The sequence below is a fragment of the Marinobacter sp. MBR-99 genome, from assembly GCF_040547575.1.
In the GTDB taxonomy this organism is placed as follows: Bacteria; Pseudomonadota; Gammaproteobacteria; order Pseudomonadales; family Oleiphilaceae; genus Marinobacter.
On sequence record NZ_JBEPPY010000023.1, the window covers coordinates 1 to 57493 of the forward strand.

The window sequence follows — 57493 nt, forward strand, 5'->3', positions numbered from 1 at the left end:
AGATGCTCGACGGTGCCGTGCTCGCGCTCACGGATGAGCGCCGCGCCGGTGAGGACGATGGAGAGCATGGTCACGTTATTGATGACCTGCATGATGGCGCCGAACCACGACTTGTTGAGCTGGGGATTGAAGCGCATCCGCAGCGCCAGATCGACCGGCAACTCCGGAACCTCGCGATAACGCTGCGCGAAGGCGCGCACCTCGTCGGTGACGATGGTCTGGATATAGCCGCTGCCGGTAAATGCCTGGCTCATGCGCGTGGCATCGACGTTGAGCTGGACCGTGGGCCGCTGCCCTGCCAGCAGGTCACGCTGGAAGTTGGGCGGGATGTCAAGAGCGAAGGTGTCGAGGCCGGCATCCATGCGGGCGTCCATCTCGGCCTGCTCGATCACCTCGGGGAGAACAAAGTACGGCGGGTAAAAGGCGCTGACGATGCGCCAGGACAGCGGCGAGCGATCCTCATTCACCACCGCGATCGGCGCCTTGTTGAGGGTCTCCGGCATGGCCGTGGCCGCCGTGTAGACGGAAACGGTGAAGGCGTAGACGATCAGCACCAGCATGATCGGGTCGCGGACAAGGCTGCGCAGCTCCTTGACACCGAGATGGCAAATATTGGCAAGGCGCATAGACTATCGCTCCTGCTTCTTGAGCAGCGCGGCGGACAGCCCGATCAGGACCGGCACGGCCAGCGCCAGTGGGAGAAAGGCGCCATGCAGGTCGGAGAAGTTGAGGGCCTTCGAGAAGGTGCCGCGCGCGATCGTCAGGAAATGCGTGGTCGGATAGACCTCGCCGATCAGCCGGCCCATCCCTTCCAGGGACGAGACCGGGTCGATCATGCCGGAGAAGTTCGCCGCCGGCAGGATGGTGAGCACTGCCGTGCCGAAGATCGCCGCGATCTGGCTGCGCATGAAGGTGGAGATCAGCAGCCCCACGGCCGTGGCGGCACCAATATAGAGCAGCGCACCCACCGCCAACGTCAGGAAGCTGCCCTTCAGCGGCACGCCGAAGACGGTCACCGCGAGCAGCGTGAGCAGCAGGAAGCTCAGGAAGGACAGGACCACGTAAGGGAACTGCTTGCCGAGCAGGAACTCGAGCCGCGTAGTGGGCGTGACGTAGAAGTTGGTGATCGAGCCGAGCTCCTTCTCGCGCACCACGCTGAGCGCCGCGAGCATGGCCGGGATCAGCATGAGCAGCAGCGGGATCACCGCCGGTACCATTGCCACCAGGCTCTTGACGTCCGGGTTATAGCGGAACCGGGTCTCGATATTGACGAGCCCCGCCAAAGCCTCGCCGTAGCCGGCCTCGCGCGCCTTGGTCGCCAGCCAGTGGGCATGAATCCCCTGCACATAGCCGCGGACGGTCTCGCCCCGTGTCGGCATGGCGCCGTCGATCCAGGCGCCGGTCTCGACCCGCCGGCCCCGGGCAATGTCGCGCGCGAAGCCCGGCGGGATCTCGATCGCCAGACTGATGTCGCCTTCGCGCATTCGCCGGTCAAGATCGGCATAATCGGTGATCGGCGGCCGCTCGACGAAGTACCGGGAGCCGCTGAGGTTGAGCGTATAGTCGCGGCTGACGGTGGTCTGGTCGCGATCCAGCACCGCAAAGGTGAGATCCTCAACATCGAGGCTGATCCCATAGCCCATCACGAACATGAGGATGACGCTGCCGAGCAGCGCCAGCGTCAGCCGGATGGGATCGCGGCGCAGCTCCAACCCTTCACGCCGGGCGTGGCTGATCATGCGCCGGGGATCGAACATGCGCCGCCAGCCCTGGGGTTCGCCATGGCCTGCCGACGCGTTAACCGTATCGAGCGACGCTGTTTGCTCCTCTCCGCCTTCGCCCTCCCCCGACGCCTCCTCCAGATGCGCGACGAATGCCTCTTCCAGGGTCTCTGCGCCCCGCTGCTGTACGATATTCGCCGGCGTGTCGGTGACCAGCACCCGGCCCGCATGCATCAGCGAGATGCGGTCGCAGCGCTCGGCCTCGTTCATGAAGTGGGTGGAGATGAAGATGGTCACGCCGTCGCGGCGCGACAGCTCGACCAGCTGGCGCCAGAAGGCGTCGCGCGCCACCGGGTCGACGCCCGAGGTGGGCTCGTCGAGGATCAGCATCTCGGGCTTGTGGATCATGGCGACCGCCAGGGACAGGCGTTGCCGGTGGCCGAGGGGCAGCTGGCCCGGCAGACTGTCCACCACGGCGGTCAAATCGAAGCGTTCAACCATTTCGTCCACCCGCCCTGAAATCTCGGCAGCGGGCACCTGGAACAGCCGGGCATGCAGCTCCAGGTTCTGCCGCACCGTCAGCTCGGTGTAGAGCGAGAAGAACTGCGACATGAAGCCGACTCGGCGGCGGGTCGCGAGGTCGTGCGGGTCCACCTCGTGTCCGAACAGCCAGGCCCGGCCTTCGCTCGGCGGAAGGAGGCCGGTCAGCATCTTCATGGTCGTGGTCTTGCCGCAGCCGTTGGAGCCGAGAAAACCGAAGATCTCACCCCGGGGGACACGCAGGTTCACATGATCGACCGCGATGAATTCGCCAAAGCGCATGGTCAGATCCCGGGCCTCGATCGCGGGGTCGCCATCGTCTGCCGACCGCGGCGGAATCTCGACCGGCCGATAATTGCGGCGTTTGTCTTCCGGCAGCAGCCGGATGAAGGCTGCCTCCAGCGAATCCGCCCCCGTGCTGGCGAGCAGGCCTTCAGGCGTGTCGCTGGCCAGCACCCGCCCATCGTCCATCGCCGCAAGCCAGTCGAACCGTGCCGCCTCCTCCATATAGGCGGTGGCCACCAGCACACTCATACCGGGCCGGGAACGACGAATGCCGGCGATCAACTCCCAGAACTGCCTGCGCGAGAGTGGATCGACGCCGGTGGTCGGCTCGTCGAGGATGAGCAGGTCCGGATCGTGGATCAGCGCGCAGCAGAGTCCGAGCTTCTGCTTCATCCCGCCGGATAACTTGCCCGCCGCCCGATCGAGAAACGGCCTGAGCCCTGTGGCCCTTGTCAGCGCATCAATGCGGCGCGCCCGTTCGCCGTGGTCATGCCCAAACAGGCGCCCGAAGAAATCGAGGTTCTCGGACACCGTGAGTGTCGGATAGAGGTTCCGCCCGAGGCCCTGCGGCATGTAGGCGATACGCGGCCCCACTCTGCGGCGATGGCGTGCGTCGGCCATATCGCCGCCGACCACCTCGACCCGCCCCGTCTGGACCGCACGGGCACCAGAGATCAGCGCCAACAGACTTGACTTGCCGACCCCGTCCGGACCGATCAGCCCGGCCATGCAGCCCGCCGGAATATCGATGGTGACCTTATCGAGCGCACGCACCTTGCCGTAGCGCAGGGACAGATCCCGCAGGCGGGCAACCGGCGCGGCAGCGCCCCCGTCATCCTCGACCTGTGCATGTGCCTCCCGGCTCATTGCGGCAGTCTCGTCCGCAGTTCAGGCGGCCAATCCACTTGCGGGTCGAGCCGTACATAGGCCATGCCCGGCAGGCCGGTCTTGACCTGGAGGAGATGCTCTCTGAGCAGATCCGGGGCGATCCGGGCCTTAATGCGGAACATCAGCTTCTGGCGCTCTTCTTGCGTCTCCACCGTCTTGGGTGTGAACTGCGCGACGTCCGCCACGAATGAGATTTCGGTCGGGATCACGTATTGCGGCGCGGCGTCGAGCACAAGCCGCGCCTCGGCCCCGAGTGCAATCCGCCCGGCCTGTTCTGTCGGCAGGAAGAAAGTCATATACACATCAGTGAGATCGACCATGTTCAGCACCACGCCGCCAGGAGAGAGAACCTCGCCAGGCTGAGCGACCCGGTATTGGACCCGCCCTTCTCGCGGCGATTTCAGCACGCTGTCGTCGATATCCGCCTGAATACGCTGGACAGTGGCCCGCGCCGCCTCCACCGAGGCCTCCGCAGCGATGACATCCGACCTGGCCCGCCCTATGGCGGCTTGCGCGGCCGCCGCCTGCGCCTCTGCGGCACCGACCGCAGCCTTCGCCGCCGCAGCCGCGGCGCGGTCGTCATCGAGCTGCGCCTCGGAGGCGGCATTTTTTGAGGCGAGCTCCCGGGTGCGGACAAGCCGTTTTTGCGCGGCGTCGAGCTCAGCCTTCCTCTGGGCTATAAACGCCTCGGCGGCCTGCCTCTCGGCCTCACGCTGGGTCACCAGGCTTTGCGCGGTCTCGATGCCGATAAGCGCCCGTTGCAACTGCGCCTCGGCCTCCCGGAGCTGAGCTTCCAGAACGGCCGTGTCCATTTTCGCCAGGATCTGGCCGGCGCGGACGAAGTCGCCCTCGTTGGCCAGGATCTCCCGGATCCGGCCAGCGGTCCTGGCGGCGATATCGATCTCGACCGCCTCGATCCGACCGTTTCCGGCGGCAAATCCGTCGGGCAAATCCTGCGGTTGAAAATACCACCAGGCCCAAACGCCCAGCCCAATGACAATCGCAGCGGTGACGCCTCGAATACTTGCTTTAATGAACTTTTTCACGTCCTGGATTGCTCCACGCCAGTTGGCTCACTCATTCTTGACCATTGTATTCAGGCTGAGCGGGATCTTTGTAGACCCACATCTGAAGCTGTAGCCTACGCACGAATCATAGCAATTAGGCTGACCCATATCATTTTGTCGACAAATAAATCTCCGGGCGAGATTCCCAGTTTCCCTATTATCCCAGTTTATAATCATGGGTAGTAACTACGCGGACTGGTCAGAGATAGAGTTTCTATCCATGGGTAGTAAAATGGGTAGTATTGAGTGGCGATGGCTGATAAAAATGCACCAAGTAACTGGTTATAAATGCTTTTTAATTTTTATTCGTCGAGCAGGTGCAAAACCTTGAATGATTGTCGCGGGCCGCAGTAGGTCGGCCCGTTTCTGCCTTATTCCTTCTCGGCCGGTTTAATGGCCACGAGATCGGTCCTCAGGTGAGTCAGCACTTTCTCAGCCGTATTGCCGATAACTTTGGCCGCCAGACCGGTTTTGCCGGTGGTGCCCATGACCACCATATCAGCCTTGATTTTGTTGGCGACACTCGGGATCACTTTTTGTGCCGGGCCAGCGACAATGTGAACCTGCTCCGGGTTCAGGTGCCAGGTGTTGCGCAGGTGTTCGATTCTGGGCTTCAGTTCTTCCTCGCGCTTGCGCGTATGGGCGGCGGTATCAATGATGTCCAGATCAGCCAGCACCACCGACGTGTGTAGCGCATGCACCAGGTGCAGTTCGGTATCCATGACCTTGGCCAGCTGCCAGGCATGATCAATAATCCGGTTGTTCAGGGCCCGTTTGACCGGCTTCTCCGAGCTCAGGTCAATGGCGGCCAGAATCGGGTGTGCTTTCTTCCATTTGTTGTCTGCCACCAGCATCACCGGCGCCGGGCATTCCCGAATCAGGTGCCAGTCGGTGGGTGTGTACAGGAACGTCTCGGATCGGTGCCCGGTTTTCAACACGGTGCTGATATTCTCGCGTTCGCAATGCTCGTTAATCCATTGGTGAATCTGCTTGGCCCAGACAGTGTGGGCGACCACGTTCAGGTCGTCGCAGTCTGCCAGTGCCAGCATTTTCTCCAGCCATTCCTGGCGTAACTCGATCAGTGCCGTCCGTGCATTGTTCTGAACCACCGGGTCGGAGGGTAGGGCGTCGAGATATTCATGCACGAAGGCCACAATCTCGAGGCTGGCACCGGTTGCCCGGGCCAGTTCAATACCCCGGCTCAGTGCGGTCTGGTGCTTGTGTTTCGGGTCCATGATGATCAGGAGTTTGTCCATTCCGGGCTTCCACTAATCGGCAGATTCAGGGTGAGGGGCTGATGGCCCCGGTGTACGGGTTTAACACGCTATATTATCAGTAGAACACGGCTCGGGATGCGCATATAAGTCAAACCCCGTATAATTCACCGCTTTCTCGCAGGCCCCCGGGGCTGCGCAAACTGTATTTGGAGTCAGTAAGCCATGAGCCAGGCCGGTGAGCAGGGTACCCTGTTTGTAATTTCCGCTCCCTCGGGCGCGGGCAAAACCAGCCTTGTCGCGGAAATGCTCCGTCAGGATTCGCAGCTGGGTGTGTCGGTGTCTCACACCACCCGGCCCATGCGCACCGGCGAGCAAGACGGCGTGAATTACCACTTCGTCAGCCGTGATGAGTTCGAGGCGATGATTGCCGAGGGCGATTTCCTGGAGCATGCCGATGTTTTCGGCAATTACTACGGCACCTCACATGCGTGGGTCCGCGAGACCCTGGCGACAGGTCGGGATGTCATCCTGGAAATTGACTGGCAGGGCGCCGAGCAAGTTCGCCGCCTGGTTCCCGAGTGCGTCGGTATCTTTATTGTGCCGCCCTCAGCGGAGGTGCTGCGTGAGCGCCTGATTGGCCGCGGCACCGATGCTCAGGAGGTGATCGAGCGCCGGTTGGCAGAGGCGGAAGAAGAGTGTCGGCACGCTGCCGAGTTTGACTACCTGGTGGTGAACGACGATTTCGGCGTGGCATTGGCCGACCTGCTGGCCATCACCCGCGCCCAGCGACTGAAAATGTCGGTGCAACAGTTGCGCCACGGCAAACTGCTGGCGGGCCTGGTCAGTCGGGATTGAATCTGGTTTTCCCTGTATACAAATTGAACCGGGGACAGTAAACTACGCGGTCTGCTAAATCAGTGATTCTTTTTTGTCGGGGAAGATAATGGCACGAGTTACCGTTGAAGATTGTCTGGAAAACGTTGATAACCGCTTCCAGTTGGTCATGCTGGCCACCAAGCGCGCCCGCCAGATTGCCACCAAAGGTTCAGAGCCTATGGTAGCTGAAGAGAATGACAAGCCGACGGTTATCGCCCTGCGTGAAATCGCCGAAGGTAAGGTTACTCGTGATCTGCTGACCGAAGACGACGACGAGTAAAATCGACGGCAGGAGTGCGTACATTTACCTGCCAGCGATTGAGACCCATTGAAATCTGTCACCGCAGTTTTATAGTGTAGCTATAGAAACCTGCTGGAAGGACAAGGAAAGGCCCGGATGCATGCATTCGGGCTTTTTTGTCCCTGGCGAACAGAGAACACTGGAGGCGCGGTGTCGGAAGAGGCAACGGTTGAAGAACTGGCCAAAGAGCTCAGTTCGTATCTGGATACCAGTCGCATCAATCAGGTGCGAAGGGCTTACTATTACGCGGAGCAGGCCCATGAAGGGCAGATGCGTAAAAGTGGCGACCGTTACATTACCCACCCTCTGGCCGTAGCCCATATCCTTGCCGAGCTGAGACTGGACCATCAAAGCCTGATGGCCGCCATGCTCCACGATGTTATTGAAGACACCGGAATTCCCAAAGACGCGCTGACAGAACAGTTCGGTGAAGACGTCGCTGAGCTGGTGGACGGTGTCTCAAAACTGACCCAGATTGAATTCCGCTCCCGAGCCGAAGCCCAGGCCGAGAATTTCCAGAAAATGACCCTGGCCATGGCCAAGGATATCCGGGTAATCCTGGTCAAACTGGCAGACCGCCTGCACAACATGCGCACGTTGGGGCCGATGCCCTATGAAAAGCGCCAGCGCATTGCCACCGAAACCCTGGATATCTATGCCCCGATTGCGAACCGGCTCGGGATGCATGCCATCTCCACAGAGCTGGAAGATCTTGGTTTCTCCTCGCTGTACCCAATGCGGTCCAAGTACATTTCCAAGGCGGTCGACAAGCTGCGGGGCAGCCACCGGGAGATCATTGATGAGATTCGGGGCAAGCTGCAGGAGAAACTGGAAGAACGTGGTTTGCCCGGGCGGATTCAGGGCCGGGAGAAACACCTGAACTCCATCTACAACAAGATGAAGTTCAAACAGAAATCCTTTCATGAAATCATGGATGTCTATGCGTTTCGGATCATCACAGACACGGAAGACGATTGTTACCGTATTCTGGGTGCCGTGCACAGCCTCTACAAACCGCTGCCGGGCCGCTTCAAAGACTATATTGCCATGCCCAAGGCCAACGGCTACCAGTCGTTGCATACAACCCTTTTCGGGATGCACGTCAACATCGAGATCCAGATCCGCACCGAGGAAATGGAGCATATCGCCAATAACGGGATTGCCGCGCACTGGATGTACAAAACCGACGATTCCGGAGTCACCAACATCAATCAGTCCAGGGTTGATCGATGGGTGAAAGGGTTGATGGAAATGCGCGAGCGGGCTGATGACTCTATCGAGTTTATCGAACACGTCAAGGTTGACCTGTTCCCTGACGAGATCTACGTGTTCACACCCAAAGGCCGCATCATGGAATTGCCCAGCGGCGCCACATCGGTCGACTTCGCTTACGCCATCCACACCGATATCGGTAACGCTGCCGTAGCCTGCCGCATCAACCGCAACCTCGCCTCCCTGAGCCAGCCGCTGCAAAGTGGTCAGACCGTCGAGATCATCACTGCGCCCGGCGCCAAGCCGAACCCCGCCTGGTTGAGCTTTGTGGTCACCGGTAAGGCCCGAAGCAGCATTCGACATGTGTTGAAAACCCGCAAGCGGGCAGAGTCCATCGAGCTGGGCAGAACCCTGCTGAAGAAGTCCCTGAAAGGATTCGGTGCAAAACTGGCGGACATTAGCGATGCCCAGAAACAGGCTGTGGTGAACCACAATCAAGTCAACAGTTTTGATGACCTGATCGGCGATATCGGGCTGGGCAATCGCATGGCTTACCTGGTGGCGCGGCAGCTGGTATCTGGCAACGAAGCGCTGGATGGTCCGGCTAATCTGGAGAATGTGGAGGTCGACAAACAGGGCGCGGTGACCATTCGCGGTACCGAAGGCATGCTGGTGCGCTTTGCCAACTGCTGCAAGCCGATTCCGGGCGACCCGGTGGTCGGCATGATGGATTCCGGCAACGGCATGGTCATTCATTCCGACACTTGCTCCCGTCTGCCGGAAGACGACGAAGGCCGTGCCCGACTGACCCACCTGAAATGGGCCAAAGACATCACCGATGAGTTCTCAGTGGAGCTGCGCGTAGAGCTGGAGCGTCAGCGCGGTGTGATTGCAGAAATGGCCAACGCCGTTGCCATGGCCGATGGCAACATCGAGCGGATTAACGTGGAAGAGCAGAATGCCAAGTTCGGTATTGTCAGCCTGGTGGTTCACGTGAATGGCCGTAAACACCTGGCACGGGTGATGCGCCGGGTGCGCAACATTCGGGCGGTGACCCACATCAGCCGGGTTCGCCACTGACCAGACCGAGGTATGGTTGACAGTGGCCACGGCGAAGGGTGACGATTGGCGTTTTGAACGAGAGGAAACTACAGGTCATGACCAACAAATCTGTCATCCAGACTGAAAACGCCCCTCAGGCGATTGGTACATATTCCCAGGCGGTGAAAGCCGGGGACACCGTGTATTTGTCTGGCCAGATTCCGCTGGACCCGGAAACCATGGAAGTGGTCGCAGGTGACTTCGCCGCCAAGACCCGCCAGGTGTTTGAAAACCTGAAGGCTGTGTGCGAGGCCGCAGGCGGTGAGCTGAAAGACATCGTCAAACTGAACATTTACATGACCGACCTGGCCAACTTTGCCACCGTGAATGAAATCATGGCGACCTATTTCCAGGAACCCTACCCGGCACGGGCTGCCGTGGGCGTGGCAGCGTTGCCGAAAGGTGTGCCTGTGGAAATGGAAGCCGTGATGGTGCTCAGCTAAGGCCTTCGATGAGTTCCCGGTATCCTGCCTTGTAATCGGGGTACCGGAACTCAAAGCCGGTGGCCAGCAGGCGCTGATTGCTGCATCGCTTGCTGCCAGCTCTGCCGCCCTTACGGGCACCCTCCACCGGATCTTTACACGGCACCTGCTGCCGAACCCACGCTACCACGTCATCCAGCCGCACCGGCTCGCAATCACTACCAATGTAGAGATCGTCCAGTGGTTCTCCCTTCATGGCATTTTCTGTCAGCCAGGCGACCGCCCGGGCCGCATCCTGCTCGTGAATCCGGTTGCTGAACGGGGCAGGGGGCTCTGGGTTCATTCGCCCTTCAAGAACCTCCTCCAGAAAGCGTTGCCGGCTGTGGCCGTAAATACCGCTGAACCGGACCACGGTGGCCGGGTGAATACTGTTCAGGGCGGTCTGTTCGCCTTCGAGAATGAGTTGCCCGGTGAAGCGGTCTGGCCTGGCCTCACTGTGTTCATCCACCCAGCTGTCGTCGTTCTGGGCGTACACGCTGGTGCTGCTGATGAACAGGAGTCGGGTCAATGGTCTTGGGCCCAGGGCATGGATCAGGTTTTCTAATCCATTGATGTAGGCATCCCGGTACCCCTGTTCGTCGTAGCTTGACGGTGTCAGGCAATAGATGACTACAGCAAGGTCTTCTGGCAACGCACCTGCCAGTGTGTCTGGCCGGGTCAGGTCGGCGCCAAGTCCCTTGATTCCGGGGGGTACCTTGTCCGGGTTCCGGCGCAAGCCATACACTACGGAATTCCTGGCCAGCAAGGTGGCAATGTCGCCCCCCAGCTTGCCACAGCCCGCCACCAGGACTCGTGCCAAATGTTTGCGATCCGTCATTGCCATAGACAATTTCAATCCTTATGCTTTCGCTGATAAAGTATGTGAAACTTCGACCTGCACCCTTCGACCGGAGCTCACCATGACACTCACCGAGTTACGATACGTCGTTACGCTTGCCCGGGAAAGGCATTTTGGCCGCGCGGCAGAGCGCTGTCACGTCAGCCAGCCTACTCTGAGTGTGGCGGTAAAAAAACTGGAAGATGAACTCGGTATTCCATTGTTTGAACGGAGCAAAAGCAGTATCCGTGTGACAGAAGTGGGGCAAAGGATTATCGAGCAGGCCCAGCGTGTTTTGGACCAGGTTGGTGTGATCAAGGACATGGCCCAGGATGGCAAGAATCAACTGAACTCACCGTTAAAGGTGGGTGCCATCTACACCATCGGCCCGTATCTGTTTCCGCATCTGTTGCCTGAGCTGCGGCGTGCGGCACCGGAAATGCCGCTCTACATCGAAGAGAACTACACCGCCAACCTGCGCCAGAAACTCCGGCATTCCGATCTGGATGCCATCATCATTGCCTTGCCCTTTGAAGAACCGGAAGTGGTCACCCTGCCACTGTACGATGAACCCTTTGTAGTATTGCTGCCGGCCGACCATCCGTTGACGGCGAAAGACCAGATTACTGCGGAAGAAATGTCCAAGGAGCAGCTTCTGTTGTTGGGGCCGGGCCACTGTTTCCGGGACCAGGTGCTGGAATCCTGCCCGCCGCTGGTCGATGCCATTACCAAGCGCAACGACAGCGACAAGCCGGAGCTAGTGACCGAAGGCAGTTCGCTGGAAACCATCCGGCACATGGTGGCTTCCGGATTAGGTATTACCGTGCTGCCTTTATCTGCGGCAACGGCCATCAAATACCAGGAGGATATCCTGGCGGTGCGCCCGTTTGCGCCGCCGGTACCCTTCCGAACGGTCGCCCTGGCCTGGCGCGTAACCTTCCCCCGCCCGAAAGCCATTGATGTGTTGTCACTGGCGGCCAGCCAGTGTCGCGTAATGGAAAAGGCGAAAACCGCAACGCCGGTGGTCGCTGAGCGCGCCTGAGGGCTGTTATGACGTCACTGGACGACATTTCCGTTACCCAGCTCAAGGGCGTAGGAAGCGCCCTGGCGGATAAACTCGCCAAACTGGGTATCCGTTCCATACAGGATCTCCTGTTTCACCTGCCTTACCGTTACGAGGACCGCACCCGCGTTATTCCCATGGGCAGTTTGCGCATTGGCGACATAGCCGTGGTGGAAGGCGAGGTTATGAAGGCCGACCTGATGATGGGCCGCCGCCGATCGCTTCAGGTGACCTTACGGGATGACAGTGGTTTTCTGGTTATTCGGTTCTTCCATTTTAACGCTGCCCAGAAAAACCAGCTGACTGAGGGTGCCCGGGTTCGTTGCTTTGGCGAGGTTCGTCCGGGCCGGGCCGGATATGAGTTCTATCACCCTGAGTATCAGGTTAACCCGCCGCCCATGCCGGCGGCCGGCGAGGCAACGCTCACCCCGGTTTATCCGCTGACCGAGGGTATTCAGCAGCCCCGGGTGCGCGGCTTGTGCCAGCAGGCGCTGGGTTATCTGGCCCGCTTCCCGATCAAGGACTGGTTGCCGCCATCGCTGTTATCAGACTATCAACTGCCGGGCATCAACGACGCGGTCAAACTGGTGCATTCTCCGCCTGCCGATGCGCCGGTGCACCTGCTGATGGAAGGCCGGCACCCGGCCCAGCAGCGACTGGTGATGGAGGAATTGCTGGCCCATCAACTCAGCCTGTTGCAGGTGCGAGAGCAGATTCAGGCCCAGGCGGCGTTACCCCTGCTGCCGGCCGGTGACTTGCCGGAGCAGTTCCTTGAACAACTCCCCTTCAGCTTGACTGGCGCCCAGAAACAGGTCATGAAGGAGATCCGGCAGGACCTCAGCCAGACTGTCCCAATGCTGCGTCTGGTTCAGGGGGATGTTGGTTCGGGTAAAACCGTGGTGGCGGCTCTGGCGGCGCTGCAAGCCATTGGCTCCGGTGCTCAGGTGGCATTGATGGCCCCCACAGAGATTCTGGCCGAACAGCATTTCCGTAACTTCCAGGGTTGGCTTGCCCCTTTGGGGATTGAACTCGCCTGGTTGTCTGGCAAGGTCAAGGGCAAGGCCCGCCAGGAGGCGCTGGCGGCAGTGGCCTCGGGTCAGGCGCAGGTGGCGATCGGAACCCATGCGCTGTTCCAGGACGAGGTCCGGTTCCATCGTCTGGCCCTGGTGATTGTTGATGAACAACACCGCTTTGGTGTGCACCAACGACTGGCGTTGCGTGAGAAGGGTGTGGGCGGCCAGTTGGCCCCCCATCAGTTGATCATGACGGCAACACCGATCCCTCGAACCCTGGCGATGAGTGCTTACGCAGACCTGGACACCTCGGTGATTGACGAGCTGCCGCCGGGCCGGAAGCCGATAGACACCATTGTGCTTCCGGATACCCGGCGTAATGATATTGTTGAACGGGTGCGCAGCGCCTGCCGCGAGGGCCGCCAGGCATATTGGGTCTGCACGCTGATTGAAGAATCCGAAGCGTTACAGTGTCAGGCGGCGGAGGTGACGGCGCAGGAGCTGGCGGAGCGACTACCGGATCTGAAAATAGGATTGGTCCATGGCCGGCTCAAAGCCGTAGATAAGGCCGGCGTAATGGAACGCTTCAAGAACGGCGAGCTGGACTTGTTGGTGGCCACTACCGTCATCGAGGTGGGGGTTGATGTGCCAAATGCTTCGTTGATCATTATAGAGAACCCGGAGCGCCTTGGGTTAGCGCAGTTGCATCAGTTGAGAGGGCGTGTGGGCCGGGGAGAGCAGGCCAGTTTCTGCGTACTGATGTATCACCCGCCATTGTCAAATAATGGTAAAGCCCGTTTGCAAGCACTCAGGGATAGCCAGGATGGTTTTTTCATTGCCGAGAAAGACCTTGAAATTCGTGGCCCGGGCGAAGTGTTGGGTACCCGTCAGACGGGCCTGATGCAGTTCCGGCTTGCGGACTTTGAACGCGACAAGGGCTGGATTGAACCCGTTAAAGAGATGGCGCCGGCGCTCATGCAGCAGCCAGCGGTGGTATCCGCTCTGATCAGACGATGGCTCGGAGAGAATATTCGGTATGGCGAGGTGTGAGGCCGAAACCATACTGTGTTGGTACATTGTGGTCTGGCCCACTTTCTTCTCATAGTTTGCTTGAATTTAGCTGCACAATGCAGCCAAATAGGTATGAAACCTTCTTTTGGAGATAGTTATGGAGCTCCCTGTTGCGGTTCAGCAAGCACTTGGCGACAGTGCCGCTGGGGTGTCGCTGAGGAATGCGGACCAGGTTCAGCCGCAGCACCTGCTGCGCATGGTGTTGCTGAACGACAGCGAAGGTAATCTGCAGGCCATTTGCCGGAGGGACGACCTGCTGGATCTGGAAGCGCTGAACAAACAGCTCGGCCGTGATCTCAGAATGATGCAGCGGCGCGAGCAGGTTCGGGTGCGCCAGCGCTCCGGACTGCAGGAGTTGCCCGCCTTGCCATCGTTGACCGGTTGGCCGACGGTGATCGACCAAAGGGTGTACGAGCTGGAATGCGTTGCCCTGGAATTGGCGGATCAGAAACTGGCGATCATGATGCCGGCGGAGGAATTTCACCAACTGACGGCCAAGGCCGAGCGCCATGACTTCGCAGTGGATACTGGCACCATCTGTGTGAATCTCGACAATCATGGTGCTGATCGGGACCAGCTGCATTCGGCGCTGAAGAAATTCACTGGTCTGCGTATCCAGCAACGGCTGGAGGATACCCTGGAATTGCCGCCACTGCCTGAAACCGCCCAGCGCATCATCCACCTTCGGGTAAACCCGAACGCCGTGATGGGTGATCTTGTGGATGTGGTGGAGAGCGATCCCAGCCTGGCGGCCCAGGTGGTGAGCTGGGCATCCTCTTCGTTTTATGCCGCCGCGGGGCAGGTACGCTCGGTTCACGACGCGGTGTCGCGGGTTCTGGGCTTTGACCTGGTGATGAACCTCGCCATGGGCCTGGCACTGGGTCGGGCACTCAAGCACCCCAAAGACCACCCGGATGGCTACGTGGACTACTGGCAGCAGGCCATCTGGCAGGCGCAATCGGCGGGTATCCTCGCCAGTATGATGCCCAGGGGCAGGCGCCCGATGTTTGGCCTGGCGTATCTGGCGGGCCTGCTGCACAACTTTGGCCACCTGGTGCTGGCGCAAGTGTTTCCGCCCCATTTCAAGCTGGTATGCCGCTCTCTGGAAGTCAATCCACACATCGATTCGAGTGTAATCGAGCACTACCTGTTGGGCATCACCCGTGAGCAAATCTCCGCCCAACTGATGGAAAACTGGGGCATGCCAGACGAAGTAACCCTGGCTATTCGTTATCAAAAGAATCCCACCTACGATGGCCCCCACAGCGATTACGCCCGATTGCTTTGGCTGGGGCGCCAGTTGCTGACAGAGCGAGGGGTGGCCCTGGGGGCGGGAAAACTGGCTGACGCTTCTGTCTACGAGGAGTTGGGCCTGGATCGGGAGGCTGTGGAGGAGCAGTTTGATGAACTGGTCAACAGCAAAGACAGCATCATGGCCATGGCCGGCATGATGGGCCAGGGCTCATAAAAAAGCCGGCCTTCAGTGGCCGGCAAATTCACCCGCTTTGCAGAGTCGTCCGAACTTATCAGGAGAAAACAACACAGGTTACTGCCCCGGATGCATGGGGGCAGTGCCCTTGTTTAAAGTTAGACAAGCTGCGGGAAAAGAAAAGCACGGAACGCTGCTTCCCAATCAATGAGCGCAACGTCAGGTTTTCACGCAAAGCAAAACTATTGATTTGCTTTGCTATATTTCTCTGGGCGCCCACCTTCCGGTTACAAAAAATTACAAAATAGCGACCGCTCAATCGAAACGATGGTGCCTTATGGCGGTTGCCGCCCGGCGTACCTCGTCTGAATGGGCCTGTTCGACGGCATGGCGTTCTTTATCCATCTTCTGTACAAAGCGGCTATCGGTGGCCTGCCGGGCCCGGTGAGTCGGCATGTGCTGAATCTTGTCGTGAACCTCCTGAAACACACGGAACGGTGATTTTTCCAGCAGGTCCGGGGCAACGTGGTCCAATAGGCCCTTGAGCCGCAGGCAAGCCTCTGAGTACTCCACCTGGTCTTCCTCCACCGCCATGGCAATAATGCGGATGCTTTCAATCATTTCGTCCCGGCGTTTGGCCTGGAACTCCTCTGATTTTTTCTGGCGCAACCGGTGTTCCGAGATCGCCCGGGCCTGGCGCCAGATGTAAAACAGAAGAATGCCTATGGCCACCAGGCCAATAACGATGATGACCAGCTGGAGCCCTCTGGGCATGATGTGTCTCCCTGTGGTGAATGTGTCAGGCCTGCTTGCGTTGCGCCTCAGTTTGCCAGACTTTGACACTCACTACCTGCCCATTCAACACGGAGGTGCCGGAAACCGGGTCCACATCGGCGTCGTTCAGCACGTCATTGATGCTGACGCCAGCATGGGCCGCTGCCGTGGACTGGCCGGTGCCCGGGCGATGATGACCCCAGCCATGGGGGATGGACACCACGCCGGGCATAATATCCTCGGTCACTTCCACCGGCAGGACCACTGATCGGCCACCGGAGCCGATTTCCGCCTGCTGGCCATCAGTCAGCCCACGGGTTTCGGCATCCACTGGGTGCATCATCAGTGTGCAACGGCTCTTGCCCTTAACCAGACGCTGGCTGTTGTGCATCCAGGAGTTATTGCTGCGCACATGGCGCCGGCCGATCAGCTGCAAGTCATTGGCTTTGCCGGGCTCCAGCAAGGCTTTCAGCCGTTCCACATCGGCAAGATATCGGCGTGGTGCCAGATTTATCTTGCCATCCCGGGTATACAGGCGCTCCGGCAGCGAAGGTTGCAGGGGGCCAAGATCAACGCCGCTGGGATAGTCTTTCAGCAAGGACAATGACAAACCTTTGGGTAACTCCTGCCAGCGCCGATTCAGGGGGCTGAGTTTGGCGAGGCCTTTCAGTGGGTGGCGCTTGGGCAAGCTGTCAATCGCCAGGTCCAGTGCCGGCTGAACCAGCTTGCCCGCCTTGCCCAGGTTGGCGCCGTAGGGGCCGGTGCGCAGCAGGGCGTTCAGAATCGGGTCTGGCCCCAGGGCTTTGAATGCCTTCCAGCCCAGCTCAGAGCGTAGCGGCAAGCGTCCGCCTTTGCGGGCTTTTTCCAGGCGGTGAGCCAGTTCCAGAAGAATCTGCCAGTCGTGGCGAGCGTCTGCTATAGGTTCAAACAGGGCTTCGCTGTATTTGGCCACGTTGCGAACCGCAAACATGCTGAAAATCAGATCGTAATGGCTGCGCTCAAGCGCGGCGGTGGGCGGCAGTATTATGTCGGCGTGCCGAGTGGTTTCGTTCAGGTAGTAGTCCACCGACACCATAAACTCGAGACCTTCGAGGGCCTCATCCAGTCGCTGGCCGTTAGGGTTCGACAGAACCGGGTTCCCGGCCACGGTTACGAATGCACGGATTTGCCCATCACCGGGAGTGAGCATTTCATCGGCCATGGTGCTGGCTGGGTACTCGCCGGCGAACTCCGGCAACCCTCGAACCCGGCTGTGTCGCTTGGCAAAGTGCCCATTCTGGCCAGACAGGGCACCCAGAGCCACCAGATCAACGGCGGGTTGGGTAAACAGAACGCCGCCGGGAATATCCAGTTTGCCGGTCAGGATGTTGAGGCAGTAGGCCAACCAGGTGGTGGTGGCACCGAACGCCTGGGTGCTGGTGCCCATTCGGGTATACAGCGCGGCCTTGCGGGTGTTCGCCAAATCCCGGGCCAGTTGGCGAATGTCGTCTGCAGCAATGCCGGTGGGTTCTGCGACCGATTCCGGGCTGAAGCCCAGGGCGGCCAAGCGCAGCAGGTCCATGTCTTTCACCAGCCGCTCAGCCGCGCCGGCGTTAACCAGGTTCTCCGCAAACAGGGTATGTACCATGGCCATCAGCAGCAGGGCATCGGTGCCGGGGCGAACAAAGTGAAACTGGTCCGCGAGTTTGGCGGTTTCCGTACGGCGGGGGTCGATCACAACCAGCTTGCCGCCACGCTGTTTCAGGGCTTTTATCCGCCCGCGTACGTCCGGCACCGTCATCAGGCTGCCATTGGAGGCCATCGGGTTGCCGCCAATGCAGATGAACAGGTCGGTGTTGTCGATGTCCGGAATTGGGAACAGGATCTGGTGCCCGAACATTTCCAGGCTGGCCAGCATATGCGGAAGCTGGTCGTTGGAGGTGGCAGAAAACCGGTTCTGCGTGCCAATGGCATGCAAGAACGGCATGGTGGTCATCAGGGTGCCGTGATTATGCACATTGGGGTTGCCCAGGTACACACCAACGCTGTTTTTGCCGTGCTGACGGCGAACCTGATGCAGGCGGCTGGCGACCAGGTCAAAAGCCTCATCCCAGGATATTTCTTGCCAACCGTCAGCGGTTTTGCGTACTGGCTTTCTGAGCCGCTCCGGGTCCTCGTGCAAATCCTGCAGCGCCACCGCTTTCGGGCAGATGTGGCCTTGGCTGAGCGGATCTTGCTCGTCGCCCTTGATGGAGGCAATCTTGCCCTCCTTCACCTCAATGGCGACGCCACACATGGCCTCACAAAGATGACAGGTACGGTAGTGTGTGCCGTTTTGCATGGAGCTCTCCCGGGTTTTTGTTTTAAGTTTCAAGTTGCAACCAGATTATCAGGAAATGGCGGCAGGGTGAAAGAATGGTTGGGCCTTGTGGTTTAATCTGGTCCATAAAAAAAGGCCAGTCCGGAGACTGGCCTTTGCCTGGGATTAATCAGTTTTGCGTAAAGGGTGACACATACCTGAGTTGAAGCTCCTCAGGTGCAATTTCAATCGTCAGTTCTGTGTTTACGTCAATCACCACGCTGACGATCGAATTCACAACAGTGCCTGCGATACTGCAGATGAGCCCGGAAAGAAATCCGGTTCCCAAATTGCACAGTGCTGATTCCTCCTCTAGAAAACTAACCGTAGCTTCACCCAAGAGCCTGGTTGGCAGCAAGATGGGTTCCACGTTTCGCTGTTCAATGACCAGTCGGCCATCGTCAAGAAACGTGATAGGGCCAGAAAGCTTGAGCCCATCGATCGGGAAACTCCGGAGGTTATCCTCGAGCCGCGTGTTCGCCAAACCGCTCAGCCTGACGTTCAGGTACGGTGCATCCAGATAGACATCAAGTTCTGTCTCGAAGGTCAGTTGACCATCTCTTTGAACGATACTGCCGTCAATCAGTTCGTCCCGGTTCTCACCCTGGTATCGCATACGCAAGGCGAGAGGGCCGGTGTCGAACCGTTGATCGGTCTGTATGTCGGTGGTTGCAAGTGCAGCCAGAATAATATTACTTAACTCGACCCATATATCCGCAGAGGTTGTGAGCAAGACAGATGGGTGTAGCTTTACCGGTACACTCATGGTGCCATCATCGGTGTCTAGAGTAGGCTCACCCGCAACCTCGACGTCGAGATTGGCCGTCAGGAAAATAAATTCCTTAAATTCCTCACAAGTCTCTGCATCCAGTCGACAACCGATTTTGCCCTCATTCTCGAGAACGCCACTATCGATGTTGGTAATGGCAAGTTTCATGGAGTTTTCGGGGATTCCATCAATGACTTTGTCTTCCTGGTCATCCAGGGCGAGGTTGGCATTGACGTCTCTGCTCGGCAGGTTTTTCAGGGGCAGAAACACGGACTGCCTGACAATATCCTTTGCAGTGAATCGATTCTCAAGAGAGTGACCACCGGATGCAAGATCAACAAGGCTTCGACCCGGATCTGCGTATTGGCTCAGAAGTTTGGTATACAGTTTTGCACCGGCCTTGTTTGTAATGCCGTCTGTCAGTTCGTAACGGTAGGTTCCGGTACCGTCTGTACTCCACTTTTCAAGGGGGACGGCATGCAATTCGCGGCCGTTGTTAATAACAAGGCTATAATCGGTAACCTCCTCCCACTGGCCATCTTCCTGCAGTTTCTGAACGATAAAGGTTTCACCAGCCGTGACAGTGTCAGGGTCTATATCCTGTGAGAAACGGACAATGATGGGCTCGTTGGCCGGATGCTCTGGGATGGGGAGCAAATCATCCAGTGGGCGTGTGCCAAAATTCGCAGACGGTTGTGTTTCACTGGTGATACCACCAAGGCACCGGCCTTGTTTTCCGGCTTCTTCATCCAGGTCTGTTTTTGCGCAGGGATAACCCGGAGAAGTCGTCAGTGCGATAGGGCCAACGGTTGTTGGTGCTGAATCACCCGTCGCCTCAAGCCGGAACGGAAGGGTCGTAGATGCTAACAGGTTACCCGAAAGATCAGTAAGACCGTTCATTGAAAGCGTGTAATCAATACCCTGCTCCAATGGATCTGCTGGCTTGACAATCAGAGTAGACCCATCAAGTCGCAGGGATGCGGAAACGCTGCTGGAGGTGCTTTCGTTATAGAGCCTGATGCTGTCAGCGCTGATTGAAGAAGGCAGCAGGGGTTTCGAGAAGTAAACGACAACCGGATCTGAAGGGCGCTGCAAGCGGTCGTTCTCTCCGGGCACCCAGCTTTTTATGAACGGTGATTCAACATCGATGAATTCACCGGCTGCCGGTGCATCATCCGGGTTTCTGTAGCCTTCAAGCCGGAACGAAATCAGACCGGAGGCAACGTCCACGCCTAAAACGTCTGGTTCTATAACGCCTACGGCATCAATGGTAAGGGCGCCTTCCTCTACGATTGCAGTGCCAATCAGGTGCACATGCAGTAACCCCTGTGCCAGTGCACCATTGGCGATGACATTCTCGGTGTTGAGCCCTAGGTCGAGAAAGAGCTCAAGGATGCGAGGTGCGTTCTCGTCGCTGGTGTATGGGTTGGGCAACAGGAAACCTTCCGCATCGGACAGAAAGCGGACTGCAATCTCGTCGGAGGAAAAGCCGGCCGGCACTGCACCGGCAACCTTGACTTCAACGCTTGAGCCGGTCAGCAAAGTGCCACGGTCAATGCGTAACGGGATGCTTTGGTTGTTTGCTTCAAATTGCGGGATGTAGCCTAACTCCGCGAAGACGGTCCCTCCCACGGTGGTCGTAGTGTCCTGCCCCAGTAGAAGGGATCTCAGACCCACGGTGTTGAAGCTCTCACCGGAAAGTGAAAGCTCTCCCAGGCTGGTCGTTGCCGTTTGCGGGAGCCGCTCACGCTTACCCAGGGGCGAGCGCGAATCAAGAGGCTGGAAGGACAGGCTAAAGTCATCCGACAAATTCAGCGGCGCATCCGCCAACGTGCTGCGGATTTCCTCACTCAGGTAAAGGGAGTAAGTCTGAGCTGGGTCCAGATCTGACTCAGGATCAATCGTCACCCTGTGGCCGCTGACGTACAGTTGCGCGTCAACGGGCTCATCCTGGCTGTCCAGTAAGGCAATGGTGTCGCCATACCGTAGACTCTGCTCGTCTACCGGCTCGGTAAACTGGATCCTCAGCGAGGACATGTCTGTTACAGGATATTTGCTGTCGCCCGCTGGAATGACGCGAGCCACATCAAAGCTGGTGGCTTCTGTACGACTAAGTAACGAACCGGTGGTGGCAGGCGCGGTGGTAAACTTGATGCCGCCCCCGGGAAGCGTCACCAAACCACCAGCAGAACCTGCCTTGAGGTCAGTATTGGTTAGGGTGTAACGGGTGCCAGGCAAGAGTGCCTGAGCTGGCTGAATTGCAATACCCCGATTTTCTGCCGTCATTGTGGCGTCGGTGAGTGCCACGATATCGCCATGCTCGCTTTTAAGCTGAAGGCTGGACGCAAGCTCTTCTTCAGGCGTTGTAATCCCCTGAGTAAAGCGCAAAAAGATCGGGGTGCTGGTGGCAACAGCGGCTTGCCCCGCCATGGGGTAACTGAAAGACAGGTCGGCTGCCGAAACTTCTGAGCGGTTTATCGTTTGCTTGTCATCGCCGCAGCCTGCAATAACAGTTGTGGCTAAGGCCAGAGCCAGGATTGATCGTTTCATACGGCACCTCATCAGAACTTGAAGGTCACAGAGCCGGCGACAACGTGTACGTCGCCATCGGTTTCGACGGTTTCATCGGCGGTTTGGCTACCGAATGGCGTTACCTGGAAGTCCCGTTTCTGCAGTTGCTGGTACTGATAGCCAAGGTCAAACCGGATGGGGTAGGCAAGCAAACGTGTGCGTTCATATTCAGCGCTTACACCAAGGCCGATCACGATCTTGTCGTTGTCGAAATAGTTAATCTCAGGATTCTGGGTCGTTTTGAGCGGTGATTCTTCGTAAGCAATGCCGGCGGTGATGGCAAATGTGTTTGTCAGCTGGTACTCGCCGCCAAGTCTTGGCACAACAATGTCGTCGAACCCGATTCTCAAACCGTTACCTACACCGCTTTGGTTCCTGATGGTGTCGTTGGCAAAGACGTCTTCAAGTTCAGACCACTTCTGATGTTCTATGCTGCCCCCAACGCGCCAACCGTCGCCCCTGTAGTGTAGCCCCAGAGCGAAAATCTCCGGCTGGAATGAATCGATGGTTGTGATTGCCAGTGGTAATCCGGGTTCCGGTATAACCTGAGGGACCACCACATTGGCATCGATCGTGGTTTTGGAATTGGAGCTGGCCCGGTAGGCTATCGCGGTCTCAAAGCCGCTGATAAAGCACTCCTTGTCCGGGCAGAATGTCTCTCCAAGATCGGCATTGATACTGGCAATGCCCTTGATGGATGGCTTGGCGTTGGCACTGAATCTCTCCTGGCTGGTGTCGCCGGCCAGAGTGGAGCGAGTGTCAAGACTTGTCTCCGCCTGCAGGGTGATGCGCGCCGCCACGCCCACATCAATGCCTCGCCAGAGCTTGGTTGCACCACCGATGTTCAGGAATAGGGGTTCCCGGCCGTATTGCAGGAACTGGCCGTCTTCCGAAGTTTCGGATTCAAAGCTCAATAGTTCTTTGCCATATTTTTCAACGCCAGCGACAAACCCAAGGTAGAGAGGGTATCCGGAACGGGTCAGCGAGCCCAGGTTGGTTTTCATGCCAATCAAAACATGCTGGCTTGGCGAGTCTGACACAACATCGCCACTCCGGTTGGGCCCACTGGCTCGCAATTCCTGCTCAGCATGTAGCAAACCGACGGTCAGCTCGCCTCGGGGGTCTTTAGCTAAATAAGCCGGGTTGTAGTAGGTGGCGGAGACTTGAGTATTGAACATAGACAACGCCTGAGCAGAGGCCACGTCGCTCGGCATTACACCATAGCTGGTGCCGAGGTTTCCCATACTGGCAAAAACGGGCATTGACAGGGTAAGGCTGATCGCCGAAATAGAAGTACAGAGAACTTTCTTGCCTGGAAAGTGAAAGTCGTGCATTTGAACACTCCGTTATTATCGTCTTTTGTTGGTTGCCGGACCTGTGTCCGGTTTATTTTTGTAACGATACGTTAATGCTTTTTCGGGGTGAGGGGCTTGGCTTTGAAGACAAATATCATGTGCTAATGGGCCAACAATGTTTTAACCCTGCGAAACAAATAATAGTTTTTTGAAAGGATCGACAGGGCGAAACTCTACGTGCATTTAGTTTTGTGATGCTGTTCGCAGTTTTGCTTTGTTGGGTGAGCCAGTCAAGATGCGGGATGCAAAGTGTAAAAAAACGGGCGGTGCTGTCTCGCCGGGTGAGGAGTGTGATGTCACGCCCAAAAAACAAAACTCCCCAAAAAGGGGAGTTTTGTAGGGTAGCTAACTGACGTTATCAGTTAAGCATTGCGCTGCAGCTTCCGGCGAACTGTCAGCAGCCCCAGGATACCGAGACCAAGAAGACCCAGTGTGCCCGGCTCAGGTACTGTAACGGTGTTGCCGTTAAACTCGGTCAAGTGGCTGAGCTCAAGGTCTTCCAGTTTGTTGAAGCCGAAGTAGCTCAGCAGGTCGAACACGCCCCAATCCATGCTTTGCTCGTTTTTGAACAGAACGTGTTTCCGGGCGTCTTTCACCAGAAAGTAAGACGGCATAGTCATCAGCTGGAACGCAATGACGCCGGCATCTTCTTCCGTCACGATAAAGCTGGCAGGTTCGGTTTTACCAGCAAAGGTAAGCTGAGTGCCGACAATGCCTGATGCCCACTCAGTTTCTGACACTGCTCCTGAGTTAAGACCAATTGCTTCAGCGAGAAAGGTATCCTCACCACCCACGTCAATACCACCGGCGATGGTGTAGGCAAAGGCGCTGCCGCTGACACTGAAGGCCAGTAACGCACCGAATAACATAGTTTTGATTTTCATCATGACACACTCCTTGAGATCAACACCTGTCGGTGACCAACGGCACCCTGTATCGGTTTTGCCACTACTCGTTCCCTCAGGCTCTGTAGTGTCGAGTTTCCATACGGATGACAAAGTAGATAAAGCAAGCGGCGGGCCACAATTTCAGGCTATTGATCAGTATGAGATTTTCGTCTCGTTTAATATCGGAGTGTAAAGTTATCTGACATCGGGGATAAAAAGGTGATTAACTGAGCTGCCTGGGTTCCTCAAGGAGCCGGGTGCCGGAAGTGTCTGCCATGGCAGACAGGGTTTGGTACACCTGTGTGGTCCTGGACACCGCCAGGGTTAAGCCTTCTCCGTCAATCAGCTCGATAGGAAGGTCCGGGTTGATGTCGTGAAAAACCCTAAGGTGAGACACCGGGGTGCTGGCATTACTGCTGCCGTGAATCAGTTTCAGGGGCAGGTCGCAGGTTTGCAGCAGGTGGCTCCAATCCTGAATCATGATTCTCAGATCCTCCAGGTACCCGGCCCCGAGTTGATTCACATAGAAGCCATACGCTGCGATCACCCCCTGTTTAAGGGAACTTCGGCTGATGACATGCTCATCCGGCTCAACGCCTTCAAAAATCACTTTGGGCCACTGTTCCGGCCCGAGTTTTCTCATCCTTAGAATCAGCAGCCGAATCATCAGCCGTGCCAGCCACGGAGCGTGGCGGGCGGCCTGAATGAAGATGGCTTGATGAGCCGGCATGGCGTTGATCTGCTCCAGTTCCTTGAAGGGGGGAGCTGCGGATACGGAAACAATGCCATTGATCCGGACGTGCTCACATTTCGTCAGAGCCAGCGCGGGTATCAGAGCGACTTCGTGGCAGAGCACAGTCACCTGCGTGATCGATAACGATTCAAGCACCGCCAGGATATCGTGGCATTGGCTTTCCAGAGGGTCTTCGGATTTGTCTGACGGCTCTGTGCGGCCATAGCCGGCTCGCTCAACGGCAATCACATCCAGTCCATGCTCAACGGCCAGTCGCCGTTCCTCTGGAAAATCCCCGGCACCGAAAGAGGGGCCGTGCAGGAAAAGAACGGGGCGCCCGCTTGGCTTGCCAAATCGTCGCCAGCCGATCCGCCGTTGGTCTCGAGCTACCTCATGGATGCTCATGGGGTAGTCGTCGTAGTGAGCGGACAGCAGATCCCCCTTTGTCGTCGCGGTATGCATTGCGGTCGCCGCAGAGGCAGCCATGGTGGCCGCCTGCACCTGGCTTTTGGCGCCGAGTTTCTGCAACAGGCTCTTGATCTGTTGCCGCACGGTGGCCACGGAACTGCCTCGCTCCCTGGCGATCTCTTCTGACGAGCAGCCTCGGGACAGGAGCGCGAGAATATGGCGCTCACTAACAGATAGGCCGAAGACGTTCGCAAACGCCAGGTCGATGGATTCCGGCCAGTGTTGTTGCAAGGCATTCAGCACGAAGGTTTTCAGCTTCTGCTGGTACATACCCACGAGAATCAAAGGCAGGGCATGCTCATCGCTGTCTTTTCGATAGGCCTTAAGCAACGTGGGCCCTTGAACGGTGGCAAGGCGCTCCTTGAACTGATGGAACGCCTCCGGGCTGATACCAAGAGCGACCAGGCCATCACCGGATTGCATATCAAACAGCTGGGCCGCGCCCACGTTGAGCGCGACCACCTGGCCAGACTCATTGAGGGCCAGGGCGGGCGCTGTGTGGTCATGCCTCGCAGCGGGCAGGTGATTGCAGATTACGCAGAAATTTTCCGACACCGGGGTGGCAGCTACCACCACGCGGTGCTGACGCCCCCATGCCCGGATGAGTGAGTTTCGCCGGGCCGTTGAGCCGCTGGCGGCGGATCTTTCTGCTAAACCCACACTCAGGGTAGCGGATGTGCGCGCCGGTTCGCCCGATACCTGAACTTCAGGGCAAGCATGGATTCACAAGAACCGGTGCAGATGCCATGGCGCCTCTACCGTGTGGTTGCCCGCAAAGGGTTGTCGAACCAGAGGGAGCACTGAATGCCGTCCAGACCCGATTGGAACATGCAGCCGCCGGTTACTCGCTACCCTGGTGGCGCCGATACTACCCGCCAGCCGGGCTTCTGCGTGAATATCCGGCCACCTTCTAGGGAGGCTGAACCGCTGTCGCCGACCTTCGCTACCTTGCTTGAACGCGCATTTCCGGAACCGGCCTTTGGTAACTTACCGAAACCGCCGGCTCACCCGGTTGGCCCCGAGCCCTGGCTGGAATGGCTCGGGTATTGGTACCATCGGATGATTCGGTACGCCGGTTTGCCGGTATTCGAAATGCCCAAAGCACTGTCATCGCCGGATAAACCCCAGTATTACCGAATGTATTGCCCGGCCTACGAGGGTACCGAGAACGTCAGCTTGTCACTTTTGAAGTGGCTGTTGACGGTTTCAATGGCGCCGCAAACCGACATCCTTGTTCGTGAGGCAATGAACAGCCTTGAGGCACTGATGAAATCGCTGGCGGCCGGTGCTCCAACCTCCGCCAATACCCTGCGCTTCCTGTTCGCGGCGTTCGAGGCACGGCTGCCCGTCGTCAGCCTGGGCCACCACATGTTCCAGATCGGCATCGGGGCATCCGGCATTTGGCTGGACAGTTCGTTTACCTCTGGAACGTCGGTTATGTCGGCCAATCTGGTGCGGAATAAAGCGGCCACCAGCGACTTTCTGGCCAAAGCGGGTATTCCGGTTCCCCGGCAGGCACTGATCACGGAGGAGGCCCAGCTGAAGCCAGCTGCCGGGGCTCTGGGGTTTCCATTGGTGTGCAAGCCGGCGGATCTGGACGGTGGCCAGGGCGTTCATCTGCATTTGAAAGACCTGCCTTCGCTGGCGAAGGCTTTCCGGCAGTGCCGGGAGCTGAGCAAGCAGGTGCTGGTTCAGCCCCAGGTGCAGGGCCGGGATTACCGTTTAACGGTGCATGCGGGGGAGTGTGTCTGGGCGATCGAACGGGTTCCGGCTCGAGTGATTGGTAATGGCAAGGACACCGTGGCGGCCCTGATCGACCATGAAAACGCCCGGCCAGAGCGCTCAGGCACCGGTCACAGCCCGCTCAAACCACTGCCAGGTGTGGACTCCGCCAAAGACCTGTTGAAGGCTCAAAACCTTAAGCCCACCAGCGTGCCTGAAAAAGGGCAGATCGTTGTCCTGTCGCATTTACCGAATGTCGCTGCCGGTGGCCAGCCCGTACCCATATTCTCCGAAGTGCACCCGGACAATGCCGAGTTGGCCGCTACAGTGGCGCGCCTGTGCCGGCTGGACCTGGCTGGCATCGATCTGATTATGCCGGACATTCGTCGGCCCTGGCGTGATACCGGCGCCTGGGTGATCGAAGTGAACGCGCAGCCGGATATTGGCCAGACCACCGCTGCCCACCTGTACGGCGAATTGCTCGAAAGGATGCTGCCGGAAACGCCGGTTGAGATTCGCTACGTTGAGGGCCGGGAGAATGATGTCTGGGGCCCGGGGGACAGGGTGAGTTGTCAGGGGCGTTTGTGGAATGGACTAAGCTGGCAGCCATTGCCGGAGAAACAGGCAGAGCGGGTTGCCTGGGCACGGCAGTGCCTTTTGGATGACCAATGCCAGGGTATCTGGCTGGATAAAGAGAGTTGGACGTGGTTCAGGCAGGCCGCCACGGATCTTGCGATCCGGTGACGGCTTTAGAAAAGCTAATGTCAGACCGGGTTGAAGTACTCTGCGCCACCGAGACCGGGCAATGGAATAAACTTGGTTGGGCCATTATCGCCATCGCGACAGGCCGCATCGTGGCTGTTGGAGGATATGGCCGTCGCTGGGTCGCGGTCGGTTTGAGTATTGGTCTCATCCACATACACGCGAGTCGTTTCCTGCGAATTGCCGTCCAAAAGGAAACTGACGCCAGCTACCAGGGGTGCGCTGGGTGTAGAGGAATAGCCAATCGTGGCATTGGTTGGGCAATCCAGCCGCGATTGGTCTGATCTGCCTCGCAAGAAGCTCGCTTCGTCTCCAACAAACTCGAAGTCCGCAGTCATGAACTTATCATTGCCACCGTTCGACAGGGTTTCGATAAAGAGCGTTTCGGCATCCTCACCACTACCGAATACGATAGAGCTAGTTTCGGCATTTTCATCACCGCGGTAGGGTGATTCGACATACAACTTGTAGATATCATCTGGCGTGTTGTTGCCCAACTCAGTCGGGGCCACAAAAACAGACGCAAAGTTGTTGAACTTAACCTGCGATGCCGTGCCACCATTGGGTGTGGTGGTGATGCTCAGGTTCGGCGCATCAAAGGCGTACATGCCTTTGAAGTCGTTATCGGCTAAACGCTGTTTGAAAAATCGGCTTCGATTTGGATTGGCGTACTCAAAACTATTCAGGGCATTTTGCTGTGCTTGGGAAAACTCGCCAAAGACGTGAGTGTCGGTAAAACCAAACGCTAAATTGTAGTTTTTGTTGTTAAGGGTGATATCGACCGGCGTGCTTTCTTCACGACCGCCGTTGCCGAAACTGAAAAAGAAATTATCCATGATAATCTGGCTTCTGCCGTTGTCACCACTGCTTTCACCAACCCATTCTCTAATGAGGCTGACTTCACCATTAATCGTTGCGACGACGGTGCTTGAATCGGCCGGGTCGACGAGCTCACAATCATTGAACAGTAGAAGGGCACTTTCTCTGAAGAGTGCTGCGGTACTGGTGCTGTTCGGGTATGCCCCAAGTTCTGCTTCGTTATTCGCAACAGCTTTGAACGCCACGTAAAAGGAATTGTCGGGTATGTCCACGGCTGGGTTAGAGGGTGTTGCTACGTCGCCAAAGTTGCTCGCGCCACATCTAAAGTTGGTGAAGTCATCTTTATTTATCCAAAACGAAAGCCTTCCTGTACTCGACGTAGAGGTACCCTCAATGAACTGCTGGCGTAAGAGGTTATACAATTCGGCCGGGAACGCCTGCTCTGGCAGCCCTTTCATCTCATCCAGCGCCGCCGCCGGATCCTGGCTAAACGCAAACGCGGCCGGGAAAGTTGGCTCATCCGGCGTCGTATCCTCTTCCACCTGCTGATTTCCAGACGAGCTGGAACCACCACAACCCACCAGCGCCAGTGAGGTGGTTAAAACCGCTAAACCCAGGAGATTCTTCTTTGTATTCATGGTCGACATCCATTCTGATCACGGGATTAAGTACCCGAACAGAGTAGGAGAGCGACACAATCGGAGCATCTACCATCTGGTATAAAAGTTGAGTTCTTCAGGGAAAAAAGTTGTAAAAGTATGTAAAACGCGGAAGTTTGGCAGCCAAAGTGGGCGACGAACGTTAAGCGAATGGGGATCTGGTGTGAACTTGAGGGAGTGGTGGGCCCACCTTCCCCCGAAGTCGGGGTGTAACCATCTGATAATTATGCGAGTGGTTGTCTTTGGTGTTCGGAAATACCCCCATAAGTACCCCCAAAAAGAACCGGCTACCCCCGGCAGTCTCTGGAACTCATACGGGCAAAATCCAGCGCCGTACCCCCTTGAAAAAGTTTCCTTATTTCTCCCGCGTAAAAATGTGATTGAGGGCGCGGTGTCCGGGCCGTGGGTCTGTGGCGATTTTACCCGCCCCGGTGCCTGGCTTCAGAATATCCGTATCCGCAAGGGGATGCGGATTTTGCGGATTTGCGGAAAACTCCCGTGGGCCCAGTGTTTCTGGGGGGTCGCTGGCTTTGTCCGTTTGCGGATTTTTGCGGAGAGTTGCGGAAAAAATCCCAGGCCCGCAGTTGTCCGCAGTTTTCCGCAAACCTTCCGCAAGCTCTCCGGCCCGTGATTGTGGGCTTTCCGCAGTTTCCGCAGTTTCCGCAAGGGGTTGGCTTTCAGTTCAGTTAAAACCGCCAGCGGCGGTAATTCCCTCAGCCTGAGTAAAAGGTTTTACCCCAGTGGGGGAGAACTACGAAACTTTCGTCGTGGGTTTTACGGGCCCATCGTAAAAGGTAATGGTTCGCCACCTTCACCAGTTCACAAGGCAGGAAGGGCAAGGCGCTGCGGTCAGTGGTGGTGGTGCCATAGGGCCCCGAAAATTTGCCAAACTTTGCGCTTCTGCGCCCCCGTAGCGCTTGGAATCTCTCAGAAGCTTCACCGAGTTGCCGCGCCTAGCTCCTGCTCCATCTCCTGCCGCTCGTACCACTGCGCGTTTGCCTTGCAGCCGTTCAGCATGTGCGTGATCCGTTGAACGCTCACGCCCAGCACCCAGGCAATCCGGCGCTCTGACAATCCCTGCTGAATTAGAAACCGTGCCTTGGCTCTCTGTGCCAGGTGGGGGCGTTCAATTGAAGGCGGGTGTATCGTTTGGCTGCCATACACTGCAACCAATCTCAGGAGGTTTTCATAACCAATGTCTTGAGCGATCGGGTGCTGTTCGTCTGGGTTGTCGGGTATGTAAAGGGTTTGGCCTCCCCATATCTGGCAAATTTGAATCATTACTTCAACGCCCACTTCTTGCGCCATCTCTTCAATCAATGTCACCGGTCAGCCTCCTGTTCATTATTGCCTGAACTTTGCCAGGTCTGGTTATCGTGCCGCGGTGGGTGGTGGTTGTGAAGGGTAGAGGGGGAAGGTAGTCCGGCCCGTTGCCGTCCTTGGCTGTGGGCTGGCAGGGTGCGGTTACTGTTTCGTGATCTTGTCTAGCAGTTGCTGTGCCTGTATGCGGTCGCTAGAACTGTCTGGTTTGATTGTTCTCTGTGTTATGCCGCTGATACCCTCGGGGATGATCTGAACCTGTGCCGAGGGTGAAAGGAACTCAAGGCCGTCACCACTGTTTAGTGAGAGCGCGTTACAGCTGGCCATCTTTCCCAGTGATTCCGCCAGCTGATCCACCAGCGAGTTCAAGCGTCCCAATTCGGCGTGGTACTCAGCCCGTGCGTAAAAGCTCAGTAGCAACTTATACCCTGCCGTGACAATGCTTAAATCAGTCTCCAGGGTGTCCAGGCGGCGTTGGTAGCCCCGCTGTTTGGCCTGGCCTATATCAGCGGCCTCCTGTACGTCCGCCAGTTCCTTACGCGCCTTTGTAAGTCTGCTGTTCAGTTTCTTCAGTTCTGATTCAGGCTTGATCCCAATATCAATATCAGCGGCCAACAAGTCGCGCTCCACCAACAGTGAATCAATCTCTGTGGCCATAGCATCAGTATCAGGCGCCGGGGCTTGGGTGGCTGCCTGCTCTGCCGATTGTTGCAGCTGTTCTATTTTCACGCTCACGGCCATAACTTCAGCGTGTGCCGCCTTCAGATCGGACAGGCTGGGTACTGGTGGGTTTCTTTCAAGATCGTTCTTTTCCGCTTCCAGCCTGGCCAGCTCGTCATGCATCGGCTCATAGGCATTCAGGGCGGCTCGCAATTCCTCCCGGGCCTGACTCAAATCTGTTTCATACTTTTCTTTTTGATCTTTGTCGGCGGCGCTCAGGGTTGCGCCCCTGGCTGCCTTGGTTGGCCGGTGGGTAATGTTTTCCAGCTGTCTCTGAACGGCGTCTACTTTCCATTGCCACCGGTCAGCCTCAGTCTTGAGGGCGTCCAGTTCTGGCCACTTGTTTTCAATGATCTCTTCTATTTCAGATATCCGGGCGCTGCGTGCGTTCACTGATTCGATTGTAACGGGTGCGGTCATTGTCTTATTCCTGTGTTTGGGTTGGTGTTACCTGAACCACGGCGCGGTGGTAGTTCAGATTGGTGGCGTACCTGTGGGCTCTTGCTTCCAATGTCTCTGCGTCATTTCCTTTCAGAGTGGCAATGGTGCGGCCCTTGTAAGTGATCGTTGCGCAATAGGTAGGCTTGTTACTCATTGGTCAATGCTCCGGCTGTGTGGTGCTGTTGAGGGCTTCAAGGTAAGCCCGGCGAAGTGTGGCCCCGGTGGGGCAGTATCGGGCGCGGGGTGCATAACAGTCAGGGCAGGGCTTCATAACGTGGTCAATAAGCCCATCATGTGCGGCCCGCCATGCCTGTTCATGCTCTATGCCTTGCCGCGCCTTCTGGCGGTTTCTGGTGGCGCTTTGGCGCTCCATCTGGTTCAGGTGGTGGTCTATGTCGTACAGGGGTTTTCCGTGGCTCTCCATTAGCCTGAAGTAGTCCGCCAGCCTGGCCCGCTCATAACCGGGGCAGTTCTCGGCTATGGCCTGCATATCGTCATCAGAAAGAAGGGCCCGCAACATATGGAAGTCAGCCTTCAGGGTGCGGGCAATCTCCAGCAGTACGGCGTCAGGGTTCTGCCTTTCCTTCCCCGCAAGGGGCTGCGGATTTTGCGGATTTGCGGAAAACTCCCGGCAGCCCTTTGTTTTCGGGGGTTCGCTGGTTTTTGGCGTTTGCGGATTTTTGCGGAGAGTTGCGGAAAAAATCCCGGGCCCGCAGTTATCCGCAGTTTTCCGCAAACCTTCCGCAAGCTCTCCGCCCCGTGGTTGTGGGCTTTCCGCAGTTTCCGCAGAATCCGCAAGGGGTGGCGTTTGCCCTTTCTGCCGTTGCCGTATCGCTCCCATCAGATCAAACATTGTTCTTGCCCTCCCTCAGCTTCCAGGCGCGGGGCTTGTTGTTGGGGCCAGTTACAGAAACGAAGGCGTGGCCATAGTCCACCAACAGGGCCAGCAGCTCCCGTGCTTTGGTGGCTTTTCGGTAGGCAGCCGGTAGTTTCTTGAAGCCATCGGCGCTCAGCTCTCCCCCGTTCTGCCTGATCCAGTCCGCCAGCTCTCGGGCTTCATGTTCGGTTGTGCTGTATGCCGCTTCCTGCGTTCGCTGGATCATGGTTAGCAGGTAGTACTGCATCAGCTCGGCAGCCCGGTTTATATGCTCCGGTGTTGGTGCTGATCGGGTTTCAACATAGGACAGAACGGCAGCGATCCGGGCGGCGTTATCGGCAGCTTTGGCGGCAAACTCCCTGATAATGGACAGCTCCCCATGGGGTGAGAGTTGCTCCTCTATCGCATCATGCACGGTTACCCAGGCATCAAAGGCGGCCCCGGTGATGGGTAAAGTTTCTGGCTCCAGCTCCCCGGCTTCATCGGTGGGTAAGGGCTGGCGGATAAGCTCCCCCAGGGCGTCCCAGAAACGGGTAATAGCAGGATCACTGGCGGCGCTTTCATCGTTGGCGCGTCCCGATAAGAAACGGCTTCCTACCAATGACAGGTCACTGCATACCAGGAAGCGGGCAAGAAAGCCTTGCCCCATCATTAGGCGGTCTGACAATACCTTGTCAGCGATAACCGGCTGAATCATCAGGTGGGCAGCCAGGCGGCGGCCTGCCAGTACGCCAGACTCCCCGGCCCCTGCTCTGGTTCGGGTGATGGGCTTCCCGTCCCATAGTTGGGAGAGCATGGTAATGATCCGGCCCTTTGCCTCGTCTGCCATGCCATGCCCGCTGAAGAATGCCCCGCCTTCATCCGAGAACAGGCCAGCCGTAGCCAGGGCATCAAGAAAGTGTTTGTAAATGCCCTCTGCCGTGGGTTCTTCCATCAGGATATGGGGGCGGGGCGGTGGTGTTGGTCTGATCTTTTCCAGCTCTGCCAAGTCTGCCGATAGGGACTGTTGCTCATCGTGGGTCAGTGGGCGGGGTTTCTTGCCGCTCCCCTTGTAGCTTCCCACAATGCTTTTGTAGCGCATTTCATGGGCTTCCAGATCGGCCCGGTACTCAGCCATCAGGGCGTCATACTCAGCCCGGCGCTCTGCCTGATATTCATAGATGGGCTTCATAGCCTGGCTATCGAGAGAACTTTTACGCTCCCCGCTGGCGGCTATGGTCAGGCAGTACAGGGTTGTGGGGCTGGTGCCTACGTTGCCCTTCTTCACGTTGGCGTGGCCCTGTACCGCCAGCGAAGTAACCGCCAGCACAGATTGCGCGGCCATCCCCAGCGGGGTTTGGACGTAATAGGCCAGGGCTTTTGCTGCGTTGCCCAGCAGCTCCCCCAGGGCGTCCACCGGGTAGGGTGGCGGCGGCGTTCTACCCGCCAGCGGTATAGGGGCTGTATCAATACCGGGGAGCGGTGCGCTTAGGTTGGTTCTGGGGTCTGTTGCAGTAATGGGCGGCTGTTTGGTCATTACCACCCCCCTTGCCAGTTGTGCAGGTCATTGAAGTCTGACAGGTGCAGTGGTGCGGCTGGCGGCCATTCCGGCAGGGCGAACCGTGCCCCGGCGGCCAGTGCGGCGGCCCTTGCGGCTGCGGCTCCCGGGTTGCCCGGTGTCTGCCGGTCATCATCCCCGCAAACAATCAGGTCAGCGTCAGGCCAGCGGTTACGGGCTCCGGTAGTAACGGCCTGAAGGTTGCCGCAATCCACAGCAGCCAGTACCAGGGCGGCGGGGTCTATCTCTGCCAGGGTGCAGCCGGTGGCCCAGCCTTCACAGATCAATACGCGGGCGGGGTAGTCGGGGCCATCCACGATAATGAAATTACCGGCCTTCTTGCCGCCAGCCATCAGCCGTTTACCACCGGCCTCGTCTATCGTTTGCAGGCTCCATGCTTTGCCGGTGAAGTCCGCCAGCAGTAACACAAGCTCACGGCCATACTGGCGGGCCCTGTGTGGCTGTATGCCTTTACGTTGCAAATAGGGGTGGTTCGGGTCGGCCTTTGTGCAGGAATGCCAACGGCGAACGGCTGCGGCGGCTCTGGCTTCCCATTGCCGGGCCTGTTCTTCCTCCCTGGCCTTGCGGGCTTCAGCCATCCGGCGTTTCAGCTCCTGCTGTTCGGCAAGGCTGAACTTGTTTGAAGTGCCCGACACCCAGGCAACCCATTTAGTTTCAGCTCCGGTGCTCCAGTCCCCAGCAAGAACAACAACGGGCAGGCCCCGGTCATGGTAGGCAATTAGCCAGCCGTTTTTGCTGCGGGGTTTGCTGGCGGTGCCAAACCGTACCGGCTTGCCTTCAGCATCGGCCAGTCGGGACAGCAGGGCGTCAGGGTTGGCCGGTTCTATGCCTGATTCCAGTAGGGCGGTTCGGATTGAATCCAGGCGCTCGGCATAGCCGCCAGCAGCGGAATTGCTATACTGGTTTCGGGTCTGGTGCCTTGCCCCTTCGGGGGCGGGTGCCGTTTTCATGCCTGGCCCCCTTCCATGCGTTCAGCGATCCAGTTACGAATTACCGATTCAGGCCAGGCCACGGCGCGGGCCCCGATTTTAACGGGCTTGGGGAATGTGCCAGCGGCCATGCCTTCATAGATTGCGCTGCGGCTGCGGCCTGTAATTTCTTCCACTTCCTTACGGCGCAACATGCGGTCAATGTGCTGGCGGGTGGTGGTTACGGTTTGCGGTTGTGCGGTCATTTCGGATTACCCCTTAGTTCCGGTTAGGTTCGGGGTAATCCTCTGATTGCTGGCATTGCTGAAACAGGTGAAAGGGGTAGAGGGGTTTTGCTTCAAGGTTGGCGGCAAGTCAGTGACACCAACGGGTTTAAGGGTGTATGGGTTTTACTTTCTTCCTCCTTTCCTGGCCCAGTCTGGGGTAATCATTGTGGCCCCTGCGTCTGCTAGTTTGCCGCTCATGCCTTGTCGTTCCAGCCACGCTACAACCTGGCCCCGGTCTGGTCTGGTGCTTCGATCCCTTGGGGTGGCGTTCGTCCAAAACAAACGCCAGGCGTCCAGCAACAAGCGTATATCCTCCGGGGTATTGTCAGGGAAGGCGGGCATGGGTTCGCCAGCTTGTTCAGCGGTGTTGCCGGGTAGCAGGGCCTCTAAATGCTCGGCAGTAATGCCTAACAGCGTGTCATCAGGCAGGGCGGCAAGCGGAAGCCGGATAAACCACATCGGTTCCTCTGTGGGTTCTGCGGCGTAAATCCAGCGGCTTAGCATTTGGGGTTCGTCTGCTTTTGCGGCGGCTATGAGTTGCGCGGGGGCGAAGTCGTCCCCCTTCAGCGATAACCGCCACCAAAACCGGAAGAGGGCGCGGTTTGTGACCATGTAAGGCAGTTTCAGTTGCCCGCTTTCGACTATTACGCGCTCTCCGGGTTGCCAGGTCAGGAAGGGCGGCCCGTTGTCGTTCAGGGGGCATACCCGCAATTTACAGCCCCGGTATTTTTCATCATCGTAAAATTCAACGCGGGCGCCAGCTGGTGCAAGCTCTGGGGCTGTGTTCGATAGGGTGTCGTTGAAGTGCACAACAAGCTCGCCAGTTTCGCCGGGGGTATTGGCAAACGCTTGAAGGGTGAGCGCAACGGCGCCCTCTTCCGCCATTTGTAGCAGGTTCGCAACGGATACCGGGCGGCGGCCCTTTGTGCCTTCGGTCAGATAGTCGGCGGCTTCTGGCAGGGTATACCAGGATTTCCGGATTAGCGGTTTCATTGCGCCCCCTTCAGCGCCCCTATTTGGGAAGGCCACGCCAGGCGGGTAGGGTGCCCGCTTTTCTCCTGGCCGGGATAGGCGCGGCCTTAACTGGTGATTACGCGGCGGCTGTAATGGCTGCGTAATGCTGGCGGATTGAAGCGGCGGCGGCTTCCGGGGTGCTGGCGATATGCTCCCCGGCTACCGGGAAAGCTCCGCCCCCATCGGTAACGGCTGCATACTGTCCGCCAGCCCGGCGAACCACGGTAAAGCATGGGCCCGGCTGATCCGCCAGCGCGGCCCAGGCATCAGGGGCGGTCACTGTCCGGCGCTCTCCGGTGGTGAAGCTTTCGACTGTGTAACGCTGCATTGTGGTCATTGCTGGCGGGCCTCTGTCAGTGCTTTCAGGGTGGCGGTGGTCTCTGTGATCCCGTCCTGAAGGTCTGCCATATTGATCTGGGCTTGCCAGACCAAGGCGGCGATCTTGTCGGCTGTTATGCCGTCTATGCCTTCATCGCGGGCGGTTTCCAGGTATAACGACAAGGCGCTAAGAATGGCGCTTGTTCGGGTGTGTGCGCTGTCAATCATGTCGATGCCGGTGGTGTCTAGCATGGCGGTTCTCCTATGCGTTGTTGTTGCTGGCGGCTTGGTGGATCGGTGTCACGTTGTTGTCTGGCTTCTTCAGGTTGTCCAGGTAATCGGCCCATTGCTGCATCATGGCCTGGCGTTCAGGCAACCAGGTTGTCCGGTTGTAGGCTCTGCCGTGTACGTCCCTTACCCGGTGGGCCATCTGCATTTCTATGATTTCCGTTCGGAAGCCCAGGCGCTCGGTTAGTACCGTTTTCGCCATGGCCCGGAAGCCGTGGGCAGACATGATGCCCTGAAGCTCCAGCCGGTTAAGGGCCCCTGTAATGGCGTTCTCACTCATGGGGCGGCCCTTGCCCGCTCCGCTCGGGAATACCCATTCACGCTTGCCGTTAAGCTCTTGCAGCTCCCTCAGCAGGGTGATTGCCTGGCGGGCCAGTGGAACAACCAAGGGCTCCCCGTTTTTCGTGGTGTCTGTTGTCCAGGTGGCGGCGTCCCAGTCGATTTCATCCCATCGCATCTGGCGAAGGTTGCCGGGCCTCAGAAACAGATAAGGCGATAACTTCAGGGCCAGGCATACCGTAGGGCTCCCCCAGTAGGTATCAATCTTTTTAAGCATGTCCGCGATTTCGTCAGGGGTGGTCACTGCGGCGTGGTGCTTTACGTTTGGCGCGGGAAGAATGCCCCGAAGGTCTGCGGTAACGTCTCGGGTTGCCCGGCCTGTACTCACGGCGTAACGGAATACTTGGCCTATCAGGGTTTTCAGCCGGTGGGCGTTGTCTACGTGGCCCTTGCCTTCAATATCCCGAAGTATCGCCAGAACGTCCGGCGGTTCAATCTCAGCCATGGGGCGGCGGCCTAGTTTGGGGTAGGCGTACATTTCAAGGCGGCGTTTGTTTTTGGGGTAGGTGGTGGCCCCTACGTTTTTCTTGTGTACGTGCTCCAGCCATTCCAGGGCAATGCCCTTGAAGGTGGTAACGGTTGCCTCTACCCGTTCGGTCTTCTCTCGCTGGCGGTGGGTAACTGGGTCTATGTTGTCCGCCAGTAGGCGCTTTGCCTCGTCTCGTTTGGCGCGGGCTTCCTTCAGGGAAACGTCAGGATATACCCCCAGGGCTAACAGCTTTTCTTTTCCGCCATAGCGGTACTTCAGCCGCCAGTATCGGCCCGCCTTCTGAATGTCCAGATACAGCCCGGCACCGTCCGCCAGCTTTGTGCGCTTGCCGTATTTGCTGAATGTGGCGTGCTTTACAGCCGTTTCCGTCAGCTTGTTGGCCGCTCTGGTCATGGGTTTGGCCTCCATATTGGGGGTATTTTTCGGGTAAAAATCCGGGGCCCGGCCCAGATACCCCCAACGATACCCCCACCTATCGGCGGTTTCTAGCGGTATTCCGTGGAACAATTCAGAACAAAGGGCGGGGCCTTGTGGCTGGTCTTTCAGGTTGAAAGCCAGTAACGGCGGGGCTTTGCGGGGTGTTTTGTGTTCCGGTGAAGTCCGGTAAAAGCGGGGTAAAGATTACAGAAATTTAAGAAATGGTGGGCCCACCTGGACTCGAACCAGGGACCAAAGGATTATGAGTCCTCTGCTCTAACCAACTGAGCTATAGGCCCTAAAGGGAAAGCGGGCGCCATTATACCCGCGAGGGGTGGCGCCCGCTACTGTCTTGCGGATTAACCGTTGCCCTGGTCGTCAATAAAGCCGCGCAGGTGATCGGAGCGGGAAGGGTGGCGCAGTTTGCGCAGGGCCTTGGCTTCGATCTGACGGATACGCTCCCGGGTTACGTCGAACTGTTTGCCGACTTCTTCCAGGGTGTGGTCGGTGTTCATTTCAATACCGAAACGCATGCGCAGTACTTTCGATTCGCGAGCGGTCAGCCCAGCCAACACGGAGCGGGTTGCCTCGCGCAGGCCTTCGGCAGTGGCGGAATCCACCGGCGACAGGGCCTGGATGTCCTCGATGAAATCGCCCAGATGGCTGTCTTCATCATCGCCGATCGGGGTTTCCATGGAGATCGGCTCTTTGGCGATCTTCAGTACCTTGCGGATCTTGTCTTCCGGCATGTCCATGCGCTCGCCCAGTTCTTCAGGTGTGGGCTCGCGGCCCATTTCCTGCAGCATCTGGCGGGAGATACGGTTGAGCTTGTTGATGGTCTCAATCATATGCACCGGAATCCGGATGGTGCGGGCCTGGTCCGCGATGGAGCGGGTGATGGCCTGACGGATCCACCAGGTGGCATAGGTTGAGAACTTGTAGCCACGACGGTATTCGAACTTGTCGACGGCTTTCATCAGGCCGATGTTGCCTTCCTGAATCAGGTCCAGGAACTGCAGGCCACGGTTGGTGTATTTCTTGGCGATGGAAATCACCAGTCGCAGGTTGGCCTCGACCATTTCTTTCTTGGCGCGGCGGGCCTTGGCTTCGCCGATGGACACCCGACGGTTGATTTCCTTGATGTCGACTACGTCCAGGTCCACTTCGGTCTGTACGTTCTGGATGCGCTTCTGCAGGCGCACGATCTCGTCGATGCGCTCACCAATGGCGGCGGCGTATGGCTTCTTGGTGGCCGCGATTTCTTTCGCCCATTCCAGGTCGGTCTCGTTGCCCGGGAACCATTTGATGAAATCTTTGCGGGGCATTTTGCAGTCGCGTACGCAGATCTGCATGATGGCCCGTTCGTTCTCCCGCACCAGATCGTTGGTGGAGCGAACCACGTTCACCAGCTCGTCGAACGCCTTGTTGCCCAGCTTGAACGGGGCAAATACCTGGCCCAATTCGTTCAGGGCTTCCTGGGTTTTCTTGTGGCTGCGGCCGTGCTTGGCCAGCGCCTTGTCGGCGGCATCCAGTTTTTCTTTCAGCAACTCAAAACGCAGGCGGGTTTCTTCCGGGTCCGGACCGTTATCGGTTTCTTCCTCGGTTGAAGTGTCGTCATCATCATCGCTGCTGTCGCTGTCGTCAGCAGAGGTGTCTTCACTGGTGTCTTCGCCCATGAATGGTTCGGCGTCGTCCGGGTCCAGGAAGCCGGTAACGATGTCGCTGATGCGGCCTTCGTTCTCGATGATGCGTTCGTAAGCCTGAATCACGGTGCCGGCAGTGCCGGGGAAGTGGGCTACGGCGGCCATGACGTCGCGAATGCCTTCCTCAATGCGCTTGGCGATCACAATCTCGCCTTCACGGGTCAGCAGTTCAACGGTGCCCATTTCGCGCATGTACATGCGGACCGGGTCGGTGGTGCGGCCGGCATCGGTTTCCACGGCGGCGAGAGCGGCGGCGGCTTCAGCGGCGGCGGCTTCGTCGGCGGTGGAGTCGCCTTCGGTCATCAACAGGGTGTCGGCGTCGGGTGTTTCTTCACACACCTGGATACCCATGTCGTTGATCATCCGGATAATGTCTTCAACCTGATCCGGATCTGCGATATCTTCCGGTAGGTGGTCGTTTACCTCGGCGTAAGTCAGGTAACCTTGTTCCTTGCCTCGTGCGATGAGGTCTTTCAAACGTGATTTCTGCGAATTGCCTGACATAGACACCCTGTGAACTCGCTTTTAAAGAGGAAAAAAGTTAAACAGCCATTATAGCTGCCGCGTATCTGCTGCGCCACCGAATGGTTAAATGGTGATCAGTGGCGTCAGTTTCAAGTGGTCATGCCCCAGCAACGGGATTTAACGCAGGTTTCAATCTACGTTGCCCTTGCTGAGCGTTCTCAGCTCTTCCCGCTGTTCCGGGGTGAGCGTAGCCAGATTCCGGAGCAGGGTTGCCAGTCTTTGCTGGCGCGCGGCCTCTTCGTTCGGGCTCAGCAGTTCTCTGGCGGCTGCCAGTATGCTTTCCCGGGCCGGTATATGCTCCAGTCCATCAAACAGGTTGTAGAACCTGTCTCTGGCCTGTTTGTCCGTTGCCAGCCCCGCAACCAGTGCCTTGCGGGTGCTGATGTCCTGTTCCATCAGCCAGCGGGCGAACCGCCCGGCCTGTTCCAGTTGGCGGTTGCTGTCAGCTAGTGCTTTGACTTCCGCCGCCATTTCCGGTGCTTCCAGTAGTGCCAGGCAAAGCGTGCTGTCTTTGCTCAGCTTCACATCTATGCGTTCTTCTGTCGGCCGGCTCTGCCGCTCGCCGCGCCATCCGCGGGCTCTGAAATCATTGCCTTTAGGCCGCTCCTGCCAAGGCTTCCGGCCGCCACACAGGCGCATCATTTCGTGCCACATGGCGTCCCGCAATGTGCTGCGGGGCATCTTGTTCAGAAGCGGTTCTGCCCGGGCTCTCAGTTCGCCCCGGTGTTCCGGCAGCTCCAGGTTCAAACCTTCGCTCTGTCGGTCGAACAGGTAACGCGACAGGGGCGTTGCCGCCTCAATCCGCTTTCTGAAGGCGTCTGAGCCTTCCTTCCGGATCAGCGTGTCCGGGTCTTCACCCTGTGGCAGCATCAGAAACTGCAGATGCAGGCCGTCGGCCATCAGTTCCAGGGCGTTCTCCATGGCGCGGTCTGCAGCACGGAAACCGGCCTGATCGCCATCAAAGCAGAACACAATATGCCGGACTTGCCTTAGCAGGGCGGTCAGGCTGTCCTGGTTGGTTGCGGTGCCCAGTGTTGCAACCGCATCGTGTATGCCGTGCTGGGCCAGGGCAATCACGTCCATGTAGCCTTCAACCACCAGCAGTTTATCGAGCTGGCGGATGGCTTGCCGGGCCTCATAAAGGCCGTAGATCTCCCGGCTTTTGTGAAATACATCCGACTCCGGGGAGTTGATGTATTTGGCCTTGTCGTCTCCGAGGGTGCGGCCGCCAAAAGCCACCGTTTTGCCCCGGGTGTTCCGGATCGGGAACATGACCCGATTGCGGAACAGATCCCATGGCCGGCCGTATTTGTCTGAAACCGTTTTTGTTTCCAGTAGCGGCTCTTTCAGATCTTTCGGCGCGGCGTCATAGAGGGCCGTTCCGGTGCCGGGCGCAAAGCCGATCTGGTACTGCTCGATGATGGCGTCGTCCAGGCCGCGCTGTTTCAGGTAATCCCGCGCGTAGGCGCCTTGCTGGCTGCCCAGAGCCGAGTGGTAGAAACGGCTGGCGAAATCCAGGGCGTCGGTCAGGGTTCTGGCCTGTTGCATTTCCTGGCGCGCAGCTCGGTCATAAGGCACTTCCAGCCCGGCCCGTTTCGCCAGGTCCTCTACGGCTTCGGTAAAGCCCAGGCCGTCGAATTCGCGGATGAAGCTGATGGCATCGCCATGAGCACCGCATCCGAAGCAGTGGTAAAAGCCTTTGTCTGGACGAACGTTAAACGACGGTGTTTTTTCGTCGTGAAACGGACAACAGGCCTTGTAGTTGGCGCCAGCCTTTTTGAGGGTGATGCGGCTACCGATCAGCTCTGCCAGATCAATCCGATCAAGCAGGTCTTCAACAAATCGTTGAGGGATCAGTCCGCTCATGGTGGCTCCACTTCAGTCGGGGTGCCTGATACAAACCGGTATTCACCATAGCCAAAAATGCCGCCGAAGCCAGGCCTCGGCGGCATTTTCAGTTTGCCGGAGAAGGCGAAACGCCGTTCCGGCAATCAGTCTTGCTGTCGATGCGCGCTGAACTCAGTACAGACGCTCGAACTTACGCTGCTCACGCTGAAGCTTCTTGAGATGACGCTTAACGGCGGCAGCTGCTTTACGCTTACGAACAGCGGTCGGCTTCTCGTAGTGCTCACGACGACGTACTTCAGACAGTACACCGGCCTTCTCGCAGGAACGCTTGAAGCGACGCAGTGCTACATCAAACGGCTCATTCTCTTTCACTTTAACAGCTGGCATTCGAAAATCACCTACCTGATAGATTCGGTTTCAATTGGTTCCGCCGGCCTTGGCCACGCGGGCTCGATACCTGGTCAGATTGGCTAAAACTCGACCAGTGCATAATTTAGGGCGGCAATGATAGCGGTTGGATATGTTCAGGTCAATGACTGTTCAATGAAACTGCCGGAGCCTTTCGGGTTTCTGCTAAAATGCCGCCAGTTCCACATTCCCATTTCGGACGCGGCCCAGACTATGCTGATTCTTGGTATTGAAACCTCCTGTGACGAAACCGGCGTTGCCCTGTATGACACCGAGCAGGGCTTGCTGGCCCACGCGCTGTTCAGCCAGATTGCCATGCATGCGGATTATGGCGGGGTGGTGCCTGAGCTGGCGTCCCGTGACCATGTTCGCAAACTGTTGCCGCTGTGTGACCAGGTATTGGCCAAGGCCGGCAGGGATCGTAACGATCTTGAGGGGATAGCCTATACCGCCGGCCCCGGGCTGGTCGGGGCGCTGATGGTGGGTGGTTCCGTGGCCCATGCCCTGGGTTTCGCGCTGGGCATTCCGGTACTGGGTGTTCACCACATGGAAGGGCATTTGCTGGCGCCCATGCTGGAAGACAACCCGCCAGCGTTTCCTTTTGTTGCTCTGCTGGTGTCCGGTGGCCACACCCAATTGGTCCGGGTGGATGGTATCGGACAGTACCAGATGCTGGGAGAGTCGGTGGATGATGCTGCCGGCGAAGCCTTTGATAAAACCGCCAAGATGCTCGGGTTGGATTACCCCGGAGGTCCCCGGGTGGCAGCGCTGGCGGAAAAGGGCCGGGAGGGCATTTACCGTTTTCCCCGGCCTATGACGGATCGTCCCGGGTTGGATTTCAGCTTCAGTGGGCTGAAAACGTTTACCCTGAACACGGTGAACGATGCGAAAGATAACGATGCCTTCGATGAGCAGGTAAAAGCAGACATCGCCCTGGCGTTTGAGGCAGCCGTGGTGGATACCCTGACCATCAAGTGCCGGAGGGCGCTGGAGCAAACCGGTTGCAAACGCCTGGTTATTGCCGGTGGAGTAAGCGCCAACAAGCGATTGCGGGCAGGGCTGGAAAAGATGACCGGAAAACTCAATGGTTCGGTGTTTTACGCCCGCCCGGAGTTCTGTACTGACAACGGCGCGATGATTGCGTATGCCGGTGCCCAGCGCCTCAAGTCGGGTCAGAGGGACGGTGAGCGCATTGTTTCTGTGCCGCGCTGGCCGATGAATACTTTGCCGCCCGTCAATGAGCCGCGGGCGAATGGTTTGGTGGATTAGCGGGGCGCGATACTAGAGCCCGGTTTCCCGGCCCTGGGCGAGGCGGATCAGGTTGTTGCGGTGGCGCACAACAATCAGCAGGGTTAGCAGCCCGAACAGTGGCAGGGTTTGCGGCTCAATCAGCGCGCTGATAACCGGGCCACTGGTAACCGCCACCAGGGAGGCCAGCGCGGAAATGCGCCAGCGCCACATAATGAGCAGCCAAAGCAGCGCCATAATCCCGGTGGTCATTGGGGCCAGTGCCAATCCGGCCCCGAGAGCCGTAGCCACACCTTTGCCGCCTTTAAAGCGGTAGAACAGGGGGATCATATGGCCGGTGACGGCGCACAACGCCACCATGGCCTGAACCAGAATCGACATACCTGCAACGTGCGATAGCCATACCGGCAGCCAGCCTTTGAAGGCATCCAGCACCAGTGTGACCACGGCCGGTTGCCAGCCACCGGCCCGGTATACGTTGGTGGCGCCGGGATTGCCGGAGCCCAGAGCCCTGGGGTCAGGAAGGCGCCAGAGCCTGCAAACCGGAATGGCAAACAGCACGGAGCCGGCCAGGTAGGCGCTGAAGCAGAGCACAACAATGAGAAGCGGGTTACTGGTCAGGTTCATGGCCATATCACGGGCGCACAGACGGCGCCGGGTGTTCTGTGAGAAAATGCCCGCCCTGTAATTCGGCACACAGGCAAACTCCCACACTATCGTTTGCCTGAACATTATTCAATCAGCCTTGAGTGGAACACCCTGGGAGTCCGGTTTGGCAGACGTTTTGGTAGACACAGTGCTCATTGAGGGCCTGGCAGTGGACACCGTGATCGGCGTTTACGATTGGGAGAGGGAAATCACCCAGCGGATACTGGTGGATCTGGAAATGGCTTGGGACAACCGTGTGCCTGGGGCCAGCGACAATGTCGCCGATGCACTGGATTACGCGGCCGTGAGTGAGCGGGTGAGTGAGTGCCTGCAAACCCTGAAACCCCAGCTACTGGAACGGGCAGCGGAGGAAGTTGCTGCACTGTTGCAGTCGGAATTTGGTGTGCGCTGGTTACGGCTGACCCTGAACAAACCCGGGGCCGTACCCGCAGCGCGTTCCGTGGGCGTCCGGATTGAGCGGGGAGTACGGGCATGAGCCGTGTTTACATCAGCATTGGTACAAACATTGAGCGGTATCGCCATGTGACGGCGGCGCTGGATGCGCTGGCCGGATGGTTTGGTGAATTGACCATCTCGCCGGTTTACGAGAGCGAATCCGTGGGTTTCGAAGGTTCCGACTTTCTGAATCTGGTGGTGGGCATTGACACGGGGCTTTCGGTCGGTGAGCTGTCTCGCCGGTTCAAGCAACTGGAGGCCGACAACGGCCGAACCCGGTCTGCGCCCAAATTCAGCCCCCGAACCCTGGATCTGGACATACTGACCTATGATGATTCAGTAGGGATGGTCGACGGTGTCGAGCTGCCGCGGGCGGAGATCCTCAAGAACGCTTTCGTATTGCGGCCGCTGGCAGACATCGCCGGGGCGGAGCAGCATCCCGTCTCCCGGAAATCGTACTTGCAGCTCTGGCAGGACTATCAGCGCGACCAGAAGCTCTGGCCGGTCGACTTCAGCTGGCAGGGCCGCCAGATTTCAACTGCGGTTGATTGACCGGAATAACCGGATCATCTGGTCTGTGGCACTGTCGCCGGCAGTGCCTTCAGGTTCCTCGCCGAGCAGCCGTGGCAGTATCTGGTTACCGATCTGCTTGCCCAGTTCTACGCCCCACTGATCGAAGCAATCCACATCCCAGATTACACTCTGCACAAAGGTTCTGTGTTCATACAGCGCGATCAGTGCCCCGAGGGTTTCCGGGGTGATCTTATCCATTGTCAGAATGTTGCTGGGCTTGTTGCCCGGTATTTCCTTGTGGGGTGCCAATGCCGCTGCGGCGTCTTGGTTCGCGCCTGCCTCTAACAGTTCCTGCTCCGCTTCGGTCCGGGTTTTCCCGGCCATCATCGCGCTGGCCTGGCTCAGGCAGTTGGCAAACAGAGTGGCGTGGTGATGTTCCACCGGATTGTGGGACTGCAGGGGAATGATGAAGTCGACGGGTATCAGCCGGGTGCCCTGATGAATGAGCTGGTGGTAGGCATGCTGGCCGTTGGCGCCGACGCCGCCCCAGAGCACCGGGCCGGTCTGGTAGTCCACGGCGCCGCCATTGTGGGTTACCCGCTTGCCGTTACTTTCCATATCCAGCTGTTGCAAGTGCTCCGGCAGATGTTTGAGGTATTCGTCATACGGTAGAACGGCGTGGCTCTGTGCATCCCAGAAATTATTGTACCAGATGCTCAGCATGGCCATGATCACTGGCAGATTGCTGGCCGCTGGCTGTTCACGGAAGTGACAGTCCATCGCGTGAGCGCCCTCAAGCAGTGCCCGGAAATGCTCCATGCCGATGGTCAGGGCAATGGGCAGGCCAATAGCCGACCAGAGTGAGTAGCGGCCACCCACCCAGTCCCACATCGGGAAGATATTGTCGCGGTTGATGCCAAAACGGATGGCTTCGTCCACGTTGGCGGTGACCGCCAGGAAATGCCGGGCAACCGCTGGCTCGCTGCCGCTCTTGTCAAGAAACCACTGGCGGGCCAGCAAGCTGTTATCCAGAGTTTCCTGGGTGCGGAACGACTTCGACTGCACCAGAAACAGGGTGGTTTCCGGGTTCAGTGAGTTCAGGGTTTCGGCAATGTCGGTGCCGTCAATATTGGCGACAAAGTGGCAGTGCAGTTGGCCATGCCAGAAGGGCTTCAGGGCTTCCACCACCAGTTTGGGGCCAAGGAACGAGCCGCCGATGCCGATGCTTACCACGTCGGTAAAGGGCTTGTCGGTGTAGCCGGTGTGCTGGCCCCCGGTGATGGCGGACACTAGCTCCGCCATTCGGTCCAGTGTCGTGTGCACTTCCGGAATAATGTTCTTGCCGTGCACCCGGACGTCCTGGTCGCGGGGTTGACGCAGTGCCGTGTGCAGGGCGGGGCGGTTTTCCGTTCGATTGACGATGCCGCCCTCAAACAGCGCCTTCCGTTGGGGCTCCAGACCACAGGCCAGGGCCAGGTCCATCAGCGCGGTGAGGGTGGCGTCGGTAAGCCGGTTGCGGGAGAAGTCCAGCGTCAGCCCGGCACCGCTCACCAGGTACCGCTGGGCTCGTTGCGGATCGTCCCTGAACAGGTCTCGCATCGGCGTTCCGGCCAGATGATCCTTGAGCTGGCCCAGAACCTGCCATTCCGGGCGATGAGTCAGTGGTACCGGTTTGTCGGGCATCAGAGGGTCCTTTCTGTTCGCCGCCGGACAGTCTCCAGGCGGTAGTGCCGTTGTTATCGGGTGACGCAAAGGTTGTCGATCAGCCTTGTAGTCCCTAAAAACGCAGCGACCAGGAGCGTAAGGTCCCGGTCTGCTTCGGTGGCCGGTTTCAGTGTCTGGCTATTTACAATATTAAAATAGTCCGGGCGCAGCCCGGCTCTGGCCAGCGTGTCATTGGCTTCCCGTGCCAGTTGGTCAAAATCCGAGCGGCCCTGGGCCAATTGCGCAGCCACGCTGGTCAACGTCTTGTAAACCACGGGCGCAATGGCTCTTTCCTCTTCGGTGAGATAGCCGTTGCGGGAGCTTTTCGCCAGCCCGTCCTCTTCACGAACGGTGGGGGCTCCAATAATTTCAACCGGAATCATCAGGTCCCTGGTCAGTTTACGGATGACCGCCAATTGCTGGAAATCTTTCTCTCCAAACACCGCTATATCGGGTTGAACCATGTTGAACAGCATGGTGACGACGGTTGCCACACCTTCAAAGTGCCCTGGCCGGCTGGCGCCGCAATGTCCCTCACTGACTTCTGGCACAACCACCTTGGTTTGCCGGGCCAGGCCCTCGGGGTAAATCTCGTCCGCAGAGGGAGCAAACACCAGAGTGTTGCCAGCGGCAGCCAGCTTGTCCTGGTCGTCAGCGAGTGTGCGGGGATAAGAGTCCAGATCTTCGTTGGCACCGAACTGCATCGGATTGACGAAAATACTGGTGACAACGATATCTGCTGCCTCTGCCGCCTTTCGTACCAGAGACACGTGGCCCTCATGAAGGTTGCCCATGGTGGGCACCAGGCCAATGGTTTTGCCCTGCTGCCGGTAGCCGCGCAGTATGGTTCGGAGTTCTTTCAGTGAATGTACGGTTCTCATGCCTTGAAAGTATGCTCCTCGGCCGGGAATGAACGCGCCTTTACGGCCTGGGCGTAGGCAGCGATGGCCTCCGGTATTGAGTTGGCTTCCGCCAGGAAGTTTTTCACGAAGCGGGGTTTGCGGCCGGTGGTGATGCCCAGCATGTCATGCAGCACCAGTACCTGGCCATCTGTGTCTGCGCCTGCGCCAATGCCGATCACCGGGGCCCGGACGGCCTGAGTGATGCGGGCTGCCAGGGGGGCGGGAACGCACTCCAGAAGGATAATATCGGCGCCAGCGGCTTCCAGTTCGCAGGCATGCTCGATCATCGCCTCGGCCGCCTTCTCGTCACGCCCCTGCACCTTGTAGCCGCCAAACTTGTTAACAAACTGTGGTGTCAGCCCCAGGTGGGCGCACACTGGTACGCCGCGCTCGCTCAGGGCTTCGATGGTGTCTTTCATCCAGTCCGTGCCCTCAAGCTTGACCATGTGGGCGCCGGCGCGCATCAGTTCTGCGGCGTTGTCCAACGCGTCGGTGACGGTGCCATAAGACATGAACGGCATGTCGGCCATGATCAGTGAGCCCTGATTGCCTTTGGCAACGCAGCCGGTGTGGTAGACCATCTGTTCCATCGTGACTGGCAGGGTGCTGTCGTGCCCCTGGAGAACCATGCCCAATGAATCACCAATCAGGATAACGTCAACACCGGCCTCGCTGACCACATGCGCGAAGGTGGCATCGTAGGAAGTCAGGGCAGAGAAGGCTTCGCCCTTTTGCTTGTATTCCCGCAGGGTATTGATGGTAACTGCCATAAGATCCTTGCCTTTTGGGTGGATGGGCCGGTTTCGGCTCGGGGTCGTCCGAGCTCAGAGCGATAGATTAATGCCGGGGTATATCTGACACAAGAGTAGCATGGGAGTCTGGCCTGGGGTCAGTGACTTGAGGCTCTGGGGGGCAAAAGCCGGAGCTGGTTGTTCGGGCATTGCCGCCTCAGTGAGTCGAGGCGCCGGCCATCGGGCAGCGCCAGCTCGGGATTGAGGTCGAGCAGGGGCTGCAGTACGAAGTCCCGGTTGGCCAGCTCGGCATGGGGCACGGTCAGGCGCTTATCGTGAATAATGTCGTTGCCATATAGCAGTAGGTCAAGGTCCAGGGTGCGAGGGCCCCAGTGACGTAGCCGCTCCCGGCCGTGAGCCTGCTCTATGGCTTGCAGATGATCAAGTAGCTGGTGCGGAGACAGGTCTGTGGCCAGTTGCACGGCACCATTGACAAAATCTGGCTGATCCTGGGGCCCAACCGGACTGCTTGCGTAGAACGGAGACTGTGCCTGCAGGGTGGTGCCGGGAAGGCTGGCGAGCTCGGCAACCGCCCGCGCTAGCTGGGCGGTTGGATCTTCCAGATTGCTGCCCAGCCCAACATAGGCCAGTACCGTCATGCTTGCGGCGGCCTTTTGACTGGGCTGCGCTTGCGGCGCCGTTTGCGCGGGGCACTGGCGGAACCCAGTTCCGACAGCATTTTTTCCTGCCCGCGTTCGTCCAGTCGCTGGAACTCGGTCCACCAGTCGCCCAGTCCAGGTTCGATCTCGCCGGCGGATTCGCGCACCAACAGGAAGTCGTAGGCCGCCCGGAAGCGCGGATGGGTCAGTGTACCAAAGGCCCGCTTGCCCTGGCGCCGGGGCAGGCGGATCTGCATTTCCCAGATCTCTTTCATCGGGCCGGAGAAACGTTTCGGAATGGCTGTGGCCTGGACCTGCCGGCCAATGACTTTGCCGATGGCGCCATGAAGGGCGGGCTGCACCGGGTCGCCATTATCCTGCCGGCGCCGCCATTCCACTTGCAAAGCCGGCCAGAGCATGGCGGCAAACAGGAAGTAAGGGGTAACGGATTTGCCCTGAGCAATCCTGGCGTCGGTATTGCGCAGTGCCTGGCGAATGAGTTCGTCAGATTCCCCAGCCTCAATGGCCTTGGCGGTCTCCGGGAACAAGGGCGCCAGCAGGTTGTACTCGCTCAGCAAGTCATAGGTGGCTTCACCATGGCCGGCAGAGAACAGCTTGAGCACTTCATCAAACAACCGGGCCGACGGGATGTGCGTCAGCAGCGGAGCCAGTTCCCGGATGGGTGCTTCGGTTTCCGGTTCAATCTCGAAACCCAGCTTGGCGGCAAAGCGAATGGCGCGAAGCATGCGCACCGGGTCTTCCCGGTAGCGGGTTTCCGGGTCACCGATCAGGCGGATCTGACGATGCTTCAGATCTTCAACGCCGTTGGCGTAGTCAATAATGGTGAAGTTACGGATGCAGTAGTAAAGCGCGTTGATAGTGAAGTCGCGGCGCAGGGCGTCTTCTTCCTGATTGCCATAAACATTGTCCCGCAACAGCAGGCCATGCTCACTGGTTCTGTGCTCATCGGCTGCCGGCTCTTCTTCGGTATCCCGTGCGTTGCCCCTGAAGGTGGTGACCTCGATGATCTCCCGGCCGAATACTACATGCACAATCCGGAAACGGCGTCCGATCAGCCGGGAGTTCCGGAACAGGTCATGAACTTCCTCGGGAGTCGCATCGGTGGCAATGTCGAAATCCTTGGGCTGCCCGCCCAGGAGGATGTCGCGAACGCCGCCGCCTACCAGGTAAGCCTCATAGCCTGCCTTGTTCAAGCGGTGCAGGACTTTCCGTGCGGGCTCGCTGATCATGGAGCGGGACACAGTGTGCTGATCCCGCGGGATCTCCTGCCGCTGGTAGCGTCGAACTTTCTTTTTCCCGTTACCGGGAATGAAGGAGCGTAGTTTTTCTGCAAATCGATTAGGCATGAAATTCCGTAATTGCTATGCGCAAAGACGGGGATTTTAACGGTTTGCGCAGGAATTGCACACGTTTAGGCGGAATCGGGAACAAGAAAGGCAATTTTTGTTCAGAACTTGGACTGGTCAGGGTTGTTCAGCAGGCCAGATAATCAAAAGGCGGATTCGTTTTCACGAACCCGCCCTGAAAGCGTTGACGATCTGCATTGTTTTTGTTGTTGCCGGGATTCTTTTTGATTTTTCTACCCCACCGTGTGTCCCAACCATAAGGACATCAAGTAATGCAAACGGAAAGCTTTGAATACACAGAGCGGTCAGGAGCAAGATGCGGGTTAGGGTGGTAGGTGCAGTGCCGCTTCAGGAGCGATTCTTCTCTACATCTACAACTCGCACATGCCTGGGGACCACTAAAAAGCAAAGTACCCAAAACACTCAGTTCGCTTGCGTCCTGTTTTTGTTTTTGTTGATGGACGCTCGTGCAGCTTTTTGTTCTTGTTTTGGCGCTGCGGTGTCACTCTTGTTTTTGTTGTTGTGCGCTAATAAGAGTGCGAAGGCTGTGCCAGTTTTTGAAAGTCTTTAATTAACAGTGGGTTATCTTTTGGCAAGAAATAAGTGTTACCCCGTATACGTCTAAAGTGTTACCTGTCTCACGTTACTTTGGTGGGAAGTGTTACCGTGGGGAACGCGGGGTAACAAATGACTCCGGGTTCATTTCTTTACTCAGGAGCTCTTCTTGCGGGGGATGCCCAAGCGCTGGCGACGCTCCCATAGAGATTTCCGGCTGATGCCCAGTTTCTGGGCCAGTTCGGTTTCGCTCATCCGGTCCTGGTTCTCCAGCACAAAATGCTGAAAGTAGTCTTCAAGCGACAGGTCGTTGGCGGAGTCCGGCTCGCGGGTGCGGGTCTGCTCGTTGTTGCCTTCTACCAGGGTTTCCGGAATGTACTCGTCACTGCCCTCGTTATCGAGGTCCAGCACTGTGGGCGTGATGATGTCGCCATCGGTGAGAATAGAGGCCCGTTCAATGGCATTTTCCAGTTCACGCACGTTACCTGGCCAGCGGCACCGCTCCAGCGCCTGCATGGCCTCAGGGCTGAGGCTGAGCTCTGGTCGCCCGAGCTTCTCCGACTGCCGCTTAAGGAACCGGCGGGCCAGCCCGAGAATGTCTGATCGGCGCTCCCGCAAAGGCGGAATGCGGATTTGCATCACGTTAAGCCGATAATACAGGTCTTCCCGGAATTCTCCGGTGCGCGTCATAGCCTTCAGGTTACGGTGGGTGGCTGCAATCATGCGCACATCCACTTTCCGGCTCTGGGTGGAGCCGACCTTGCGGATCTCGCTTTCCTGCAGCACGCGCAGCAGTCGGGCCTGGGCTTCGGCCGGCAGTTCGCCGATTTCATCAAGGAACAGGCTGCCGCCATCGGCGGCTTCAATCAGGCCGGTGCGGGCGGAAACAGCACCGGTAAACGCACCTTTTTCATGGCCGAACAGCTCCGATTCAATCAGGCTTTCGGGAATGGCCGCGCAGTTTACTGAAATCAGCGGTTTGGTGGCCCTCGGGCTGAGCAGGTGCAGGGCTCTGGCTGCCAGTTCCTTGCCGGTACCGGATTCACCCTGTATTAACACCGTGGTCTCGGTTGGAGCCACCTTGCGAATCAGCGTGAACACTTTCTGCATAGGTTCACACTGGCCATACATGATGGCTGCCGGGTCGGATTCGGTGGCCTGGTCCTGCCCGGTGCTTTCGCCCCGGGCCGGCTCATCAGGCTGCACACTCTGGCGGGCCAGGATGTTCTCTACGGCTGCGAGCATTTCATCGTGATCAAAGGGCTTGGCGATGTAGTCCACGGCGCCGAGTTTCATGGAGTCCACGGCTGAGCGCAGGCTGGCATAGCTGGTCATGATCAGCACCGGGGTATTGGGCGCCCGGTTGATCATCTCGGTACCCGCCGCGCCGGGCAGGCGCAGATCGGTGATGATCAGGTCAAAGCCGTCTGGTTCCAGATTATCTGCTTCCTCAACGGAGACGGCATCCGCCACTTCGTAACCGGCGTGCTGCAGAAGCTTGCGGACCGCAGAGCGGATGATGTCTTCATCTTCAACTATCAGAATACGGGGCATATCGCGTTCACGACCTTTCGTTCGGGGTGCTGTTGCCGGTATCGGAGTCTGGCTCGTAGGCGGGCAGGCGTAACCTTACACAGGTCCCCCGCTGGCGCTCGGTATCTGCCGGGCTTTCCACCTGCACGTTGCCATAGTGTTCTTCAACAATGCTGTACACCAGCGAAAGCCCAAGGCCCGTGCCTTTGTTGGGCGCCTTGGTGGTGTAAAACGGCTCAAAAATATGGTCCAGCTGGTCCGCGGGAATGCCGGTGCCTTCGTCAATCACTTCGATGATAGCGGAGTAGCCATCGCCCTTTCCACTGACCCGGATGGTGCCGCCGTCTGGCGAGGCGTCCCGGGCATTGGCCAGCAGGTTGACGAAGACCTGCACCAGGCGTTGCTCATCGCCCAGTATCTGGAGGTTTGCCGGGCACTCGTTCAGGTACTGAATGCCCATGCCCTTGTCACTGAGCGACAACAGGTTGATGGACTCTTCCACGCAGCGGTGGATGCTGACCGGTTCGTAACGGTTGGCATGAGCGTGGTTGCCGGTTCTGGCAAAGTTCATCAGTGACTGCAGAATGGCGGAGATGCGCCGGGTTTGCTGCTGTATCTGGTCGGCGGTTTCCAGGATGGAGGGGTCGTCGGTTTCCAGCTTCAGGTTCTGGGCCAGCGACGAAATGCCGGTGACCGGATTACCAATCTCGTGGGCAACGCCGGCCGCCAGACGGCCAACGGAGGCCAGGCGTTCGCTGTGCATCAACTCGTCTTCCAGCAGCCGGGTCTCTGTCTGGTCCTCTACCAGAATGATAGAGCCACCTTCCGGATGGTCTGGCCCGCTCAGGGCAGCCTTGTGCAGGTTCAGCCAGTGGGGTTTGCCGCGCAGATCCAGCCGGTGTTTGTAACGGTGCAGGTCGTCGCCCCGGTTGAAGTCGTCCAGCAGCGTATGCCAGTGCTCCGGCAGGGTCATGAGTTTGGCGCCGACTACTTCGTCGGCGGAAATGCCGGTGAGCGATTCAATAGCGTGGTTCCACATCAGGATTTCGCCATCCTCACCGACAGAACAGGCCGGTATCGGCAGGTTCTGAAGGGTCTGCCGGTAATGGCGCCGCAAGTTGTCCAGTTCACCCGCCAGGCCGGTAAGCTGGTTCTGATAGTCGCCCAGCGCCCGCTCCACATAACGGATGTCCTGGCCGGTGCCGCCGTGGGTCAGGGGTTTGAAGCCCAGGTGCCGTTTGACAATATCCCTGGCCACGGCGGGGCCCAGCAAGCCGGACAGGTTGATTTCAACCTGATCCCGCAGGCGCCTGAGCTGGTAAGGTCGAAACTCCACATTGGGCAGTTTCAGTTGGCCCAGGGCCCGTTCCACTTCCCGCCGGGCCACGATCTGTCCAAGTGGTTCGGTCAGATGTTGAATAAAGTCGTTGGATGATGTTGCCAGCAGTTCCCGACGTTGGGGGCGAGATAATGCACCCAGGGAGCAGGCCTGTGCGGCGCTGGTTTCTTCCGGAGACGCCGGGCTCAGGATGGAGACCAGTGCAAACACCGAGATGTTGGCCGTCAGGCTGATGAAGGTAAACAGGTGCCAGTTGTCATAACCAGGGGTGACCGGAAGATCCAGCCAGGACAGCAGGTCGGCGACGTAGGAGAATGGCAGCACCAGAGTGGTCATCCAGATCGCCAGACCGGTCAGCAGTCCGGCGATCAGGCCCCGGCGATTGCCTTCCGGCCAGTAAATGACGCCGAGGGCGCCGGGTAACAGCTGTAGCGTGCCGGATAGTGAGATCGCACCCAGGATGGACAGGTCGAGATTCTGGCCGATCGTTTCGTGGAACAGCAGTGCCAGAAACAGGATAACGGCGATCAGCAGGCGCTTTACCCACTGCAGCCACTGGTAGATGTCGCCCTGGTCTTTCGGGGTTTTCAGGGGCAGCACAACATGGTTCAGAACCATGCCCGACAGCGCCAGAGTGCTGACAATCATAAGGCCGCTGGCGGCAGAAAGTCCGGCAATGTACATCAACAGGGTGAGCGCCGGGCTTTCCAGAGCTTGCGCCACTCCAATGCTGAAAAAGGCCGGGGGTGCACCAACACCCAGGGCCTGGCCTGCCCAGACAATCAGGGGCACTGGCAAGCCAAGCAGCAGCAGATACAGGGGCAGCCCCCAACTGGCTTTCGCCAGAGCCCGGGGCGAGGGGTTTTCACTAAAGGTCATGTGGTACATGTGTGGCAGCACCAGCGCGGCGGCAAACGACATCAGCAGCAGGGCCCGCCAGCTGCCGTCATTGATCGCCATGGTCATGGTTGCCTCGGGGTGTGAAACCCGGGCCAACCATTCTTCAAGCCCGTCAGTGCCGCCGAACACACCGAATAACACCACACCACCCAGTACCAGCAGTGCAACCACCTTGACCAGAGAGTCAAAGGCGATGGCCAGCACCAGCCCTTGATGGTTGCCGGAGCTCTGATGCCTGCGAGCACCAAAGAGCATGGTGAACAGCACGACGATCAGGCTGAACATCACGCTGATGACTTTGGGCGAGGTGTCAGGCGCGAGCAGGGAGGCAGACACGGCAACGGCCTGAATCTGCATGCTGAGTAGCGAGAGAATGGCGGCGGCCGAGCAGAGTGTGACCAGAGTGCCGGCCCATTGGCTGCGATAACGATAGGCAAAGAGGTCAGCCAGGGAGGTCAGCTGATAAGCGCGGCCAATACGCAGGATCGGGTTCAGCAACACCGGGGCCAGCAGAAATGCCCCGGAAATACCCAGGTAGTAAGCCAGAAACCCGTAGCCGGATTCCGCAGCCATGCCGATGGCGCCGTAAACCGCCCAGATGCCGGCATAGACGCCAAGGCTCAGAGTGTAAACCAGCGGATGCCGGACCCATTGGCGCAGCAGGGTGCCCCGCTCGGTACTCCAGGCAATGCCGAACAGCAGAATCAGGTAAAGAAGACTGGCCAGTAACAGGCCGCTGGCGCTAAAACTCATTGGGGTCTCGTCGCCATTCGAGCCAGAATCCGATGGCAATCAGGCCGCCCCAGATCACATAGGGGCTGTACCAGGCGTTGTCGGGTGAAGTCCACCAGTCCAGGATGTTGGGAGAAAAAATATAAATGGCCAGTACCAGCAAAAAGACCAGGCGGTAGATATACATCGGCTCAGTGGTCCGGACGCAAGTGTGTGTCTGGGGTTATACCACGGGCCTGCCGTGATGTCAGGGGGATAGCGTGCCGGCGCCAGTTTTCCCGGCCCCAGGCGAGCACATCGTCCACCGTTGCGTGCAGAAGCGCAGGCGGCGGTTGTTGGCCAAGGGCTGCCAGTGCGTTGACCAGGTTGGTTGTCGGCTGTTGGTCATCCAGCGCGGGAGCGTGGGTCTGTTTGCTCAGCTTCTGGCCCTGATCGTTCACGATGACTGGTATATGCAGCCACTGTGGTGGCTGGGCGCCAAGAGCCCGGAAAATCTGTTGCTGCTGGGCGGTCATGTCCAGCAAGTCGGAACCCCGCACCACATGGCTGATGTGCTGGTCGATATCATCCACCACTACCGCCAGTTGGTAGGCATAGAAACCTTCCTTTCGCAGTAACACCGGGTCATCCAGCTCGGCGGCCACTTGCTGTTGCTGTTCTCCCAGCAGCAGATCCTGCCAGTGGCTGAGCTCGTCGGTCAGGGCAAATCGAATGGCGTAGGGGGTGTCTCCGGGCGCCGGCTGGCCATCGCGACAGTGATTTGGATGATAACCGCCGTGCCGTTGGAGTAGTTTGCGGGAGCACCGGCACCGATAGGCTTGATGCTGCGCCAGGAGCTTGCCAATGGCGGCCTGGTAGGCGTTGTGGCGCCGGGATTGAAATCGTACCGGTTCGTCGGGATTTAGTCCGTGACAGTCCAGGGAATGCAGGATCTGGCCGGTGGCCTCGCGGGGCTCCCGTAGCGGGTCCAGGTCTTCGATACGTACCAGCCAGTCGCCACCGGCGGCGCGGGCTTCCAGCCAACTGGCCAGGGCGGTTACAAGGGAGCCGAAATGCAGCGGTCCTGTCGGGGAAGGGGCAAAACGCCCCCGATACCGTGGTTGCTCCATAGAGACTCGTTAAGCCGGCTGCTCATGCGGCCGGCTACCGGTGGGGCTCAGATGCCAGTCTGGCGCTCGCGGATTTCCGCCAGTGTCTTGCAGTCGATGCACAACGTAGCTGTCGGGCGTGCTTCCAGACGTCGAATGCCGATTTCCACGCCGCACTGATCGCAGAAACCGTAGTCGTCTTTGTCGATGCGGTCGATGGTCTGGTCAATCTTTTTGATCAGCTTTCGCTCACGATCCCGGGTGCGCAGTTCCAGGCTGAATTCTTCTTCCTGGGTTGCGCGGTCACTGGGATCCGCGTAATTTGCGGCGTCTTCCTGCATGTGATGCATGGTGCGGTCCACTTCTTCCATCAACTCCTGTTTCCATTGCAGGAGCAGATTTTTGAAGTGCTGCAGCATGTCAGCACTCATGTAGTCTTCACCCTTTTTCATTTCATAAGGGGTGAAATTGGTAAAACGTTCGCGTGGTTGTTCTGCAGTGTTTGCCATTGAACCCGGCCTCTTGTTTGTACTACTACAAGAACGCTTTGCTTCCGCCGCGCCAGCACGGTCGCTGCGCGGTTTAACCCTGGATAAAAGCATTCGTCCTGAAACGGGAATTTGCGGAAAATAGCAGATTAGTCTCAGGGTGGCCAGCCTTGTGACAACGACTTTTTGCGGAGAGCACATGAAGTTTGCTGAACCTTTGGTGGAAGGG

General features: G+C 58.2%; 50 protein-coding genes and 1 tRNA gene (1 of these 51 cut by a window edge). 13 read left to right on the forward strand and 38 right to left on the reverse strand.

From position 1 onward, the window contains the following. From ABIE59_RS16945 to ABIE59_RS16960, 4 genes are all read right to left on the reverse strand, one after another. A partial coding sequence (locus ABIE59_RS16945) for an ABC transporter permease (protein WP_354448692.1) occupies positions 1-626 on the reverse strand: 626 nt, incomplete at its 3' end. A gap of 3 nt (positions 627-629) precedes the next feature. Further along, on the reverse strand, positions 630-3413 hold the full coding sequence (gene rbbA, locus ABIE59_RS16950) for a ribosome-associated ATPase/putative transporter RbbA (protein ID WP_354448694.1): 2784 nt from the start codon (positions 3411-3413) through the stop codon (positions 630-632). Next, on the reverse strand, positions 3410-4480 hold the full coding sequence (locus ABIE59_RS16955) for an HlyD family secretion protein (RefSeq protein ID WP_502915384.1): 1071 nt from the start codon (positions 4478-4480) through the stop codon (positions 3410-3412). The genes rbbA and ABIE59_RS16955 overlap by 4 nt, the downstream gene beginning before the upstream one ends. Before the next feature lie 392 nt (positions 4481-4872). Continuing rightward, positions 4873-5757 carry a universal stress protein gene (locus ABIE59_RS16960; protein ID WP_354448696.1) on the reverse strand — a complete coding sequence of 295 codons (885 nt, stop codon included), beginning with the start codon at positions 5755-5757 and terminating at the stop codon, positions 4873-4875. A gap of 183 nt (positions 5758-5940) precedes the next feature. On the opposite strand from ABIE59_RS16960, the gene gmk reads away from it, so the two are divergent. The 4 genes from gmk to ridA all read left to right on the forward strand — a co-directional run bounded on the left by gmk (position 5941) and on the right by ridA (position 9651). Continuing rightward, on the forward strand, positions 5941-6573 hold the full coding sequence (gmk, locus tag ABIE59_RS16965; protein ID WP_354448698.1) for a guanylate kinase: 633 nt from the start codon (positions 5941-5943) through the stop codon (positions 6571-6573). Positions 6574-6661: 88 nt separating this feature from the next. Then, positions 6662-6874, forward strand: coding sequence for a DNA-directed RNA polymerase subunit omega (gene rpoZ, locus ABIE59_RS16970; protein WP_058091993.1), 213 nt, complete (start codon positions 6662-6664; stop codon positions 6872-6874). A 171-nt stretch (positions 6875-7045) separates the two neighbouring features. Then, positions 7046-9187, forward strand: a complete 2142-nt coding sequence (locus ABIE59_RS16975) for a RelA/SpoT family protein (protein ID WP_354448701.1) — start codon at positions 7046-7048, stop codon at positions 9185-9187. Between the two features lie 77 nt (positions 9188-9264). Next, the gene (gene ridA, locus ABIE59_RS16980) at positions 9265-9651 is read left to right on the forward strand and encodes a deaminase RidA (protein ID WP_011784170.1); all 387 of its coding nucleotides are present in this window, start codon (positions 9265-9267) and stop codon (positions 9649-9651) included. Here ridA and ABIE59_RS16985 read toward each other — a convergent pair. Continuing rightward, positions 9644-10513 carry a sugar nucleotide-binding protein gene (locus ABIE59_RS16985; protein ID WP_354448704.1) on the reverse strand — a complete coding sequence of 290 codons (870 nt, stop codon included), beginning with the start codon at positions 10511-10513 and terminating at the stop codon, positions 9644-9646. The genes ridA and ABIE59_RS16985 overlap by 8 nt on opposite strands. A 76-nt stretch (positions 10514-10589) precedes the next feature. Here ABIE59_RS16985 and ABIE59_RS16990 point away from each other — a divergent pair, with 76 nt between their 5' ends. The 3 genes from ABIE59_RS16990 (at position 10590) to ABIE59_RS17000 (ending at position 15122) form a co-directional block, all read left to right on the forward strand. After that, a complete protein-coding gene (locus tag ABIE59_RS16990) occupies positions 10590-11549 on the forward strand; it encodes a hydrogen peroxide-inducible genes activator (protein WP_354448706.1) in 960 nt (319 codons plus the stop codon). Between the two features lie 8 nt (positions 11550-11557). Continuing rightward, the gene (gene recG, locus ABIE59_RS16995) at positions 11558-13633 is read left to right on the forward strand and encodes an ATP-dependent DNA helicase RecG (RefSeq protein ID WP_354448708.1); all 2076 of its coding nucleotides are present in this window, start codon (positions 11558-11560) and stop codon (positions 13631-13633) included. 118 nt (positions 13634-13751) lie between these two features. Then, positions 13752-15122 carry an HDOD domain-containing protein gene (locus ABIE59_RS17000; RefSeq protein ID WP_354448710.1) on the forward strand — a complete coding sequence of 457 codons (1371 nt, stop codon included), beginning with the start codon at positions 13752-13754 and terminating at the stop codon, positions 15120-15122. Positions 15123-15398: 276 nt separating this feature from the next. Here the strand turns inward: ABIE59_RS17000 and ABIE59_RS17005 are convergent, their stop codons facing one another. The 6 genes from ABIE59_RS17005 to ABIE59_RS17030 all read right to left on the reverse strand — a co-directional run bounded on the left by ABIE59_RS17005 (position 15399) and on the right by ABIE59_RS17030 (position 25401). Beyond that, the gene (locus ABIE59_RS17005) at positions 15399-15857 is read right to left on the reverse strand and encodes a DUF2489 domain-containing protein (RefSeq protein ID WP_354448712.1); all 459 of its coding nucleotides are present in this window, start codon (positions 15855-15857) and stop codon (positions 15399-15401) included. A gap of 25 nt (positions 15858-15882) precedes the next feature. Beyond that, entirely contained in the window at positions 15883-18177 is a 2295-nt protein-coding gene (locus ABIE59_RS17010) for a molybdopterin oxidoreductase family protein (protein WP_354448714.1), read from the reverse strand. 148 nt (positions 18178-18325) lie between these two features. Beyond that, positions 18326-21514: an Ig-like domain-containing domain gene (locus tag ABIE59_RS17015; protein ID WP_354448716.1), complete on the reverse strand. Its 3189-nt coding sequence runs from the start codon at positions 21512-21514 to the stop codon at positions 18326-18328. A gap of 11 nt (positions 21515-21525) precedes the next feature. Next, positions 21526-22869 carry an outer membrane protein transport protein gene (locus ABIE59_RS17020; protein WP_354448718.1) on the reverse strand — a complete coding sequence of 448 codons (1344 nt, stop codon included), beginning with the start codon at positions 22867-22869 and terminating at the stop codon, positions 21526-21528. Between the two features lie 383 nt (positions 22870-23252). Beyond that, positions 23253-23777, reverse strand: coding sequence for a PEP-CTERM sorting domain-containing protein (locus ABIE59_RS17025; protein WP_354448720.1), 525 nt, complete (start codon positions 23775-23777; stop codon positions 23253-23255). A 223-nt stretch (positions 23778-24000) separates the two neighbouring features. After that, entirely contained in the window at positions 24001-25401 is a 1401-nt protein-coding gene (locus tag ABIE59_RS17030) for a bifunctional helix-turn-helix transcriptional regulator/alpha/beta hydrolase (protein ID WP_354448721.1), read from the reverse strand. On the opposite strand from ABIE59_RS17030, the gene ABIE59_RS17035 reads away from it, so the two are divergent. Continuing rightward, entirely contained in the window at positions 25396-25587 is a 192-nt protein-coding gene (locus tag ABIE59_RS17035; protein ID WP_354448723.1) for a hypothetical protein, read from the forward strand. The two genes, ABIE59_RS17030 and ABIE59_RS17035, sit on opposite strands and share 6 nt — an antisense overlap. 195 nt (positions 25588-25782) lie before the next feature. Then, the gene (locus tag ABIE59_RS17040) at positions 25783-27444 is read left to right on the forward strand and encodes a hypothetical protein (RefSeq protein WP_354448725.1); all 1662 of its coding nucleotides are present in this window, start codon (positions 25783-25785) and stop codon (positions 27442-27444) included. A 20-nt stretch (positions 27445-27464) separates the two neighbouring features. Here ABIE59_RS17040 and ABIE59_RS17045 read toward each other — a convergent pair whose 3' ends face one another. The 16 genes from ABIE59_RS17045 to rpsU form a co-directional block, all read right to left on the reverse strand. After that, on the reverse strand, positions 27465-28919 hold the full coding sequence (locus ABIE59_RS17045; RefSeq protein WP_354448727.1) for a hypothetical protein: 1455 nt from the start codon (positions 28917-28919) through the stop codon (positions 27465-27467). A 957-nt stretch (positions 28920-29876) separates the two neighbouring features. After that, positions 29877-30266 carry a hypothetical protein gene (locus ABIE59_RS17050; RefSeq protein ID WP_354448729.1) on the reverse strand — a complete coding sequence of 130 codons (390 nt, stop codon included), beginning with the start codon at positions 30264-30266 and terminating at the stop codon, positions 29877-29879. Positions 30267-30404: 138 nt separating this feature from the next. After that, positions 30405-31400 carry a hypothetical protein gene (locus tag ABIE59_RS17055; RefSeq protein WP_354448731.1) on the reverse strand — a complete coding sequence of 332 codons (996 nt, stop codon included), beginning with the start codon at positions 31398-31400 and terminating at the stop codon, positions 30405-30407. Between the two features lie 4 nt (positions 31401-31404). Beyond that, positions 31405-31575 carry a hypothetical protein gene (locus ABIE59_RS17060; RefSeq protein WP_354448733.1) on the reverse strand — a complete coding sequence of 57 codons (171 nt, stop codon included), beginning with the start codon at positions 31573-31575 and terminating at the stop codon, positions 31405-31407. Positions 31576-31578: 3 nt separating this feature from the next. Continuing rightward, positions 31579-32274: a hypothetical protein gene (locus tag ABIE59_RS17065; protein WP_354448735.1), complete on the reverse strand. Its 696-nt coding sequence runs from the start codon at positions 32272-32274 to the stop codon at positions 31579-31581. After that, positions 32267-33814 (reverse strand): YfjI family protein, encoded by a 1548-nt coding sequence (locus tag ABIE59_RS17070; protein WP_354448737.1) that lies wholly within the window; start codon positions 33812-33814, stop codon positions 32267-32269. The genes ABIE59_RS17065 and ABIE59_RS17070 overlap by 8 nt, the downstream gene beginning before the upstream one ends. After that, a complete protein-coding gene (locus tag ABIE59_RS17075) occupies positions 33814-34806 on the reverse strand; it encodes a toprim domain-containing protein (RefSeq protein WP_354448739.1) in 993 nt (330 codons plus the stop codon). Before ABIE59_RS17075 ends, ABIE59_RS17070 begins: the two co-directional genes overlap by 1 nt. After that, a complete protein-coding gene (locus ABIE59_RS17080) occupies positions 34803-35030 on the reverse strand; it encodes a helix-turn-helix transcriptional regulator (protein WP_354448741.1) in 228 nt (75 codons plus the stop codon). Before ABIE59_RS17080 ends, ABIE59_RS17075 begins: the two co-directional genes overlap by 4 nt. Before the next feature lie 144 nt (positions 35031-35174). Then, positions 35175-36044, reverse strand: a complete 870-nt coding sequence (locus ABIE59_RS17085) for a hypothetical protein (protein ID WP_354448743.1) — start codon at positions 36042-36044, stop codon at positions 35175-35177. 97 nt (positions 36045-36141) lie between these two features. After that, positions 36142-36393, reverse strand: a complete 252-nt coding sequence (locus tag ABIE59_RS17090) for a hypothetical protein (protein ID WP_354448744.1) — start codon at positions 36391-36393, stop codon at positions 36142-36144. A 5-nt stretch (positions 36394-36398) separates the two neighbouring features. Beyond that, positions 36399-36635, reverse strand: coding sequence for a hypothetical protein (locus tag ABIE59_RS17095; RefSeq protein ID WP_354448746.1), 237 nt, complete (start codon positions 36633-36635; stop codon positions 36399-36401). A 10-nt stretch (positions 36636-36645) separates the two neighbouring features. Beyond that, a complete protein-coding gene (locus ABIE59_RS17100) occupies positions 36646-37893 on the reverse strand; it encodes a tyrosine-type recombinase/integrase (protein ID WP_354448748.1) in 1248 nt (415 codons plus the stop codon). A gap of 246 nt (positions 37894-38139) precedes the next feature. Beyond that, positions 38140-38216, reverse strand: a tRNA-Ile gene (locus ABIE59_RS17105). A gap of 60 nt (positions 38217-38276) precedes the next feature. Beyond that, a complete protein-coding gene (gene rpoD, locus ABIE59_RS17110; protein WP_354448750.1) occupies positions 38277-40124 on the reverse strand; it encodes an RNA polymerase sigma factor RpoD in 1848 nt (615 codons plus the stop codon). Positions 40125-40274: 150 nt separating this feature from the next. Further along, positions 40275-42011 (reverse strand): DNA primase, encoded by a 1737-nt coding sequence (dnaG, locus tag ABIE59_RS17115; protein ID WP_354448752.1) that lies wholly within the window; start codon positions 42009-42011, stop codon positions 40275-40277. A gap of 153 nt (positions 42012-42164) precedes the next feature. Further along, positions 42165-42380: a 30S ribosomal protein S21 gene (rpsU, locus tag ABIE59_RS17120; RefSeq protein ID WP_007153483.1), complete on the reverse strand. Its 216-nt coding sequence runs from the start codon at positions 42378-42380 to the stop codon at positions 42165-42167. 234 nt (positions 42381-42614) lie between these two features. Here rpsU and tsaD point away from each other — a divergent pair, with 234 nt between their 5' ends. Further along, complete coding sequence (tsaD, locus tag ABIE59_RS17125; protein ID WP_354448820.1) at positions 42615-43670, forward strand: tRNA (adenosine(37)-N6)-threonylcarbamoyltransferase complex transferase subunit TsaD; 1056 nt, start codon at positions 42615-42617, stop codon at positions 43668-43670. Positions 43671-43682: 12 nt separating this feature from the next. On the opposite strand, the gene plsY is transcribed toward tsaD, so the two are convergent. Then, entirely contained in the window at positions 43683-44276 is a 594-nt protein-coding gene (gene plsY, locus ABIE59_RS17130) for a glycerol-3-phosphate 1-O-acyltransferase PlsY (RefSeq protein ID WP_354448822.1), read from the reverse strand. Positions 44277-44433: 157 nt separating this feature from the next. On the opposite strand from plsY, the gene folB reads away from it, so the two are divergent. After that, a complete protein-coding gene (gene folB / locus ABIE59_RS17135) occupies positions 44434-44793 on the forward strand; it encodes a dihydroneopterin aldolase (protein ID WP_502915388.1) in 360 nt (119 codons plus the stop codon). Beyond that, a complete protein-coding gene (folK, locus tag ABIE59_RS17140; RefSeq protein WP_354448757.1) occupies positions 44790-45305 on the forward strand; it encodes a 2-amino-4-hydroxy-6-hydroxymethyldihydropteridine diphosphokinase in 516 nt (171 codons plus the stop codon). The genes folB and folK (ABIE59_RS17140) overlap by 4 nt, the downstream gene beginning before the upstream one ends. On the opposite strand, the gene pgi is transcribed toward folK (ABIE59_RS17140), so the two are convergent. The 10 genes from pgi to dksA all read right to left on the reverse strand — a co-directional run bounded on the left by pgi (position 45288) and on the right by dksA (position 57285). Next, the gene (gene pgi, locus ABIE59_RS17145; RefSeq protein WP_354448759.1) at positions 45288-46949 is read right to left on the reverse strand and encodes a glucose-6-phosphate isomerase; all 1662 of its coding nucleotides are present in this window, start codon (positions 46947-46949) and stop codon (positions 45288-45290) included. The genes folK (ABIE59_RS17140) and pgi overlap by 18 nt on opposite strands. Positions 46950-47002: 53 nt before the next feature. After that, the gene (gene panC / locus ABIE59_RS17150; protein WP_354448761.1) at positions 47003-47851 is read right to left on the reverse strand and encodes a pantoate--beta-alanine ligase; all 849 of its coding nucleotides are present in this window, start codon (positions 47849-47851) and stop codon (positions 47003-47005) included. Further along, positions 47848-48642, reverse strand: a complete 795-nt coding sequence (gene panB, locus ABIE59_RS17155; protein WP_354448763.1) for a 3-methyl-2-oxobutanoate hydroxymethyltransferase — start codon at positions 48640-48642, stop codon at positions 47848-47850. The genes panC and panB overlap by 4 nt, the downstream gene beginning before the upstream one ends. A gap of 119 nt (positions 48643-48761) precedes the next feature. Further along, a complete protein-coding gene (folK, locus tag ABIE59_RS17160) occupies positions 48762-49262 on the reverse strand; it encodes a 2-amino-4-hydroxy-6-hydroxymethyldihydropteridine diphosphokinase (protein WP_354448765.1) in 501 nt (166 codons plus the stop codon). Continuing rightward, positions 49259-50629, reverse strand: coding sequence for a polynucleotide adenylyltransferase PcnB (gene pcnB, locus ABIE59_RS17165; RefSeq protein ID WP_354448767.1), 1371 nt, complete (start codon positions 50627-50629; stop codon positions 49259-49261). The genes folK (ABIE59_RS17160) and pcnB overlap by 4 nt, the downstream gene beginning before the upstream one ends. 711 nt (positions 50630-51340) lie before the next feature. Then, the gene (locus tag ABIE59_RS17170) at positions 51341-52738 is read right to left on the reverse strand and encodes a sigma-54-dependent transcriptional regulator (RefSeq protein WP_354448769.1); all 1398 of its coding nucleotides are present in this window, start codon (positions 52736-52738) and stop codon (positions 51341-51343) included. Positions 52739-52745: 7 nt separating this feature from the next. Further along, positions 52746-55709: an ATP-binding protein gene (locus tag ABIE59_RS17175; protein WP_354448771.1), complete on the reverse strand. Its 2964-nt coding sequence runs from the start codon at positions 55707-55709 to the stop codon at positions 52746-52748. Beyond that, the gene (locus ABIE59_RS17180; protein ID WP_058090701.1) at positions 55699-55875 is read right to left on the reverse strand and encodes a hypothetical protein; all 177 of its coding nucleotides are present in this window, start codon (positions 55873-55875) and stop codon (positions 55699-55701) included. The genes ABIE59_RS17175 and ABIE59_RS17180 overlap by 11 nt, the downstream gene beginning before the upstream one ends. Positions 55876-55879: 4 nt before the next feature. Further along, a complete protein-coding gene (gene gluQRS, locus ABIE59_RS17185) occupies positions 55880-56797 on the reverse strand; it encodes a tRNA glutamyl-Q(34) synthetase GluQRS (protein WP_354448773.1) in 918 nt (305 codons plus the stop codon). A 47-nt stretch (positions 56798-56844) separates the two neighbouring features. Next, on the reverse strand, positions 56845-57285 hold the full coding sequence (gene dksA, locus ABIE59_RS17190; protein WP_058090703.1) for an RNA polymerase-binding protein DksA: 441 nt from the start codon (positions 57283-57285) through the stop codon (positions 56845-56847). Between the two features lie 178 nt (positions 57286-57463). Here dksA and sfsA point away from each other — a divergent pair, with 178 nt between their 5' ends. Then, positions 57464-57493, forward strand: the 5' portion of a protein-coding gene (sfsA, locus tag ABIE59_RS17195; protein ID WP_354448776.1) for a DNA/RNA nuclease SfsA. The gene runs 696 nt beyond the window's last position; 30 of the gene's 726 nt are visible here — the first part of the coding sequence; it begins with the start codon at positions 57464-57466; its stop codon lies beyond the right edge, outside the window.

What these genes read in the sequence shown, in the direction of transcription:
- folK (WP_354448765.1), bottom strand. Translation starts at nt 49,262, where the DNA reads ATGACGGTACTGGCCTATGTTGGGCTGGGCAGCAATCTGGAAGATCCA.
- recG (WP_354448708.1), top strand. Translation starts at nt 11,558, where the DNA reads ATGACGTCACTGGACGACATTTCCGTTACCCAGCTCAAGGGCGTAGGA.
- ABIE59_RS17085 (WP_354448743.1), bottom strand. Translation starts at nt 36,044, where the DNA reads ATGAAACCGCTAATCCGGAAATCCTGGTATACCCTGCCAGAAGCCGCC.
- ABIE59_RS17025 (WP_354448720.1), bottom strand. Translation starts at nt 23,777, where the DNA reads ATGATGAAAATCAAAACTATGTTATTCGGTGCGTTACTGGCCTTCAGT.
- pcnB (WP_354448767.1), bottom strand. Translation starts at nt 50,629, where the DNA reads ATGCCTAATCGATTTGCAGAAAAACTACGCTCCTTCATTCCCGGTAAC.
- ABIE59_RS17075 (WP_354448739.1), bottom strand. Translation starts at nt 34,806, where the DNA reads ATGAAAACGGCACCCGCCCCCGAAGGGGCAAGGCACCAGACCCGAAAC.
- panC (WP_354448761.1), bottom strand. Translation starts at nt 47,851, where the DNA reads ATGAGAACCGTACATTCACTGAAAGAACTCCGAACCATACTGCGCGGC.
- rpoD (WP_354448750.1), bottom strand. Translation starts at nt 40,124, where the DNA reads ATGTCAGGCAATTCGCAGAAATCACGTTTGAAAGACCTCATCGCACGA.
- tsaD (WP_354448820.1), top strand. Translation starts at nt 42,615, where the DNA reads ATGCTGATTCTTGGTATTGAAACCTCCTGTGACGAAACCGGCGTTGCC.
- ABIE59_RS17060 (WP_354448733.1), bottom strand. Translation starts at nt 31,575, where the DNA reads ATGAGTAACAAGCCTACCTATTGCGCAACGATCACTTACAAGGGCCGC.
- ABIE59_RS17000 (WP_354448710.1), top strand. Translation starts at nt 13,752, where the DNA reads ATGGAGCTCCCTGTTGCGGTTCAGCAAGCACTTGGCGACAGTGCCGCT.
- ABIE59_RS17045 (WP_354448727.1), bottom strand. Translation starts at nt 28,919, where the DNA reads ATGAATACAAAGAAGAATCTCCTGGGTTTAGCGGTTTTAACCACCTCA.
- rbbA (WP_354448694.1), bottom strand. Translation starts at nt 3,413, where the DNA reads ATGAGCCGGGAGGCACATGCACAGGTCGAGGATGACGGGGGCGCTGCC.
- ABIE59_RS17020 (WP_354448718.1), bottom strand. Translation starts at nt 22,869, where the DNA reads ATGCACGACTTTCACTTTCCAGGCAAGAAAGTTCTCTGTACTTCTATT.
- ABIE59_RS17005 (WP_354448712.1), bottom strand. Translation starts at nt 15,857, where the DNA reads ATGCCCAGAGGGCTCCAGCTGGTCATCATCGTTATTGGCCTGGTGGCC.
- gluQRS (WP_354448773.1), bottom strand. Translation starts at nt 56,797, where the DNA reads ATGGAGCAACCACGGTATCGGGGGCGTTTTGCCCCTTCCCCGACAGGA.
- ABIE59_RS17080 (WP_354448741.1), bottom strand. Translation starts at nt 35,030, where the DNA reads ATGACCGCACAACCGCAAACCGTAACCACCACCCGCCAGCACATTGAC.
- plsY (WP_354448822.1), bottom strand. Translation starts at nt 44,276, where the DNA reads ATGAACCTGACCAGTAACCCGCTTCTCATTGTTGTGCTCTGCTTCAGC.
- ABIE59_RS17180 (WP_058090701.1), bottom strand. Translation starts at nt 55,875, where the DNA reads ATGTATATCTACCGCCTGGTCTTTTTGCTGGTACTGGCCATTTATATT.
- ABIE59_RS17015 (WP_354448716.1), bottom strand. Translation starts at nt 21,514, where the DNA reads ATGAAACGATCAATCCTGGCTCTGGCCTTAGCCACAACTGTTATTGCA.
- ABIE59_RS16960 (WP_354448696.1), bottom strand. Translation starts at nt 5,757, where the DNA reads ATGGACAAACTCCTGATCATCATGGACCCGAAACACAAGCACCAGACC.
- panB (WP_354448763.1), bottom strand. Translation starts at nt 48,642, where the DNA reads ATGGCAGTTACCATCAATACCCTGCGGGAATACAAGCAAAAGGGCGAA.
- dksA (WP_058090703.1), bottom strand. Translation starts at nt 57,285, where the DNA reads ATGGCAAACACTGCAGAACAACCACGCGAACGTTTTACCAATTTCACC.
- ridA (WP_011784170.1), top strand. Translation starts at nt 9,265, where the DNA reads ATGACCAACAAATCTGTCATCCAGACTGAAAACGCCCCTCAGGCGATT.
- pgi (WP_354448759.1), bottom strand. Translation starts at nt 46,949, where the DNA reads ATGCCCGACAAACCGGTACCACTGACTCATCGCCCGGAATGGCAGGTT.
- ABIE59_RS17030 (WP_354448721.1), bottom strand. Translation starts at nt 25,401, where the DNA reads ATGCAATCCGGTGATGGCCTGGTCGCTCTTGGTATCAGCCCGGAGGCG.
- ABIE59_RS17055 (WP_354448731.1), bottom strand. Translation starts at nt 31,400, where the DNA reads ATGACCGCACCCGTTACAATCGAATCAGTGAACGCACGCAGCGCCCGG.
- ABIE59_RS17095 (WP_354448746.1), bottom strand. Translation starts at nt 36,635, where the DNA reads ATGCTAGACACCACCGGCATCGACATGATTGACAGCGCACACACCCGA.
- ABIE59_RS17070 (WP_354448737.1), bottom strand. Translation starts at nt 33,814, where the DNA reads ATGACCAAACAGCCGCCCATTACTGCAACAGACCCCAGAACCAACCTA.
- ABIE59_RS17170 (WP_354448769.1), bottom strand. Translation starts at nt 52,738, where the DNA reads ATGCCCCGTATTCTGATAGTTGAAGATGAAGACATCATCCGCTCTGCG.
- rpsU (WP_007153483.1), bottom strand. Translation starts at nt 42,380, where the DNA reads ATGCCAGCTGTTAAAGTGAAAGAGAATGAGCCGTTTGATGTAGCACTG.
- rpoZ (WP_058091993.1), top strand. Translation starts at nt 6,662, where the DNA reads ATGGCACGAGTTACCGTTGAAGATTGTCTGGAAAACGTTGATAACCGC.
- ABIE59_RS17090 (WP_354448744.1), bottom strand. Translation starts at nt 36,393, where the DNA reads ATGCAGCGTTACACAGTCGAAAGCTTCACCACCGGAGAGCGCCGGACA.
- ABIE59_RS16985 (WP_354448704.1), bottom strand. Translation starts at nt 10,513, where the DNA reads ATGGCAATGACGGATCGCAAACATTTGGCACGAGTCCTGGTGGCGGGC.
- ABIE59_RS17010 (WP_354448714.1), bottom strand. Translation starts at nt 18,177, where the DNA reads ATGCAAAACGGCACACACTACCGTACCTGTCATCTTTGTGAGGCCATG.
- ABIE59_RS17040 (WP_354448725.1), top strand. Translation starts at nt 25,783, where the DNA reads ATGCCGTCCAGACCCGATTGGAACATGCAGCCGCCGGTTACTCGCTAC.
- ABIE59_RS16990 (WP_354448706.1), top strand. Translation starts at nt 10,590, where the DNA reads ATGACACTCACCGAGTTACGATACGTCGTTACGCTTGCCCGGGAAAGG.
- ABIE59_RS17065 (WP_354448735.1), bottom strand. Translation starts at nt 32,274, where the DNA reads ATGTTTGATCTGATGGGAGCGATACGGCAACGGCAGAAAGGGCAAACG.
- dnaG (WP_354448752.1), bottom strand. Translation starts at nt 42,011, where the DNA reads ATGAGCGGACTGATCCCTCAACGATTTGTTGAAGACCTGCTTGATCGG.
- ABIE59_RS17175 (WP_354448771.1), bottom strand. Translation starts at nt 55,709, where the DNA reads ATGAGTTTTAGCGCCAGCGGCCTGTTACTGGCCAGTCTTCTTTACCTG.
- gmk (WP_354448698.1), top strand. Translation starts at nt 5,941, where the DNA reads ATGAGCCAGGCCGGTGAGCAGGGTACCCTGTTTGTAATTTCCGCTCCC.
- folK (WP_354448757.1), top strand. Translation starts at nt 44,790, where the DNA reads ATGAGCCGTGTTTACATCAGCATTGGTACAAACATTGAGCGGTATCGC.
- ABIE59_RS17100 (WP_354448748.1), bottom strand. Translation starts at nt 37,893, where the DNA reads ATGACCAGAGCGGCCAACAAGCTGACGGAAACGGCTGTAAAGCACGCC.